The organism is Enterococcus faecalis, from assembly GCF_029024925.1.
GTDB lineage: Bacteria > Bacillota > Bacilli > Lactobacillales > Enterococcaceae > Enterococcus > Enterococcus faecalis.
In genome coordinates, this window is sequence record NZ_CP118962.1 from 280172 (window position 1) to 337842 (window position 57671).

Genomic DNA, 57671 nt, shown 5'->3' on the forward strand with positions numbered 1-57671 from the left:
TTTCGTGGCTCTTTAATAAATTCTAAATCTGTATAGCCGTAAAAATTGACTAAAAATTGTGGCGTCAAATTTAGTGTTTGTAATTGTTTGGTTAACTGTAACATTAAATAACCGCCAGCGGAACGCCCGCACAAACCAAATGGCTGGTTTTGAATAATCTCTTCGTTTAACAATTGGAAGGTTTCTGTTAGCGTCCCTAAGATGTGATCGATTTTTGTATTTGGAGCCAACAAATAGTCCAGCGCTAAAACGGTATAGCCATTGCTTGTAAACAGCTCCTTCAGTTCTTCTGGTAAATCACTTTTGGTTCCATAAATCATCCCGCCACCGTGTAAATAGACGACATAGTTCGTTGGTTCAGTCGTAGTGGGGTAGATAGTAACTGTTGCGCCATTAGCGAGTGTTTGATTGTTTTTCAAGTGCACGTCTCCTCATCTTTATAATGTATGTGGCAATTTCATAATTTAACAATTGCAAGGGATTGGCTAAGTCAATATCAAGAAGTTGTTCCACTTTGTTTAAACGATAACGAATCGTTTTTGAATGAAGGAACATCGCTTCAGAGGTCTGTTTATAGTTGCGATTATTTTGGAAAAAACTGTACAAGGTTTCAAATAAATCGTAGTTGTTTTCGGCTAATTGATAAAGTGCGCGAGGAATTAATTCGTCTAAATTTTCCAATTGGTCTTCGCGGATAAAATTTTTAAATACCCCGATATCGGCTAAGGTGACAATTGGTCCGTTATAAAAAGTTTCATTAAAGCGCAGAATGTCCAGACATTCAATCAGTAGCTCTTTAATCCCTTCTCGTGATTTTAAACTGCTGACGGCAACGGTAAGCGTGTCGTTTTCTTCTAAAAGTTCAGCTAATAAACGACTTAATTGCAGCTTTGTAATTTTTCCATCACTTTCATTGAAGTTAAAAAGGACCGCCGAATAATTTAGCTGATCGAAGAAGATGGATTTCACACGCAGGGTACGAAGTAAGGCAATAATTCGTTCTTTCATGAGTTGTGTATTTGTGTCTTTGGTAGAAAAAGCAATCGCTTGGTAAGAATCTAGCTCTTGCATTTGCACTTCACGAAGCAAACTGTTTAGCTCGTCAGGATTTTGCGGTGTATTTTGTAAAATAGCATCCGCTAAGTTGTTCAAACGAGTATACCGTTCTTTTTTTAACAAATTTTCGGTATTGAATTTTTCTTGTAAGACATCAATCGCATTTTCGATAATCACTAAATCCGTTTCTTTAACCTTTTCATCTTGTAAATAAACCAGAAGTAAACAATTAGTGGAATAACTATTGAAAATAGAAACTTCTAGTGCCAACTGTTTTTTGGGGTTGGCATGAGAGTAAAGTGTTAAAAGAGAGTAATCGTTTTTAGTGAATTCACTGTTTTTTAGTTTTTCTCTTGAGAGCACAATCGCATCATGGGGTAAGTCGCCATCGCTAATTTCCAGATGTTTATCCAACATTTTTAAAGCGAAGGGTAATTTAATGATGTCATAAAATTCTTGCATAATCGTCTCAACCGTTGGGTAGTGGCGCTCTAATTTGGTGAAACGTTGGCGCACATCGTAATACGTACGTAAGACATGCGACTGATAATTCAACAAAGGCTCGTAAATCGTAAATAGAATTTTTTCATAGCTAATGTCTTGTGTGATTTTAATTAAAGGAATTTCATAATTGAAACATAATTCGATAAACCACTCTGGAATCATTTTAATGAATCGATCTGTTTTCAAAATTAAGCCGCTGATGCCAATTCGGCGCATCTTTACGAAAAAATTTTCCAACTCTTTTTCGGGTAGATCATGCAATGCGTAGAAAGAAGTCAAAATTAACTGATTCTTTCTACTCCAGTTCTCAATGTCAATCGCTTCTAAGACCATTGCCGAGTCAACTTCATTGTCTAAACCAATCTCTTTCGTCAAAATTTTACCTTTTTTTAAGTCACCTATCGATAATAACTCTCTTAATTTCATCATTTTCTCCTTTTTTCCTCTTATGGATAAAAATTATACCATTTTTTTAGAATTATGTCCGATGAAAACACTTTCTCGTTTCGATACAATAGCATTGTAAGGAATAGATAGGAGGATGAACAATGTTACACACAGTAATTTTGAAAAACAATTACCAAGACTCCATCAACTTAATGTTATTGACCAATAAAATCAATGCATTAGATGGTGTAACCATGAGTCAAATCATGATGGGAACAGATGCCAACAAAGACATCCTTAACAACACGAACTTGTTAACGGATGAGGCCAATAGTGCATCTGCAAACGACATGATGATTGTGGTTGACAGTGAAAAAGAAAACATCATGGAAGAAGTTATGCCAGCGATTGATGAATTCTTAGATGATTTATCAGCAAAGGGAACTAGTGAAGAAGCACAAGCAGCAACTTCTTGGTCAGAAGCGTTTGATCTTTTACCAGAGGCGAATGTAGCGCTATTCAGTATTCCTGGTGAATATGGTGCGCCAGAAATGGAACGTGCCTTAAAAAATGATTTACACGTGTTCTCTTTCACGGATAATGTGTCAATTGAAGATGAAGTACGTTTGAAAAAATTAGCGCATGAAAAAGGCTTACTAATGATGGGCCCTGACTGTGGAACTGGTATTATCTCAAGTATTCCAATCGCCTTTACAAATGTTGTTTCTCCAGGAAACATTGGCGTTGTTGGTGCTTCAGGAACAGGGATTCAAGAAGTTACAACGATTATTGACCGCTTAGGTGGCGGAGTTGTTCACGCCATTGGTACTGGTGGTCGTGACCTAAGCGACAAAGTAGGCGCTATCACAGTGAAAGATGCTATTGTGGCTTTAGAAAATCACGAACCAACCGATGTGATTACAGTTATTTCTAAACCACCTGCAAAAGAAGTTCGTGATGAAGTGGTTGAATTATTACAAAGCATTTCAAAACCAGTCGTTGCGATTTTCTTAGGAGAAAAACCAACAAGTCACGAAGGCAAAGTTTATCTAGCTCATACATTAGAAGAAACAGCTAAAATTGCTGTTGATTTAGCAAATGATGTGGCCGTGAAGAAAAATTACTTTGAAGCATTAGCAAAACCAGCTGTACCAACATTACCAGAAGATAAAGTTGTAAAAGGCTTATATTCAGGTGGTACATTAGCTTCTGAAGCGGGTATGTTAATTTCTGAAGCTTTAGACCTTGGCGGTTTAGTGAAAGCAGAAGGTTATGTCTTGAAATCTCACGGTTATGAAGTCATTGACTTAGGCGATGATATGTATACACAAGGTCGTCCGCACCCAATGATTGACCCAGATGTTCGTATCGAAAAAATTCGTGAATACGCACAAGATGAAAAAACGGGGATTATCTTATTCGATGTGGTGTTAGGCTATGGTGCTCATGAAGACATGGTTGGTGCATTGTTACCAGCAATTGAAGAAGCGCGTGCCACAGCCAAAGAAGCAGGACGTGATCTTTACTTTGTTGCAACTGTTTGTGGGACGACGAAAGATCCGCAAAATTACCAATCGTCGGTTGATCGTTTGAAAGAAGGCGGCGTTTTAGTTGCAGAAAGCAATGCTAAAGCTGTTCAATTAGCTTTATTACTAAAAGGAATCGAAATTTCAGAAGACGATAAAGAAGTGGTTGCTTACAACGGACCAACTGTCGATGTACCAAAACCAGGCGAAAAAGTAATGGAACTATTAACAACCAAACCAAGAATTATTAACGTTGGGTTGCAAAGCTTTACAGAATCAATCGTTGATTACGGTGGCGAAACTGTTCAATTCAACTGGCGTCCGCGTGCCAACGGCAATAAAAAAATGATTAAAATTTTGGATGCTTTGGAAGATTACAGTGAACAAATCGAAGCTGAAAATCACAAAGTAACAGACAAAATTAAAAATGCACAACCATTCTTAGTAGATGTGGTACCTGCGAAATCAGTGATTCCAGAATTAAATGATGACGCACAAAAAACATTACTTCATGCTGGACCACCAATCCAATGGTCTGAAATGACTGGACCAATGAAAGGTGCTTGTATCGGAGCTGCATTATTCGAACGTTGGGCAGACAATGAAGAAGATGCTTTGAAGATTTTTGAAGCTGGCGAAGTACGTTTCATTCCTTGTCACCATGTAAAAGCAGTAGGACCAATGGGCGGTATTACTTCTGGTAATATGCCAGTCTTTGTTGTGGAAAATCGCTTAGAAGGTAACGAAGCATACTGTATCTTGAATGAAGGTATCGGTAAAGTATTGCGTTTTGGTGCTTATTCACAAGAAGTGGTTGATCGTTTAGATTGGATTAAAGATGTTTTAGGACCAACTATTGCGAAAGCCTTGAAACTTTCTGAAGAAGGCTTGAACTTAAACGTATTGATTGCGCGCTCTATTACAATGGGTGACGAGTTCCACCAAAGAAATATTGCCGCATCATTGAACTTCTTAAAAGAATTGTCTCCATTAATTATCAAAACAGATATTCCAGAAGATCAAAAATACGAAGTAATCAAATTCTTAGCTGACACAGATCAATTCTTCTTAAATGTCATGATGGCAACTGGAAAAGCAATTGTTGATGGTGCCCGTAAAGATACCAACGGAACGATTGTCACAACGATGACTCGTAACGGCGTGAACTTTGGGGTCCGGATTGCAGAAACAGGCGATCAATGGCATACCGCACCAGTAAATACACCAAAAGGTCTTTACTTCACTGGTTTCAGCGAAGAAGACGGAAATCCTGATGTCGGGGATAGTGCAATTACTGAAACAGTAGGCGTTGGAGCAATGGCTATGGTAGCTGCACCTGGCGTAACACGGTTTGTTGGTGCAGGTGGCTTTGAAGATGCGTTAGCAACCTCAAATGAAATGGCAAAAATCTGTGAAGGACACAACCCAACATTCTCAATTCCAACTTGGGATTTCCAAGGAACTTGTTTAGGAATTGATATCCGTAAAGTGGTGGAATTAGGAATTACACCAATCATCAATACAGGGATTGCACACAAAAATGCCGGTGTTGGTCAAATTGGTGCAGGGACAGTTAGAGCACCTCTAGGCTGTTTTGAAAAAGCCCTAGAAGCGTATGCTGAGAAACTAGGCATTACGGTTGAATAACCAACTAGTCATTAGTGACTACATTTTTCCTATCCACCAATATGGCAAGATGGGAACCATTCACAGTGTTTTTGAACGTTCATTTAATCTGAAAGTCCAGGATCAATTAATCAATGTTGCAAACTTCCATAATTATTTATCAAGCTTTGGTATGTTTTTGCCAGATCAATTGTTTCAAGAAATCTTTCCGTATGTACAACAAGGTAATAAAGTCAAAATCACAGAAAATCAGTTGACCTTTTACAGTACAGTCGGCGTGAAAACGATCCAACTCACACCTGCCGAGGTCGTTTCTTTAAACATTACTCATTTCAAGTTAGAAAAAGACCAATTACGCTTGTTGCGAGACCGCTTATTAGCGAGAAACTTAGAACGTAGAATTGGCCTGCCTTTAGACGAACGAGCAAAGCATATTTTCAAAAAAATGAGCCAAAAACAAAAAGTTTGGACACTATCGGAATGGCAAGAAGTAACGAATTATCTGATTGGTCGGGGCAAAGGGTTAACCCCGAGTGGTGATGACATTTTAGTGGCGTATCAAACAATTCTGTTCATACTTGCTGATGAAAGAGCTGCGGCGTTAGCCGCTACTCTTTCGGCAGCAAATTTATCCACAACAGATGTTAGTAAAGGCTATATTGCAAGCTCGGCTAAAGGATATGTAAATTCATTGTTGTATCAGTTACTCTTGGATTTGGAGAACCATCGGGATAATAGAGTTGACGAAAATATTGACAGAATTATACAAATCGGACATTCCTCTGGTAAAGATATGTCATTTGGAATGTTACTAGCTTTACAATCTGTAGAGTTAGATGAGAAGTGAGGAGAAGACATGGAGAATAGTAAAAAAAATCAAGCAGTGCAAGTGAGCAATAGTTACTGGATTAAAGTCGTAGCCATTTTCTTCGTAGGCTGGATTTTAATGTACGCAACACGAACTATTTTTAATCCAGTGATGGGGGTCATTGGAGAACAATTTGGTCTAAGTAACACACAACTTGGTTTAGCCAATAGTATCTTCTTTCTAACCTATGCTGTTGCACAGATTCCTTTTGGGATGATTGGCGATAAAATTGGGCGGAAATTAGTCATTGCTGTTGGGTTTATCGTTCTTGCTATTTCTACTTATTTTAGTGGATTAGCGACAACCTTTGTTATGTTTTTAGTCATTCGTGCAATTGCTGGTATTGGTCAAGGAGCTTACTATGGCCCGCAATATGCGCTATCGACAGAAGCGATTCCAGCAAGTAAACGGACCATCGGTAATGCCATCATCAATAGTGGGATGGCCTTCGGTACATCAGGTGGGTACCTACTTTCAAGTAAATTGGTTTTAGAAAATGGTGAACATTGGAGCAAACCATTCTTTATCATGGCGATTCCAACGTTTATCGTAGGAATTCTTTTCTATACAATTTTGAAAGAAAAAGTGATTCGTCCTGGTGAAGAAGCTGCACGAGCAGCTGCTGAAGAAGGACCACAAGAAAAGATCTCATTAAAAGAAATTTTCTCAAATCGTAATTTATTAGCCGCATTTATTTTATGTTTCACAAGTATTTATGCAAACTTTGTCATTATTACTTGGTTGCCACAATTTTTAATTGCTGAACGTGGCTTTACAGGAGCGAGCGTTGGTTTCATTTCATCACTTGTACCATGGGCCTCTATTCCAGGAGCCTTAATCTTCGCTCGTTTGAATGATAAAACAGGTGCGACGAAAAAATTAGTCTTTACATTAGTACCTTTAGCAATCCTATCTGTCTTTGCGATTGCTTTTGTAACAAATCGGACATTGTTAATTTCTGTTTTAATTCTTTATGGGTTAACAGGGAAATTAGCGTTAGATCCAATTATGGTGACTTTTGTTACCAAACATGCACCAAAAGCGGCCTTAGGAACAACGTTAAGTGCCTATAATTTTATCGGGATGTCAGGGTCAATCCTAGCACCGTATGTCACAGGATATTTAGCAGATACAGCAGGCTCAATGCAAGTTGGCTTCTATCTTTCTTGTGTACTATTAGTTATTGGTTTACTAGCTTTTGCTTTCTTAGCTAAAGATGAGAGTAAACCGAAATTAGGTTAATTATCCCTTCGATAATGACTGAAACAATCAAAATGAGCAAGACAAAATCTTTCATTTCGTAAACAAATTATTTCTTATCCGTCGATACTGAAAAGATTTTGTCTTTGCTTTACTAAAAAGGAGCGAATCAATCAATGAGTTTAAACGTAATTGCCCTAGGTGGGAATGCTATTTTAGATACGGATCCAACAGATGAAGGCCAAAAAGCCGTCGTTAATCACGCGGCCAAATATATTGCAGAATTTGTTGCTAAAGGGGAACAAGTCATTGTCTGTCACGGAAACGGACCACAAGTAGGGAATTTGCTTTTACAACAAAAAGCAGGCGAAAGTGAAAAAAATCCAGCGTTGAAATTGGATACTTGTGTTGCGATGACACAAGGAAGCATCGGTTACTGGTTACAAAATGCTTTAACTAATGAGTTTGAAAAACGTAACATTGCTAAACCAGTTATCTCTGTAGTTACACAAGTGCGTGTGGACAAAGAAGATCCTTCGTTTAAAAAACCATCAAAACCAATTGGTCCATTCTATACAAAAGAAGAAGCTGACGCGGAAGCAGCCAAAGATGGCTCTACGTATGTGGAAGATGCTGGCCGTGGCTACCGAAAAGTTGTTCCATCACCAATGCCTAAAGAAATTGTTGAAAAAGAGGCGGTTCGTGCTTTAGTAGAGGCGGACGTTTTAACTATCTGTTCTGGTGGCGGGGGCATTCCGGTCGTAGCAGAAGACGGACAATACGTAGGTGTGGAAGCGGTTAACGACAAAGATTTCTCTGCACGTGTTTTAGCTGAAAACGTTGATGCAGACCGTTTGATTATTTTGACAGGCGTTGATAACATCTACATTAATTACAATCAACCAGATCAAAAAGCATTAGAACAAATCAGTGTAGCCGAAGCAGAAGAATACATTAAAGAAGGTCACTTTGCTGCTGGTAGTATGCTACCAAAAATCGAAGCTGCCTTAGACTTCGTAAAAGGTGATGACAAACGGAAAGCAATCATTACTTCTATCGAAAACTTAGAAAACATCGATAAAGAAGCAGGAACTGTGATCAGTCAAAAGGGGTAGTTTACCATGAAAAAACCGTCCATGATCACCCAAATTGCAATTGCTGTTGTCGTAGGAATCCTCGTAGGACTCTTGATTCCTGCTAGCGGCAATTACTTGAAAATAGTTGGAGATGTCTTTTTGCGACTGATGCAAATGGCTATTCCTATCTTGATCTTAGGGCAAATTGTCCAAGCAGTTGGCAGTATTAATCCAAAAGAATTAACGAGCCTTGGGGGTAGAACAATCGCTGTTTTCGGGATTTCCTCCTTAGCTGCCGCTTTATGGGGCGTCCTAATGGCAGTCATTTTTAATCCAGGATACGGTGTTAAAATGACTGGCTTCCAAGATGCTTCTATTAAAGCGCAAGAAATCTCAATTACTGATACGATTTTAAATTTCGTTCCGAAAAATATTTTTGATTCACTGACTCAAGGATCGATTATTCAAATTATTGTCTTTGCATTATTTTTTGGTTTAGCACTGAATAAATACTTACAAAGCCATCCAGAGACACAACTCTTCCAAATAATTGTGGACTTTAATGAAGTTATCATTACAGTCATTCGATACGTCATGTATCTAGCACCTCTGGGGATTTTTGCTTTAATTGCTTCAACAATTAGTCACTTAGGCCTTCAAATTATTTTACCGTTAGTGAAGTATCTATTGGTCTATGGATTAGGAACTATTTTATTTTTGGGCATCTGGATTTTGGTTATCACATTGTACTGTAAAGTAAGTCCACTACGTTTAATTACAAACATGAAAAATATGTCTGTGATGGCCTTGGCGACAACTTCTTCAGCAATTACTTTACCAGTAGCTTTGGAAGAAACAGAAGCAAAATTAGGTTTAAGTAAGCGAATTACTAACTTAGTGTTGCCGTTAGGTATGTCATTAAACAGTAACGGTTCAGCGATGCATATGGCTTTTACTGTAATGACTATCGCTCAGATGTATCAGCTAGAGTTTGATATTACGAAAATGATTTACTTAGCAATTACAGCAACGTTTGTCTCACTAGCAAACGCAGTTGTTCCCGGTGCGGGCTTAGTCTCACTGGCAGTGATTGTTCCGCAAATGGGTTTACCCATTGAGAGTATTGCAATTTTTGCAGGCGTCGAATGGTTTGTTGGCATGTTACGAACAATTTTAAATGTCAATTCAGATGTTTACTCTGCTATTCTAGTTGCAAAATCAGTGGATGAAATTGACTATACTGTCTTTAACAGTAGCAATAAGTAGTGAAAAAAGGGGAGGAAATGCAAGGACGAAGAAGAAAATCACTTGTTTTCTTTCCTTTTTTTAAGATTAATGATAAAGGAGCAAGCGCAATGGAAGAAATGGTTGTCGTTACACCGGAAAAATTAGAAAAGCTGATGAAACAAAAATTAGAAGCTGCTGGTTTACATTCTGAACATGCCGAAGAAGTTGCTCGACATTTAACTTTTGCAGATGCTAGCGGTATTCATTCACACGGGGCGGTTCGTATGGATTATTATGCGGAACGGATTGCAAAAGGCGGGATCACGATTGACCCCGAATTATCATTTGAAAAAACTGGACCGTCCACTGCCATTTTTCATGGCGATAATGGCGTGGGTCAATTTGTTTGTAACGAAGCATTAGCTGCTGCAGTTGATCTAGCCAAAGAATCAGGGTTAGCGTATGTTGGCGTTTCTCAAACGAGTCATAGCGGGACGTTATCGTATTATGTTAAAAAAGCAGCGGAACAAGGCATGGTTGCTCTTTCGATGTGTCAATCTGATCCAATGGTGGTACCGTTTGGTGGTACAAGCAATTATTTTGGGACAAATCCAATCGCTTTTGCAGCACCTAGAGCAGGTCATGAACCAGTCGTGTTTGATATGGCTACGACAGTACAGGCGTGGGGGAAAATTTTAGATGCACGTTCAAGAGATGTTGAAATTCCCGACACATGGGCAGTAGACGAAAAAGGCCAGCCAACGACTGATCCTTATGAAGTACGAGGTTTATTGCCGATTTCAGGACCAAAAGGATATGGACTAATGATGATGGTCGATGTCTTAGCTGGTTCGTTGTTAGGTTTACCTTTTGGCAAACATGTCAGCTCCATGTATGCGGATTTAACGGAGAAACGGAATCTGGGTCAGATGTTTTTAGTCATTGATCCAAGCCGCTTTACAGATTCTGAACGATTTAAAGAAAATATTAATCAAATGGTGGAAGAACTTCATAGTGTGCCTACAGCAGAAGGGTTTCAACAAGTTTACTATCCAGGAGAAATTGGTCAGCTAAACTATCAAAAAGCCATGTCAGAAGGCATTGAAATTCCACAAAGTATTTATGATTATTTAGTTAGTGAGATTGTACATTACGATAAATATGGCGGGCAAGGTGCCTTTGCCAAATAATGAGGAGCGCAGAGAGTATTCGCTACTGCGTTGCTCTCGCCTTCTTTCTATTGGAGGAAAGTAAAATGAAAAAATCGTCAAAAGTAGCACTTATTTTTGCATTCTTAGTTAGTATTTTTGTGCCAGTTGCGGTCTTTGCTGATGAGATTGGGGATGTAGTTGCCCCGACAGGAATCATGGCATTAGTTGTGATTATTCCATTGATTGTTGTTTTGGTTCTATTGTTTATGAAAGTCGATATGATTATCGCTGGTTTAATTGGTGGCGTCTTAGCGATGCTGATTGGTGGCATTGGACTAGAAGAAGCGAATAAACAGATGTTGGAAGCTATCCCAATGATGTTAGGAATTACCGTTCCCATCATTAATTCAGCTGTTGCGATGGCGGTCTTTAAAGCAGGTAGTTATTCAGCTGCATTAACTTTAGCCAAACGAGGCACAAAAGGAAAAGTCGAGTATGTTTCAGCTTTTATTGTTATCTTATTAGCCGCAGCCACATATATGTCAGGAATTGGTGGCGGAAGTGCGATGGTTATTGCGCCATTGGCCTTTGCCGCAGTTGGCGTTGTTCCTGAATTAATTGCAGCAATGTCTTTAGCTGCTGCGGTATCATTTACAACATCACCCGCTTCATTAGAATCAAGTATTGTTTCAAAATTAGGCGATATCAGTGTCGGTTCATATGTTTCAACCATGCGACCTTACTGGTTATTCTTCGTAGCATTAGCGATTGTTCTAGCCTTTTGGGGAACGAAACATAGAAATGTTGGCTTTAAAGAGTCGGCAGATGATGAATTTGATAAAAAGAGCAATGGTGAATTATTTAAAATTACCTTGCCAGCCATTTTCTTATTGTTTGCTGTAATTTTTGGACCAATTGTGAATGATTTAATTGGTTTTGCCTTCTTTACGCCACTTGTATACATGATTTTAACATTAGTTTTAATTTTCTTATGTACAGATTTCTCAATGAACAAATCTGTCGAAGCGATGGTAGATGGGTCTACATATATTTTGACTCGTTTATTCCAAGTAGGGATTTTCTTAGCCTTTATTAATGTTATTGCACAAACAGGAACGTTTGCTGTAATCGCAGGTGTTGCTGAAAATGCACCAGCCTTTATTGTCGTGCCAGTTGCCATTTTAACAGGGATTTTAATTGGGATTCCAGCTGGGGCCTACGTAGGTTCTGTTTTAACTTTAGTGCTACCAGTTGCTGTATCGTTGAACTTCCCGCCGTTAGCATTAGGTTTTGTAGCAATGGGTGTTGGTTTAGGTAGTCAAATGAGTTTCGTTAATATTACTATGCAAGCTTTATCTTCAGGCTTCCAAATTCCAATTTTGGATGTTGTTAAAGGAAACGTGAAATGGTTAAGTATTGCCTCTGTACTATTATTAGTTATCGGTTTAATCTTTGGATAAAAAACAATTTAGGGAGTGGAAAACATGGATTTATTAATTAAACAAGTTCGTCTTCAAGACGGTGAAGCATTACAAGATGTAGCTATTAAAGAAGGAAAAATCATTGAAATCGCCCCAGTTATTACTGGCGATGCCAAAGAAGTCATCGAAGCAGATGGTCGTGTTTTAATCCCAGGTTTTGTAGAAAGCCATTTACATTTGGACAAGGCATTAATCGCTGATCGTAAACCAAATAAATCAGGTACGTTGAAAGAAGCAATTGAAGTAACCGCAGAATTAAAACCAACATTTACCGAAGAAGACATTTACGACCGTGCCAAACGTGCTTTAGAAATGTTAATCGTTCATGGGACCACGGCGTTAAGAACGCATGCAGAATTTGACCCAGCGCAAGGTTTTACTGGCTTCAAAACAATTATGCGTTTGAAAGAAGAATACAAAGAGTTAATTGATATGCAAGTAGTTGCGTTTCCGCAAGAAGGAATTTTTAAAGCCCCTGGAACAGAACAAATGATGTATGAAGCAATGGATATGGGCGCAGACGTTGTCGGCGGTATTCCTTATAATGATGCACCAGCGAAAGAACATATTGATTTAGTGTTTGAAATTGCTAAAAAATATGATAAAGATGTAGATTTACACCAAGATTTTGCCGATGAAGCTGATGATATGAGTATTGAATATTTATGTGAAAAAACCATCGCTGAAGGCTACCAAGGCCGTGTTTCAGTGGGCCACTTAACGGCATTGCATGCCTTACCTGAAGCAGAATTGGCGCCTATTATTGCAAAAATGGCGGAAGCAAATATTAGCGTGATGGCTTTACCAGCAACGGATTTACATTTAGGGGCTCGTGGTGATCAGTACAATGTTCGACGTGCAGTTACGCCAATTCGTAAATTACGCGATGGTGGCGTGAATGTCTGTATTGCTACGAATAATATTCGCAATGCTTTTACACCATATGGCACAGGGGATATTGTTCAAACAGCGATGTTAGCCATTCCTGTTGGGCACCTAGGTGGAGCGGATGACTTAAAAACAGTGCTACCAATGGTAACAACAAGTCCTGCTCGTGCGATGGGACTAGAAGGATACGGTGTCGCAGTTGGGAATAAAGCAGATTTAGTCTTATTAGACACAAAAGTGGTTGAACATGCGATTATTGATATTCCAGAACGGTTATATGTTATTAAAAACGGCCGTGTTACAGTCAAGACAGACAAAAAAGTCGAAATCATTCGTTAAGAAAAAAAACAAAAAGCTCAAAATGTTAGTTGTCAAAACTAACATTTTGAGCTTTTTTTGATAAAGGTAAAGCTAGGAAGGTGAAAATATGATTAATTTATCCTGTTTTAGCTATGATTCTCTATTGAAAAGTTTATTTTCAGTTTATTTTTGGTCGATTTTCCTTGATATATATAGAATCTTCAGGAAATGCTCCTATCTGTTTAAAATTCGGAATTTCAGAAATTATTCTTTTTTGCTAAACTAGTTATAACTGGTTAGTAAAAAGAAGTATTGGACGAATAGCGCTGAAACAAGTGAATGATCCAAAGTATAAAGAAAAATGAAACCGATACCACAAGACAAGACTGTTGCTGAAAATGGTAAGTGATCATTCTGCTAAGTTTAGTGTCTTAATGTTTAGTTAACTAAGAATTGTTGGATTGTTCTTTAGAAAGAAGGGACAATATGAAGCGAAGTAAATGGAAAGAATTGATAGTAACGGGCATCTGCCATATATTAGTATTCCCCATACTAATACAGACAACTGTTTTTGCAGAAACATTACCAAGTACAAAACAAGTAAGAGAAGGAACCAATCATTCATTAACAGCAGAAAAAGCCAAAAGTGAACAACCACAGACAAAGGATAAACTACATGATGAAGAACCACTAGCATTGCCAAAAAGTGAGTTAATCGATAATGAGGCTAATGTTACAAGTCAAACGATTAGAGAAAGAATTGAGACGCCTAACCTAACTTATCGTTATGGATTTATTAATGAAGAGGGGCAGCCAGTAAACGCCAATGAGATCCTTCTACAGTATCATAGTTGGCAAGGCAATTCCCCAAATGGCATAAATGTGTGGGAAGGTGAAAGTCAACCAGTGACAGCATCTACAGTGGCTAATTTAAAAGAAGTGGTAATTCCAAGTGAGAAAGTAGCCGTCTATTCCGACATGTCAACGGTGCTTGCAGCGAGTAATCAAACATTTTTTTTACCAAGATATTATACTTCTTTAAGCTTATACAATAAGAAAGGGGAAATTGATCCCAATTTTCCGCTGCCAACTATTTCCGACGCATCAGGAAACCAATATCCAACAACAATTTCGCAATTTGAATTGGAAAAAATGTCTGCACAACAATATAGTCAGAAAACAGGAGTAACGTTTAACATTAGCGAGAGTCAAAAACTAATCGTTCCTTTGTACAACCAAGTGAAGGTTGATTCATCGAATCAATCTGGGCTATTGAATTACTTTAAATTTTCAGGGCCGGTTTATTATCATGTTACCAATCGCATAGTGACAGAACATTTTGTGGATACTCAAGGGAAACCAATCCCTCCACCACCGGGGTTTAGACAAGGAAAGCAAACACTTATTGAGCGTGACCCTTACGCATTTAAACAGAAAGATCTTTTGCCAAGTAGCTATGAAATTGACTCAAAAACGTATCAATTTCAAGGATGGTATAAAGGGAAAACGAAACCTGAAAATTTAGAAAAAAGCGTAACGCCCAGTTATGATATTACCTATGATGACAATGATGATTTAACTGTTGTCTATAAGGAGATACCTCAAAAAAATTATACATTTGAGGATGTCAATGGTGTTGAAATTGCACCACCATCTGATTTTATTCAGGATCACCAACAACCAATAACTACGGATGGCTTTCGCTATTTAGCTGGAAAAAAACTGCCACAACAATACAGCGTTAACGGTAAAACTTATTTATATCAAGGTTGGTATCAAGATAAAACAAAACAAGAGAGCTTAGAAAAAACGAAGCGCCCCATAAACTCCCCTGTTTTTAATGAAATGAACGCTATTACAGCAGTGTATAAGGAAATAACTGCAAAAGCTGAAATGCAAATAGAAGGACTAGTCAAAGTCATGCCAAGTGGTTATATACAAATTTGGCAGATTATGCTTACAAATGTGGGAGAAGTACCGTTAAAAAAAATAAACTTAAAGCCAGCAAGTGGTTGGTCACCAGGTCTAGCTCGGCCAATCCAAGTCACGATTCGTGTTGGATCTGAACCAAACAAAATTGTTCCTATTACTGATGAAAATTGGCGAGTTGGCATTGCTTTAAATACGGAAGTGCCTATTGGTCAGACAGCAACTATTATGATGACAACAATTGCTACAGGTGAACCAGATCAAGTGTTACAAGCGGCTGTTGAAATGAATGGAAATTTTTCTGCTGTTCACGCAGCTGATACTGTCAGAATCCAACCTAAAAATCAAGAAATTGTGGCACCAGATGAGGAAGGTTTTATCAGCACACCAACTTTTGATTTTGGCAAAGTCGCCATTTCTAGCAACACGCAGCAACATGGTTTAAAGCAGGCAGCAGATTATTATGAAAATGGTCAGGAAAATCCATATTTACGTTTGAAAAAATCACAACCCAATTGGGCACTAACTGCAGAACTATCCCCCTTTGAAGGAAGAGTGGATCAACTATCATCAATGACAAAGTTATTGTTAGGAACAACCAATGTTTCAGGTTTTATTCAGTACAATCAACCAACGGAAACTAAAGTTGCTCTTGGCAAAACAACCGCTATTCAATTAGTTGCCAACGGTGTAGCTAGCCATATTGTTGACAATGGTCAGTTTGACGAAAGTGATGTTTATCAATTTGATTTTTCTTTTGATCAAATCAAATTAGAAATTCCAGCAAATCAAGGTAGAAAAGATCAAACTTATCAAGCAATGGTGACTTGGAATTTAGTGACAGGCCCATAAGTCCATAAAAAATAAGTTGAATAGTTTGATCAAAAACATTGCATAGAAATAATAAAAGGCGGCTCAACGAAGCGGCCTTTTTCTTGATTCATTACCAAAATATAACGAATTTTGTAACAAAAACGTTTAATAAAAAGAAGGAAAAATGATTAATTTTACGAAAAAAAGCATATATCGACAAAAAAGAAGCAAAATTTGAATAAAAAAAGAAAAAATATGAAAAAAAATCGAAGAATTGTTTAACAATTGAAAACACGTGAAAACTAGTCGTGACAAGGTGTAAAAGCCTTACAAAAGGTAAGTTTACCTATTATGGAGAAAGAAGGAGTGATCTGAAATGTTTTTGTAACATTTCTATTGCTTAATTGAAATATGGGTGTGGTAGAATGTTTTTGTCGTAAGAAAAGATTAAGATATTTTAAATAAACTTTAGAAATTAATTCGGAGGAATGACAAGTGAAGAAACGTCTATTTGCATCAGTATTACTATGTTCATTAACGCTATCAGCAATTGCTACCCCAAGCATCGCTTTGGCGGACAATGTTGATAAAAAAATTGAAGAAAAAAATCAAGAAATTTCATCATTAAAAGCAAAACAAGGGGATTTAGCTTCACAAGTATCTTCTTTAGAAGCAGAAGTATCTTCAGTATTTGATGAAAGCATGGCTTTACGTGAACAAAAGCAAACACTAAAAGCAAAATCAGAACAATTACAACAAGAAATTACAAACTTGAATCAACGTATTGAAAAACGTAACGAAGCAATCAAAAATCAAGCACGTGATGTTCAAGTTAATGGACAAAGCACAACAATGCTAGATGCAGTTTTAGATGCGGACTCAGTTGCAGATGCAATCAGCCGTGTTCAAGCTGTTTCAACAATCGTAAGTGCCAACAACGACTTAATGCAACAACAAAAAGAAGACAAACAAGCCGTTGTTGATAAAAAAGCTGAAAACGAGAAAAAAGTGAAACAACTTGAAGCAACAGAAGCTGAATTAGAAACAAAACGTCAAGATTTACTTTCTAAACAATCTGAATTAAACGTAATGAAAGCTTCATTAGCATTAGAACAATCATCAGCTGAAAGTTCTAAAGCTGGCTTAGAAAAACAAAAAGCAGCTGCTGAAGCAGAGCAAGCACGCTTAGCTGCTGAACAAAAAGCTGCAGCTGAAAAAGCCAAACAAGCTGCTGCAAAACCAGCTAAAGCTGAAGTGAAAGCAGAAGCACCAGTTGCCTCTTCATCAACAACAGAAGCACAAGCACCAGCAAGCTCAAGCTCAGCAACTGAATCAAGCACGCAACAAACAACTGAAACAACTACACCAAGTACAGATAATAGTGCAACAGAAAATACTGGCTCTTCTTCATCAGAACAACCAGTACAACCTACAACACCAAGCGATAATGGAAATAATGGTGGCCAAACTGGTGGTGGAACAGTTACACCAACACCAACACCAGAACCAACACCAGCGCCTTCTGCTGATCCAACAATCAATGCATTGAACGTTCTACGTCAATCATTAGGTTTACGTCCAGTAGTATGGGATGCAGGTTTGGCAGCTTCTGCAACTGCTCGTGCAGCACAAGTTGAAGCAGGTGGCATTCCAAATGATCACTGGTCTCGTGGAGATGAAGTTATCGCAATTATGTGGGCGCCAGGTAACTCAGTAATCATGGCGTGGTACAATGAAACAAACATGGTAACAGCTTCAGGTAGCGGTCACCGTGATTGGGAAATTAACCCAGGTATTACGCGTGTCGGTTTTGGTTACTCAGGTAGCACAATCGTAGGACATTCAGCCTAATCAGCAATGATAAAAATAGACGTAAGCAGCTTCTGAAAAGAAGCTGCTTTTTTCATTACTATTTCATCCATCTCCGTTGACAAATTTGCTAAACGTGGTATTCTAATTATAATCTAATAATTTCCGTTGAATAGGAAAGTAAATACAAGACAGCTGGTAGAGAGACTTTGGTTGGTGAAAAAAGTTAGATGTCTGTATCGAAAAATGGCCTAGGAGGAATTTTTGTCGAAACGTAGGCAAAAACGTAATGTCTTTCGTTAACAAGACCGCTGATTATGATTGTCAGTTGAAGGGAAAGAGTCATCTTTCCGAAAAAAGGTGGTACCGCGATAATAATCGCCCTTTTACTAGTTACGGCTAGTAAAAGGGCGTTTTTTTATAAATAAAAATAGGAAAGAGTGAGGCAAATGAGTAGTCAGATTCCTTTTACAGTTGATCATGTGGGAAGTTTTTTACGTCCGGAAACAATTAAGAAAGCACGGAAAAAGGTCCAAGCAGGTGCGTTATCTCAAGCAGAGCTACGTCTTATTGAAGATGAAGAAATCAAAGCATTAGTAGCAAAACAAAAAGCTGGCGGCTTACGGGGAATCACAGATGGTGAATTTCGTCGCGGTTTTTGGCATATTGATTTCTTAGAAGGATTAAATGGTGTGACAGGCTATATCCCAGAAACGGGGTATAACCAAACCTTTCATGGAAAAGCAGCTCCGGCCTATAATATCCGCGTAGTGGATAAAATATCTTTTCCTACGCAACATCCATTTTTAGAGGACTTTTCATTTTTAAAAGAGGTGGTGGAAGTTGGTGATGGCACGGTAGCCAAAGCAACGATCCCTAGTCCGACCATGATTTTACGTCAAGAAATTTTATCTAACGATGGCACCTCGCGCATTCAAACAATTTATCCAGAGATTGGTGCTTTTTATAAGGATTTAGCACAAACATATAAAGACGCAATTGCGGCCTTTTACGAGAGAGGTTGCCGTTATTTGCAATTTGATGATACAAATTGGGCGTTTCTAGCGGATCAGACAAAACAAGAAGAATTACGAGCAAAAGGAATACAGCCAGAAGAAATTGCACAAGTGTGTACCACGATTATTAATGAAGCCTTAGCTGGCAAGCCAGAAGATTTAACTGTAACCACGCACATTTGCCGTGGGAACCATGCTTCGTCTTGGTTATTTTCAGGTGGTTATGAACCGATAGCAAAAGAATTATTTGCTACGAATTATGATGGTTTCTTCTTGGAATATGACTCAGATCGTGCAGGGGACTTTTCACCATTAAGACATTGGCAAAATAATGGCAGCAAAGTCGTTTTAGGTTTAGTTACTTCTAAGTTTCCTGAATTAGAAGAGACTGAACAAGTGAAAGCACGAATTGAAGAAGCTCAACAGTTTATTCCTTTAGAAAACTTAAGTATTAGTCCGCAATGTGGTTTTGCTTCGACAGAAGAAGGAAATCGTTTGACGGAGAAAGAACAATGGCGCAAAGTTCAATTACTTCAAGAAATTGCTAGAGAAGTATGGTAAAAAACTGGGACATAAGTCTAAACGGCTTATGTCCCAGTTTTTTCATTGTATTATTTTAAATATTGATCTTTAGTAAAATTCGTGTGTTCATACTCGCCGTTGTCACCATAAAAGCGGTTATAGCGTTGTTTGAATTTGCGGAATAAATAAATGACTGTCACTTTAACTAGGCAATACATTGGAATCCCAAAAATAACGCCCATTAAACCAAACAGTTCACCCATAACTAACAAGACAAGTAAAATAGTAATCGGATGGACTTTTAATTTATCGCCCATCACACGAGGAATAACAAAATCACCATGAATCAATTGGATGGCAAACCAGACGATAACAAATTTAACTACCATAAATGTGGAATCCTGAAAGGCAATAATCAATCCAGGAATAAAGGCAATAAATGGCCCGATATAAGGAATAATACATAAAATACCCGCAGCTAAAGCTAAAATGCTACCAAATTGTAAACCAATTAATAGAAAAGCTGGCCAATACATAATCCCTAAAACCAACGAAGCAATGACTTGACCTTTTAGATAATCGCCAATTTGAATGTTGGCAATTTGGCTATATTCATCAAAATCAGGACGAAAAGCTGGGGGAATGATGCCTTTTACAAAGCGATAAAACTTTTCTTTGTCTTTTAAAAGGAAAAAGGCGATGATAGGTCCTGTAAACAAGGTTAGGAAAGTAGAAGAGACTGCAGAAAAGACGCTTCCCAGACCTTGTGCGCCTGTTTGTAGGTAATCCCCTGCAAAGTCTTTAAAGGAGTTTGCAAGTTTGCCCCAGAGCTGATTAATCGACTCATTAGCAGATTCTAAATCTTTTGCAAAAGGTGTTTTAGCCATAAATTCTTGTACTGTTTGGAGCGTGCTTTTCCAAAAACTTGGGAATTGTTTGATTAATTCTTCCGTTTGGTCTTGGATAATTGGGAAAAGTTGCAGTCCAGCTAACACTAGTAATGCAATAATTAAGACATAGAGAATCGCAATAGCCCAAACACGGGGAATTTTTTTCTCAAGGCGTTTCACCATTGGATTAAGCAAATAAAATAGAATAATACCAAAAAGTACCGGGCCTAAGACGGCACTAAAAATAACAAAAATTGGTTTAAAGATAAATGAAACAGTGTTGAATAAAAAGATAGTTACAGCAATTAGACAAAGGATAGTTAATGTGTAAAGTAAATTTTTCCCACCTAAAAAGCGGATCCACTTGGTACTTTCTTTATCCATAAGTTGCTCCTTTCGTTAAGCTTTATTTCTAAAATGACCAATAATTTCAATGACACCCATGAAAATCAGGATAAATCCAAAGACTTGCATCAAAACTAAGAGACTTTTGAAGGGGTTGAAAACTAAAACAGCTCCAGCGATTAAAACCAGAATACTGTAGATAAGCGCGCCTGTTTGACGAGTATTTAAAGCAAAAGTCAATTGAACGAGGCCGTTTATAACGATACTAATCCCTAATAAAAACGGCAGAATCGAAACAATCACCGGTGCAAAAAATAAAAAGGCTACTGCTAAGACGACAAAGATTAAACCTGTTACGAAACCAAGTCCCCAGCTACCCGTTTGTTTTTTTATTTTGTAGTCATCATAAATATTAATTAACCCTAAAAGCATCAAATAACCAGCAATTAAATAACCGACGAACTGGAAGAAAGCACCGGGATTAAAGACAATGGCACTTCCGATAACGATAAAGACGGCGTCGCGCAATAGGGTATGGCGCCGAAAATTTTCTCTAAAAGTTTGGAACATAAAAATCCTCCTCAATGTTATTGTTTCTTTTATTCTAGCGGAAAAAAGAAAAAAGTGCGAGTGGTAGCTCTAAAAAGTGTTGGAAACTGTGTCTTTAGAAAAAATAACATTAAAAATTAAAAAAGTCTTACAAATGAGCGAAAATTGGCATATAATGGAAAGTGAAATTTTATTTTAAGAAGGAGAGATTTGATGGATTTATTACCTTTATTAGGCGTATTGATCGTCATTGTCGGCTTCGCATTGAAATTTGATGCTATCTTGATTGTGATGGTTGCTTTAATAGTGACGGCTTTTACTGGCGGGCTTGGTTTGACATCAATGCTAGAAACACTAGGAACAACCTTTGTGAATAATCGAGGAATGGCTATCTTTATTATTATTATGTTAGCAACAGGAACTTTAGAAAGAAATGGCTTGAAAGAGTCAGCAGCTACGTTGATTAAACGATTCAAAAAGGTATCTGCTGGTGTGATTATTGACATTTATGGTGTCTTTCGGATTATCTTCGCCGCTTTTAACGTAAGTTTCGGTGGGGTAGCAGGTTTTGTGCGTCCGATTATTTTGCCAATGGCGTTAGGAACAATTGAATCAAAAAATTTACCAATGGTGCCAGAGTATGAAGAAGAACTAAAAGGGATGGCTTCAGCCATGGAAAATATCTGTTGGTTCTTTGGTCAAGTTTTGTTTGTTGGTGGGGCTGGGGCATTGCTTGTTCAATCAACATTGAAAGATTTAGGCTATGAAGTGACATTAGGTAAACTGGCTTTAGTGGAAGTACCAGTCGCCTTAGTTGCCTTAATTTCGGCAAGTATTTACTTTACTTTAAAAGAAAAAAGATTACGTAAAAAATATTATGGACAGGAGGGACTGAAATGAGTTTTTTCACAGATCCAAGTATTGATTTGAGTGCAAAGTTATTGGAAGTCCTTTACATTTTTATGGGGATTATCTTGTTATATACAAGTTTTCGTAGTTTTCGTGATAAAACCAATCAACATGCGTATGGGACTAGTTTATTCTGGGGAATTTTAGGAATCTTAATCGGTTTTGGTCGGTTTATTCCACCAGTTGCCTGTGGCGTACTTATTTTTGTGATGACAATTCCGGCAATTCTTCAAAAAGTGACAAAAGGAGAAAGTCGCTTACCTTCGAAAGAATACATGGAAAAAATGTCTCAAAAATTAGGAATGAAGATTTTTATTCCCGCACTAAGTATCGGGGTTTTTGCAATTCTTTTTGCCACATTGACTACTTTAGGAGCTTTAGTCGGTGTCGGTGTTGGTGTCTTTGTAGCGATTTTCATCATGATGTTCTTTTCTAAAAATAATACGCCGAAAGTATTTTTTGATGATGCGGCGGAAATGTTAGAAACAGTCGGTCCTCTTAGTACGTTGCCAATGCTATTAGCTTGTTTAGGTGCTGTTTTTACTAGCGCTGGTGTTGGTGAGATTATTTCAAAAGGGGTTAGTGCCGTAGTACCAGCAGGAAATGTCAATGTAGGGATTATTATTTATGCTGTGGGAATGGTTATTTTTACGGCTATCATGGGCAATGCCTTTGCAGCAATAACCGTGATGACAGTCGGAATTGGTGTGCCGTTTGTCTTTTCTTTAGGTGCAGATCCCGCATTAGTTGGGATGGTTGCCTTAACATGTGGTTTTTGTGGTACACTGTTAACACCGATGGCTGCGAACTTTAATATCGTACCTGTAGCCATGTTGGAAATGAAAGATAAGTACGGCGTCATTAAAAATCAATTGCCGATTGCACTTTTCATGTTAATTTTCCAAATTGTTTATATGATTCTATTCAAATAAGAAAGGATGATCGAAATGAAAGTTGTCGTTACTGGCTTTGATCCATTTGGAGGAGAAGCAATCAATCCTGCCTTTGAAGCAGTCAAAAAATTACCTGCTGAAATTGCAGGAGCTGAAATTATTAAAGTTGAGGTGCCAACTGTTTTTGGCACTAGTGGTGAAAAAGTGGCTGAAGCAATTGAAACCCATCAACCAGATATGGTGATTTGTGTTGGACAAGCAGGCGGCCGTCAAACAGTCACTGTTGAAAAAGTGGCGATTAATTTAGCGGAAGCGCGTATCCCGGATAATGCAGGACAACAACCAAGCGATGTGCCGTTGGTTGAAGATGGAGCAACAGCCTATTTTACAAATTTACCGATTAAAGCGATGGTAAAAAATTGTCATGACCATCAATTACCTGCAGCGATTTCTTATACAGCAGGAACCTTTGTATGTAATGATATTATGTATCACTTACTACACTTAATTAACACTAAATATCCAACTATTCGTGGCGGATTTATTCATGTTCCGTTCCTACCAGAACAAACAATTGATAAACCAACGTTTGCTTCTATGTCATTAGAAGCAATCACAGATTCTTTGTTCTATATGATTGAAGCAGCAGTAAAAACGCAAGAAGATATTCAACTACAAGGTGGCACAACCCATTAATTAACAGGCGCTTTCGTGAGAACGGAGGCGCTTTTCTATTTTTACAAAAAGAAAAAGTAATTTTTGTTGGCGTGTGAAAAAATTTTTTATACTATTTTCGTTGACAAGTCGGTTTCTTCTTGGTATATTGAGATTCATAAATTATTAGCCCAGTAGGAAATAGATGTTTTGTTCAGAAAGTCGATGGTTGCTGCGAATCGATCAAGTCTATTTGTGAATTACACTAATAAGTAGTAACAATTACATAATACATAAGCGAGAAGCAAGTAAGCTTCTAATTAAGGTGGTACCGCGGAGAGATTCGTCCTTATTCTTTAAGGATGAATCTCTCTTTTTATGTAGCTTTAGGAGGCGTTTTCAATGAGTTGTGGAGGGGTTATTCGTTATCATAAGATCCTTTAATGTCAGAGTATTCAGAAAAAAGATTAGAGGAGAGTAACGAAATGAAAGAAAAACAGAAAAAGAAGACCGTGAGTGTTCGAGAAGCAAGTATCGTGTTATTAATTATTGTGGCAGCTATTGCAACAGGAGTAATTGGCTTAAAGATATCGCCAAATATTACTATTTTGTTTGTGATTGCATTGATTTTAGGCTACGCAATGTTTCGTAAAGTACCATTTGATCAAATGCATAAAGGGATTGTTGATGGCTTGAAGCCAGGGATTATTCCAATTTTTATTTTTATTTTAGTGGGTGCATTGATTGCCGTTTGGATTCAAGCAGGAATTATTCCAACGATTATGGTTTTTGGTTTTAAAATGATTAGTGTTAAATGGTTTGTGCCGTCAGTTTTTATTGTCTGTGCGATTGTCGGCAGTGCAGTAGGTAGTGCTTTTACAGTGATGTCAACAATTGGAATTGCCTTTTTCGGTATTGGCAGTACCTTAGGGTTAAATCCTGCTTTAGTTGTGGGTGCGATTGTTTCTGGTTCAGTTTTTGGTGATAAAATGTCACCTTTATCAGAATCAACAAACTTAGCCGCAGCGATTGTTGAAGCGGATTTGTTTAAACATATAAAAAACTTGATGTGGTCGACTGTACCAGCATTTATCGTCTCTTTAATCTTGTTTATGATTTTAGGACAAACGTACGCGAATACAAGTCTGACAGAAGTAGTTCAAGTTATTCAAGTATTGGAAGACCACTTTACCATTTCAATTTGGTCATTGTTACCATTAGCCTTAATGTTAATCTGTGCCTGGCGCAAAATTCCAGCGATTATCACGATTTTGTTGAACATTATTGTGGCAGTAATTATGATTATTATTCAAAATCCGAAAGTATCGTTGCAGGCATTAGGAAACACGTTGGAAAATGGGTTTGTTTCTCAAACGGGGAACGCACAAATTGATCAATTATTAAGTCGTGGCGGGATTATGAGTATGATGCCGACTGTGGCACTTATTATTCTAACGTTGTCTCTAGGTGGCTTATTAATGGAATTAGGATTGATTTCTGCGGTCATGGAAGTTGTTTCGCAGAAAATGAGCAGTACACCGAAATTGATTTTATCAACGTTATTAACAGGAATTGGCGTAAATATTTTTATTGGTGAACAATTCCTATCGGTTATTTTACCAGGGAATGCCTTTAAAGAAGTTTACAAAAAAGAAGGTTTGGATCCGACTGTTTTAGGCAGAACCTTGGAGGATGGTGGGACGGTTATTAACTACCTCATTCCTTGGGGGATTGCAGGTAGCTTCGTAGCGGGGACCTTTGGCGTACCAACGTTGACTTACTTACCATTTGTTTTCTTTAGCTTATTATCGCCTGTCTTCTCAATGGTCAGTGCATTTACTGGTTTAGGAATTAAGCGGTTATCAGCAGAACCTGTTACCGAAAAATAGATTGATTAAAATAGAACAGTTGATGGGGAATACTGTAGTTTCTCCCTGTCAATTGTTCTATTTTTCTTGTAAAAAAGGTTGCATTTTTAGAAAGAAACAGTTATAGTTGACTAGTCAATTGTTGACGAGTCATCTTTTTAAGGAGGAAACTATGTCGTTATCATTACGGGAAGTCAGCCAATTATTATGTCAGTTAAAGGTATTAGATCAAAAAATTACCAAAGTTTTTGAAGAGCAAGTTGGCTTGAGTTTGACTCGTTATGAGTTGCTGATGATTTTAAAAGAACGTCAGCCGTGTCTTCAAACGGAGATTCAAGAACACTTAAAAATCGATAGTGGTGCGGTCACTCGCCATTTGAAAATTTTAGAAGAGAAACAGTATGTGACACGACAGCGAAATCCAGAAAATAATCGGGAAGTGCTAGTGCATTTAACAGAAAAAGCACAACAAGAACTACAGCAATGCACAGCCAAGCAACAAACGGTAACAGAAATTATTCCCAGTACATTTACAAAGGACGACTGTCGCCAATTAAAAGAACTTTTGACAAAACTAGATCAAAGCATTACAACGAAAGAGGTATGATAGAATGACAACATATACAACGAATGATTTTTCAGAGATTGTTTTTGGCCGCAAATCGGTTCGGGTGTACGATGAAACCCATAAAATTTCTCATGAAGAAATGTTAACAATGATTCAAGAAGCGACCACTGCCCCTTCTTCTGTTAACATGCAGCCATGGCGTTTTGTCGTAGTGGAAAGTGAAGCAGGCAAAGAAAAATTAAAACCCTTAATTCGCTTTAATACGCGTCAAAATGAAACATCTTCTGCAATGCTCTTAATTTTTGGTGATTTAAACTGCCATGAGCGAGGAGAGGAGATTTACAATCAAGCCTATGCTAGTGGTAAAATGCCTAAAGAAGTACGGGACCAACAATTAGCAGCCATTATTCCCCATTATGAAAGTTTAAGTAGAGAACAAATGAATGACATCGTAAAAATTGATGCGAGTTTAGCAGCTATGCAATTTATGTTAGTGGCCCGAGCTCACGGATATGAAACAAATCCAATCGGTGGTTTTGAAGCGGAAAAATTAGCCGAAACATTTGGTTTAGATCAAGAGCGCTATGTCCCAGTAATGATTTTATCTGTGGGTAAGGGCATGGAAACTGGCTATGAATCTGTTCGTTTAGCACCAGAAAAAATCACGACATTTGAATAGGCAATAAAAAATGACGGCGTACGCTTGCATTAACCAACGATCTTAAAGAAAGTTGGCTAATGCAACAGCGATGCCGTCATTGTCGTTGGATAAAGTGACTTCCGTTGCGATGCTTTTAAGCTCGTCAACGGCGTTTTCCATAGCAATCCCCGTGCCGGCCCATTCCAACATAGTATAGTCGTTGTGACCATCACCAAAAGCAATTACTTCTTCAGCAGTTATGCCTAACTGTAGGGTTAGTTTTTCTAAAGAACGCGCTTTATCAATATTTTTTGCGGTAAATTCAAAATAGAAAGGAGCGGAAAAAGCAGCGGTGACGGTTTCTTTGAAAGGCGCGTAGATGGCCTCATGATATTTTTGTAAATAGGCGGGTTCACCAGCAATTAAAATTTTGTTCAAGGGAAAGTTTAGTCTGGCGGCTAAATCATGCCACTCACATAATTGAAAGTTGCCGCCCCGTGATTCATATTCAATAATATTAAAATCACCAGTCTCTAAATGTAAGGTGTTATGAAAAACATCATTGACATACATAAATGTTTCATCATTAATCATTGGAATTACGTCAAATTGTTTCAAATGTTCTAAAATTTGTTGACTCAATGATTTTGAAATTGTCTGGTTAAATAGTTGTTGCTGACTGCCATGATGGGTGACACAAGCGCCGTTATAGGAAAGTAAGTGTCCATTATAATGAGCCATCTCCAATTCATCTGCTAAGGGCCGCATACCGTTAGTCGGGCGGCCAGAAGCCAAAATCAGTGAGAGGCCTTGTTTTTGTGCAGCTACTAATGCTTGTCGCGTTTTTGGTGAAATCTTTTTTTCTGAAGTTAATAAGGTGCCATCAATATCCATTACAATTGTTTTGATTGCCATAATTGGCCTCCAATCCGAAGAGTTTCTTTCTTTTAGTATAAAAGTTTTTTCTATTAATGTAAACGGATTCTCTTGTGAGGTGTATAAAAGAATTATTTTACAAAAATCTATACTATTTTTTTGTGAAATTTCATATAATAGAAGTATTCTAATTATCTACATAGAGAGCGAGGGACAAGGAATATGAAGGAAAAAGAAATGCATTCGCTCTTTTTTAAACATAAGTTTGTGAAAGTAACTCCCTATTTACGTCGTTTTGGTCATCGTTTGAGTGGGATGATTATGCCAAATTTGAGTATTTTTATTGCGTGGAGCTTATTGTCTTTGGTGGCTGGCTATACGACTGGGAATCTACGGCTAGCTCTTTCTGAAGTCGAAACGATAATGATTCGAGTTGTTTTACCGATTCTAATTGGTTTTACAGGCGGAAAAATGTTCGAGGAACAACGTGGCGGCGTTGTTGCTGCTATTGCGACAGTGGGCGTGATTGTTTCCACAGATGTTCCACAGTTGTTTGGTGCTATGTTTATTGGCCCTTTAGCAGGATATACTTTCGCCAAAATTGAACAAATTCTCTTACCGAAAGTTAAAGAAGGCTATGAGATGCTGACTAAAAACTTTTTAGCAGGAATTGTGGGAGGACTGCTTTGCTGTTTTGGTATTCTGGTTGTAGCTCCTGCTGTTGAAAGTGCTAGTTTTTGGCTGTATCAATTTTCTTCTTGGTTAATTGAAGCCAATCTTTTACCATTGGTTCACGTTTTCTTAGAGCCCTTAAAAGTGTTATTTTTTAATAATGCGATTAACCATGGCTTATTAACGCCTCTAGGTTTAGAAGGTGCTAGTCAAACAGGTCAGTCCATTTTATTTCTATTGGAAACAAATCCTGGACCAGGCGTGGGCGTTTTGGTTGCTTTTCTGCTGTTTGGGCCTGTAGGACAACGAAAAACAGCAGGAGGTGCCACCATGATTCAACTGATTGGGGGCATTCATGAAATTTATTTTCCGTTTGTTTTGATGGACCCGCGCTTATTTTTAGCAGTAATTGCTGGAGGAATGAGTGGTACGCTTGTTTTTCAAATATTTAATGTGGGTCTAAGTGCTCCAGCTTCGCCAGGTTCATTGGTTGCGATTTTAGCCAATGCCCCGACTGATGCGAGGCTGGCGGTTTTTAGCGGAATTTTTGTTAGCTTTCTGTGCTCTTTTGCAATAGCAAGCTTGTTATTAAAACGTCAACGAGGAATTGAACCAGTTTCAATGATAAAGATGAAGGAGAAGGAGGAAGACCAAGTGGAAACAGTCACACCTAACTATCAGCAAATTTTATTTGTTTGTGATGCAGGAATGGGCTCAAGTGCCATGGGGGCTAGCTTGCTGAGCCGACAATTAAAAGCTGTGGACTTGGAGATACCTGTGACTTACCAGTCCGTTCATCAGATGAAGTGGCAGCCTAAGACATTAGTGGTCATTCAAGCAGAATTGAAACAGTTAGCACAAAAGTACGTCCCAGAAAAGGATATGGTGAGTGTTCAAAATTTTTTAGAAATTAAATCCTATTACCCGCAAGTTTTAGCCAAACTGACTGCTTCTTCTCAAGAGCAATCTTCACTTGGTTCAGAGTCTACTGGAACGAACCCGACCAAACAAATACAGAAGCTTGTTTTTTTATATGCCAAGAATGTTCGAGGATCGCAAACAATGGGAATGGAATTATTGCGGCAACAAGCGGCGAAACAAGGAGTCGCGATTGAAGTATCTAAAGAACCACTGGAAACAGTCTTTTTTACCAAGGAGACAACCTACGTAGTGACTCGTGAACTGGCGCAAGCCTATCATTTAGATCTAACGCAACAAAATTTATACGTAGTTACTAGTTTTTTGAATAAGAAAGAGTATCAAGAATGGCTGGAAGGAGGAGCTGATAGATGTTTTTAACGACAAGAGAAACTGTTCTATTAACGGAATTAGTGAATAGTCCTACCCCCGTTTCAGTAAACCGCATGATGAATTTGTTAAAGGTTAGCCGCCGGACGGTATATCGTGAATTAGAAAATTTAGAAACCTCGCTAGCATCGATGGGCGCGACGTTGGAAAAAGTAGCTCGTGGGCGCTTTTCGATTCAAGCAGATGAAGCAGCGATGACGGAAATTCAGGCTGCTATTTTAGGAGAAGAGACACAGGAACTTTCTACTTTGGCGCGGCAACATGCGATTTTATTGACATTACTGCAAACAAAAGAGCCAGTCTCTATGCATTATTTTCTGGAAACGTATTGTATTAGTAATACGACTTTTTATGCCGATATTAAACAATTAGAAACACGGATTGCTCGGATTCCGTTGACGATTTCTCGGAATCAAGGCTATGAAGTGACTGGTTCTGAAAAATATCGCCGTCTTCTAATGGCGAATATTCTAAGTATGGAAATTAATGAGTACCAATTTTTTCATTTTACCGAATTAACGACAAACGACCATTTTTTCTTTCAGTTTATTCATGCAGAACATTTAGCATTTGCACAAAAAATTGTTCAGCCAGAAGTAGAAACTTTATTTCCAGCATTAAGTGATCGTAAATTACAACATTTGATTTTAATGTTAACAATTGCGATGGATCGGGTCACTGCAGGTTTTTATTTAGCTGATGAGACCTATACTGGGCAGATGAATAAGGCCTTTCTAAATTGTTCTAAACGACTTTTTTCAAAAGTCGCTGCTGAAACGAAACAACTATACGCTGTCAGTGAGATTGTTTTTTTTGCTAGCTTATTAAGTGATTTTTCTAATTCTTTTGATGAAGATTTTTTTGATGAACATTTTGACACTCAGCTGGCTTATGCAGTGAAACAACTGATTGAAGCAGTAAGTCAAGAAACAGAAGTTAATTTTTTCGAAGATACCAATCTGTATAAAATGTTGTTGACGCATTTATCAGGTGTTTTTTCTCGGGCGGTTTTACAAGAAGAAGATTTAACGAATCCCATTTTAGAACGGATCATGAATCAATATCAAGAAATAGCTGCGGCTTTACGCCAAGCGTTGCCGCAAATTTTTCCGCAAAAGAATTTATCGGAAGAGGAAATTGCCTACATGGTACTTCATTTTGCCAATTCTTTAGAACGGAGTCCCAAAATTATGGAAGTTGATATTGCTGGTTTTTCTCCTAGCGGTTTGGCTTCGACAAGTATGCTGGAAATGCGATTACGGCGCTACTTTCCTTTTATCAACCAGATTCATTTTTTTCGGATTGCGGATTTAGGTAAGGTGAATGTTGAGGAAAACTATGACTTAGTGATTTCCACTTCGTTATTACCAGGATACAACGGTAAATATAAATTGATCTCACCGTTACTTTTAGACGATGAAATCCGCCAATTGAAAGAAGAGTTTAAGCGGATTAGTCACGAAAAACGCTCGCTTAGGAAAGCGCCTGTGAAAAAAATAGGTGGCGAAGAAAGCTACGAAACAGTGGTCGCTTTCATGGAAGAAATTAGTAAACTATTAGAAACATTTTTCATAGCAGATTTAAATAATCAAGCGGATTTAGCAGAAACCGTTCAACAAGCTCTCGCGCAACTTTCCGCAGATTTAATCACCGATAGTGCAATCGTCTGTCAGCAATTGATGAAACGTTACGAGCAAGCGCCTATTGGGATTCCTCAGACGGAAATGGCCTTATTCCATACCTCAAGTACAGCAGTGACACAGCCTGTTTTTTGTATTTTTAATCTGGCCCAGCCACTTATGATTGAAGGTATGGATAAAAAGCCGATGCAGTTACAACGTATGTTACTCATGCTAGCGCCAATGCCGATTGATGAAACAATCGGGAAAATTTTAGGAAAAATCAGTGGTGCGATTATTATGAATGATTTAAATACAGAAATTTTTCATTCAGGAAATGAAGCCATTGTTTATCAGTTGCTTTCGTCATTATTAATTGAAGAAATGAAAGGCTAGGTGTTGAGAGATGTTTGAAATTACAGCGGAGCAAATAATGTTGAATCAATCGTATGCTAGTTGGGAGGAAGCACTTGCAGCTTCTGGTGAATTACTGCTAAAAAATCAGTTGGTCACGCCTGACTATGTCAAAGCAATGTATCAACGTCAACAAAAAGTCAGTGTGTATATCGGTAACTTCGTGGCATTACCTCATGCGGAAGGACAAGATGAACAAGTTTTAAAAGAAGGGATTTGCTTTATTCAAGTGCCTGATGGGGTCAACTTTGGTACGGAAGCAGATCGAAAAATAGCTACTTTGTTATTTGTCGTTGCTCTAAAAAGTCAACGGCAATTAAGCATGCTTCAAGAATTAGCTTTTTTCTGTTCAGATCTCGAAAACATTCAGCGGCTCAGTGATTGTCAAACAATAGATGAAGCACAAAAAATTCTGGCTCAAGCCTAAAGTTACGTCTGAAAAAAATCAATTCATTCTGAAATGTTCAATAATTATTGAAATAATTTTATATTAAAAAATTAAAATATTTTTATTTAAGAGATTAAATAAAAAAAGATAAGAAGATTCCTTGACAAAAAATAGGCCCTATGATAAATTTAAGGTAACTTGTGACAAAGTCGTGCATGGATGCACTAAAAAGACACCCTATTGCGGTAGGGTGTCTTTTTTTGCTGTTTAGACAGCAGCGGTTGAAAGCAACTTGTTTATTCCTCGTTCTGTTTTTCCAACCAAATGGTTACAAGTTTCAGGACAATCCCGACAAAAATCGGCACAAGAACTTTTGTGACAATCTCGTACATGTGATGCACCTCCTTTCGAGGCAAGTCGCCAATTTGAGTATAGCATAAAAAGTTGTTCATTTATTATTGGAATTATTAGAAATGGAATAAGCACGTGTTTTCTGGTTTTCGTAACTAGAGAACACGTGCTTTTTTCTTTCAACTTTTGGCACAATGGTTTGTGCCAAAGTACGACTTTTTCCAGATTCGGAAAGCGGATACAATTTAGTCAACAAGAAAAGTTACTTGAGAGAAGGGGAATAAAAATGGAACAAGTACCAGAAAAAAATAAAGTATCAATTAAAGCAAAAGTCCAAAGACTTGGCAGTACCTTATCTAGCATGGTGATGCCCAATATCGGGGCGTTGATTGCGTGGGGCGTTTTGACAGCGCTATTTATCCCAGATGGATATCTGCCAAATAAAGCCTTTGCCACGATGGTTGGCCCAATGTTGACCTATTTAATTCCATTATTAATTGGCTACACTGGTGGGAAAGTAATTGCAGGTGATCGCGGTGCCGTAGTTGGCGCAATTGCGACAATGGGCGTGATTGTGGGAACCGATATTCCGATGATGCTAGGTGCCATGATTATGGGTCCACTTGGTGGCTTTACAATTAAGAAATTTGATCAGTATTTCCAACATCGGATTAAAGCTGGTTTTGAAATGTTAGTAAACAATTTTTCAGCTGGATTGATTGGTTTTGCATTAGCTTTACTTGGTTTTTCAGCGATTGGCCCAATTGTCGATGCGCTGACTGCTGCAATGGCACGTGGTGTGGAAATCATTTTAAATGCTCATTTGATTCCATTAACGAGTATTTTTATTGAACCGGCAAAAGTGCTCTTTTTAAACAATGCGATTAATCATGGCATTTTAACACCCTTAGGGACAGAACAAGTCTTATCGGCTGGCAAATCAATTCTTTTCCTATTAGAAGCAAACCCTGGTCCTGGGTTAGGTGTCTTATTAGCATTTATGTTTTTTGGAAAAGGTGCGGCAAAATCTTCTGCGCCGGGAGCAATAATTATTCATTTCCTTGGTGGTATCCACGAAATTTACTTCCCATATGTAATGATGAAACCGTTATTATTCTTATCGGTTATTGCAGGTGGCGCGACAGGTAGTTTGGTTTTCCAAACGTTAGATGCTGGTTTACGTGCGCCCGCTTCCCCAGGCTCCATTATAGCTATTTTAGCAATGACACCAATGGGTTCTTACTTACCAGTTATTTTAGGTGTTTTGGCAGCAACTGCTGTTTCCTTTGCAGTATCCGCAGTCATTTTAAAAGCAGATGCGAAAGAAGAAAGTGATGAATTTGCCCAAAAAGTGAAAGAAACCCAAGCTGCTAAAGCAGCATCAAAAGGATTAACTGTCACAAATGGTAGTGCTTCATTGTCAGGAATTCAACAAATTATTTTTGCTTGTGATGCTGGGATGGGCTCTAGTGCAATGGGTGCGTCTATCTTACGGAAAAAGGTCCAAGAGGCTGGTTTAGTACAAACTGTGACGAATCGGGCCATTAATAATTTGACCGATGAGGGAAATACATTGATTGTCACACAAGCGGAATTGCAAGAACGGGCCAAACAGAAAGCACCTAATGCAACCTTTGTAGCAGTTGAAAACTTCTTGAACTCACCACGTTATGATGAAATTGTGGCTGAACTATCAGGTACCAAAGAAAAAAACGACGCACAACCAACAGTCTCCAAAGCAACACCTGCTTCTGAAATTGAGGGAGATTTAGCAAATGTCAATGAAATTCTTTTGGTTCACGATGATCGTGTCGGGTCAGCGACGATGGGAATGAAAGTCTTAGAAGAAATTTTAGATAAAGAGAAAATTTCAATGCCGATTCGAAAAATTAATATTAATGAATTAACTCAACAAACACAGGCTTTAATTGTCACAAAAGCTGAACTAACGGAACAAGCCCGTAAAAAAGCACCGAAAGCGACACACTTATCAGTAAAAAGTATGGTTAATCCCCAAAAATATGAAACAGTGGTTTCGCTCTTAAAAGAAAGTGCCTAGAGAGGAAGAAAACAATGGAAAATCTTACGAATATTTCAATTGAATTAAATCAACAGTTTAATACAAAAGAAGAAGCTATTCGCTTTTGCGGCGAAAAACTAGTCGAGGCAGGCTGTGTTGAGCCCGCTTATATTGAAGCAATGATTGAAAGAGACCAATTGCTATCTGTTTATATGGGGAATTTTATTGCCATTCCTCATGGAACAGAAGAAGCCAAAAAATTAGTGAAAAAATCAGGAATCTGTGTAGTGCAAGTCCCAGAGGGCGTTAATTTTGGCACCGAAGAAGATGAAAAAATTGCTACCGTATTATTTGGGATTGCCGGAGTCGGTGAAGAACATTTGCAATTAGTCCAACAAATTGCACTTTATTGTAGTGATATGGATAACGTGGTGCAACTTGCCGACGCATTAAGTAAAGAAGAAATAACAGAAAATTTAGCCATTGCTTAAAGGAGAGAATAAGAATGAACGCAGTACATTTTGGAGCAGGAAATATTGGACGCGGCTTTATCGGCGAAATTTTAGCTAAAAACGGGTTTCATATTACGTTTGTGGATGTTAATGAAACCATCATTCAAGCGTTAAAAGAACGTAAAAGTTATACAATTGAATTGGCCGATGCCTCACATCAACAAATTAACGTTGAAAATGTGACCGGGTTAAATAACATGACAGAACCAGAAAAAGTAGTAGAAGCAATTGCGGAAGCCGATTTAGTCACGACGGCAATTGGTCCTAATATTTTACCAAGAATTGCTGAATTAATTGCTCAAGGAATTGATGCACGTGCCGAAGCAAATTGTCAAAAGCCGCTGGATATTATCGCTTGTGAAAATATGATTGGTGGTTCAACCTTTTTAGCAGAAGAAGTGGCCAAATATTTGAAAAACCCAGCTTATGCTGAACAATGGATTGGTTTTCCTGATGCGGCGGTTGATCGGATTGTTCCATTACAAAAACATGAAGATCCACTTTTTGTTCAAGTTGAGCCTTTTTGTGAATGGGTCATTGATGATACCAACCGAAAAGCCAAAGAGATTCAGTTAGAAGGCGTTCATTACGTTGCTGATTTAGAGCCGTATATTGAACGAAAATTATTTAGTGTAAACACTGGCCATGCTACAGTTGCCTATACAGGGGCGTTGTTAGGCTATCAAACCATTGACGAAGCGATGCAGGACGCCTTAGTAGTAGCACAACTCAAATCAGTTTTGCAGGAAACCGGTAAACTTTTAGTGGCCAAATGGAATTTTGATGAACAAGAACATGCAGCCTATATTGAAAAAATTATTCAACGTTTCCAAAATAAATATATTTCAGATGCTATTACACGTGTAGCACGGACACCAATCAGAAAATTAGGTGCGCAAGAACGGTTTATTCGACCAATCCGTGAATTACAGGAACGCAATCTAGTGTCGCCGCATTTATTAGCAATGATTGGTATTGTTTTTAATTATCATGATCCAGAAGATGAACAAAGCCGTCAATTACAGGAAATGCTTGACCAAGAAAGCGTTGATACAGTGATCGCTGAAGTAACGGGCATTGAAGATCCAGAAACGGTTAAAAATATTAAACAAAACGTAGAACGCTATGCGCGACCACAAGTAGCATAATAACAAAATCCTTCTACCAAGATACTTCACATTTCTTAATTAAAGAAAAAAACAACCGCTCACTGATTAAAGTGTAGCGACCCCAAAAAGTTAGACTTTTTATAGAGTGGATTTTTCCACTCTATTTTTTATGCAGTTTTTTGATTGAATTGTCGAAATTCTACTGGGCTTTTCCAGTTAAGTTTTTCTTTGATTCGGTGATGATTGTAATAATAAATGTAGTTCTCAATTGCTTCTATCAATTCATTTTGACTTTGATAGATTTTTCCATAGTACACTTCTTGTTTTAGGATACTGAAGAAATTCTCCATAGGAGAATTATCTAAACAGGTTCCTTTTCGAGACATACTTTGAAAGATATTGTTGTCCTTTAATGTTTGTATATAGACATTCATTTGATAAGCCCAGCCTTGATCAGAGTGAAAGGTGCGCCGATAGGGACAATCATTTGTTTGAGAAATTGCTTCTTTCAGACCTTTCATAACTGTTTTACCATTTGGTTGAGTAGAAAGGCTATAGCTTAGAATTTCACTATTATACATATCCATAAATGGATCTAAGTATAGTTTTTTCTGACGAAAGATGCCTGCGTTATCTGCTTCAAAGTACTTAAATTCAGTTGTATCAGTTGTAATTTTTTGATGAGGAACAGAGGTTTTAAATCGGCGACGAATCAAATTTTTAGCGATTTTACCAACGATTCCTTTATAGGAATTATATTTTCTGGATTTCTTAGTAAAAGCTTTGACTTGTAACTTTAACTTTTGTATTAATCGCTGGACTTTCTTTTTATTCACTTGAAATCCACGTCGTTTCAATTCTTGGGTTATCCTTCTATAGCCATAATGTTGATGTTTTTTACGAATCGCTTGAATTTCTTCTTCAATGATTTGTGTTGAAGCTGTTCTGTCGAGGCGTTTTTGCCAGTACATGTAAGTAGATTTTGGAAACCTTAGGGTTTCCAAAATATCTTTTAATCGAAAGCGTCTTCGGAGACTGTGAATGATTCGTGCGATTCGTTCATTTTTTGTTCGTCCTCTAAACGCAGTCTCCTCAATTCTTTTAAATAGGCATTCTCAATTTTTAACATTCTATTTTCTTTTTCTAGTTTCTCTACTTGAGATCGTTCACTTGGTAGTGGTTGGGGTTCATTTCGTTTCTTTTTAGACATGGTAGGTGGACGTCCTTTCTGTTTAGAGAGTCCCTCTATACCAAACTTCTGATACGTTCTAAGCCAATTCGCAATCAATGATGGATTGTTCATTTTTAGAAGATTAGCTACTTCTTGATAGGACAACTCTGTTGTTAAATATAACTCTATCGCATCTAGCTTAAATTGAACAGAGTAATTCTTATTTTTTCGACTGCGAAGTAGGCCTTCTTCACCAAGTTCTTTATAGGCATTTATCCATTTGCTTATTTGAGAACTATCTTTAAACCCATACTTCTTTGCGAGAAACCTTAGACCTCCTTGACCAGATAAGTAGTCATGAACAAGTTTAAGTTTAAATTCAAAACTGTATTTTGCCATACAAAAAAACCTCCAAAAGTTAGATTTCTAGGTCTAACTTTTGGGGGTCGGCTCAAAGTGAGGGGTTGTTTTTTACATATTGACTAAGTGGTTTTTGATAAAGCTCTCCTTTGAAGGCACCTGTATTGAAGTATTCAGCTAATTGGTAACTAATGAATGGGCCAGTAGTGAGTCCTGATGAACCAAGTCCGCTAGCAACCACAAGGTGGGGCATTTCTGGCAAAGGACCAAAAAACGGAGCGAAATCAGATGTATAAGCACGTGTACCGACACGGTAATGCATGGGTTGCTTAAAAAGCTGATCTGCTTCTTTTAGAAATGGCGCAGTCCCAGAAGTTAGTTGTTGAAAAGCGCTAACAGTCTCTTCTAAATCCCAGGCTTGTTCATTTTCGTGGGTGGCACCTAATAAAATTTTTCCTTGATTAAAAGGAATTAAATCGGCTTCGCCATCTAACATAGCAACAGGCCATTGCTGACTGTTTGTAAAAGGGGTCTCGAAAACTAATAATTGTCCTTTTTGGGGACGAATGTCCACAGATAAATTTAAAGTAGTGAGTAATTCCTTTAAATGAGGACCAGGTGTTAAAGCGAGAAAATCAACGCTCTTTTTTTCTGAATTTGTGACAATTTCCCACCCTTGATTCAGTTGTCGAAAGTGCGCCCGTTGTGAGCAAAAAGTGACCCCTTTAGCTTCGGCGCGTTTCTGAAGATGGTTTAGATAAGCTGGTCCATCTAGGCGACCGCCGCCAGAAATAAAAAGTGAGGGAGTTTCCTTAAGTAGCGGTAAGAACTTCGCTGTTTGAACCGCTGACAACATCGTGATTTCTCCAATTTCAGGTGCAGTTTGCTTACGCTCTTCTGCCAAATGGGCTAAGTCTGCCAAAGCAGCTGCCGGACGCAAAATGACTGTCCCTGATTGACGATAAATATCCTCCGTCAGCTGAAAATCTTTGACTAGCTTTGGAAATAGGGCAGCGCCCTCTCGCGCTAATTGGTACCATTTCTTATTCCGACGTTTGGATAGCCAAGGGGAAATAATCCCGGCGCTCGCTTTAGTCGCTTGGCCGAGCCCTTCATCATAAACGGTAATATCAAATTTTTGTGGATCTAAATAATTAGCTAACGTCATTCCGATAATGCCGCCGCCAATAATGGCAATTTTTTTCATGCTTCTTCTCTCCTTCGAACAGTTGTATTGTAACACAAAAAAACCGCCTCTAGACAGAGACGATTGGGAGATAACTTGTTAACGGGTCCTTCTGTGTGTGTAAATAGAATTGCCGCCTTCTAAAACGTGAACAATTTCTTGTGCCATTTCTGCCACAGGCACAGGATCATAGCCAATAAATAAGTTCTTTAAAAAGGGGATTTTCTTAAAAAAATAAATACATTTACTAAAAAGTATGGTGCCGGTACGTTCTTGACCTACAAGTAAACTAGGATAAAAAATCACTGCTTCGGCGACTTCTTGGTGGATTAGTTCCTCCGCTGCCAATTTGGCATCCATATATTTTCTCAAAGGGAAAGGAACAGTATTGGCTGAAATAAATAAAAACTTAGCTGGCTTTTTTTGTTGTGCTAAAAAAGAGCTGATTTTTTTCACTGGCGTCAGAATTAGCCGTTGATAGGTTTTCTTTTTTCGTGGATTTTCAAATAAAATACCTACTGTATCAATGACCCAGTCAGCACGCTGGACTTGTTCTTGCCAATTCGTGTCACGAGTAACATCGGAGCATACCCACTGCACTTGGTGGCTCCAAGATGCGGAGAGCGTGGCAGGCTTTCCATGACGTGAAACACTGATGACTTGATGTTGGCGTTGGACTAAAATTTTCGCGATTTGTTGACCTAAAAAACCGCTACCGCCAAAAATAATGACTTTCATGGCAAGCCCTCACTTTCAATTGTTTCTTCTAGTGTACCTTAAATAAAAAAAGAAGCAAAAAATCTCGATTGCGCATAGTTTAGTTATAAATAACATAAAAATAACCTTTTTAGATTGTTGAAACACAAAGACCCAACAATGGTTATTTATTGTCGTGAAATAAATAAAAAAATGAACAAAAATGAAATAAATCAGACTAAAGGCCTAGAGAAATGCCCTTGTTTCTTGAATTCAAGCATGGTTAAATAGTTATAAGTGAACGACCGAGCAATTTAGTTTGTTGGGGAAAATAGACAGAATGAGGAGATGAAACGAAGAAAATGAAGAAGAAAACGATAATTATATTGGGGGCAGTTGCGGTAATTGCGGTTGGGGGCATCGTAACTGTGAATGCGTTAAATAAAAATGCACAACAAGTAGCTGTCAAGCAAGCGCCTAAAGATGACTGGGGAATTGACTATTTTGACGTTCCCGACTTGCAACAAATTTATATTAACGGTGTCATCCAACCAGAACAAATGGAAGCCTTTGCGCGTGATCAAAAAATAACAAAGGATCCAGAGATTAAGGTGAAAAACGGCGATGTCGTAGATGCAGGCACAGAATTATTTACTTATGAAGATGAGGCGGTCACAAAAGAAATTGAGGCACAACAAAATAGCTTAGCCAAATTAGAAACGAAGCGGGCGAATATCTATAATAAGTGGAATCGGGCCATTGATAAATTTAATAAAACTAAAGAAGAAGACCGCACGATGTCTGGTGATGATTTAAATGAACAATATCAAACAGAAGTCGATGCGGTAGATGAAGAGATTACCTTCACCAATGAAACCTTAGCGGATTTAGGAGCGAAGCAATATATTTCCACAAAGGCTAATTTCAAAGGTCGCGTATCAATTCCAGAAGTAAAAGATGCCAATTCACCGATTTTACGGTTAACTTCAGAAGATCTTTACTTAGCTGGGAAAGTGAATGAAAAGGACTTGACTAAAATTAGTGTTGGGCAAAAAGCTAAACTAACTTCTGTTTCCAATAATGTGGTTGTGGATGGCTCAATTTCTTACATCGATGATAATCCTCCTGAAGGCAACAGCGATGCTGCGAGTGGCAATCCAGAGGGCGGCACAACGATGTCTAGTTATAGCGTCAAAATTGCGTTGGCCAATTTAGACAAAGTCAAAAATGGCTACCATATGCAAGCAACCATTGATTTAGGCGATTTAGGGGCGATTGAGTTACCGAAAAAAGCGATTCAAAAAGAGGGTGAACAGGCCTACGTTTTAGTGAATGATTTTGGAACCATCATTCGTCGTGATGTTCAAGTCGGGCAAGAAAATGGCGACAAAATGGCGATTGAATCTGGCTTAGAATCAGCCGACCGAGTGGTTATTTCTTCAAAAAAACCAGTAAAAGTCGGTGATATTGTTGAATCAGATGCAGCGATTGCTTCTGATGAATCAGCAACCAACGAATCAATGACAGATGCGTCGAAATAGGAGGGCTTGATGGTGGAAGCAAACAATACAAATCAACCCCTCATTGAATTGCGGGACATTAACAAGTTCTATCCAGTAGGTAAGGAAAAACTACATGTTTTAAAAGAATTGAACTTGACCATCCATCAAGGAGAGTTCATTTTAATCATGGGGAAGTCCGGTAGCGGTAAGACAACGCTGATGAACATTATTGGTTTCTTGGATCGCTTAACAGACGGAAGTTATCATTTCTCAGGAACAGATGTTTCAAAATTGTCTGAAAATAAAAAATCAGCCTTTCGCAATGAATATCTAGGATTTATTTTTCAACAATTTTTCTTGATTAATTCTTTAAATGTTAGACAAAATGTTCAATTGCCCTGTGTTTATGAAGGAAAAAAAAGCCGCGCTGAGAAAAAAGCGATTGCTGAGAAGTACCTAAAAATTGTCGGTTTGGAAACAAAAGCCAAATCAAAAGTTACTGAACTTTCTGGAGGACAGCAACAAAGAGTAGCCATTGCTCGTTCCTTGGTGAATGATCCATTATTGATTATGGCTGATGAACCGACTGGGGCATTGGATAGTGAAACGGGTACAGAAATTATGGAATTATTGAAAGAATTGAATGAACAGGGCAAAACAATTGTCATGGTGACACATGATGAAGATATGAAAAAATATGCCTCACGAGTGATTCATATGAAAGATGGTCGCTTTTTGGAAGAAGAGGTGATTAGATGATTGCTAATTTATTTGTTAGTACTTTTTTAAGCTTAAAGGCGCATAAGTTGCGGGTATTTTTAACGATGGTCGGGATTATTATTGGGATTACATCAGTCGTAACGATTTCTGCTCTAGGTGAAGGGATGAAACGTCAAGTTGTGAAGGCATCCAGCGCAGTGAACGCGGATGTTTTGAAGATTCATTATACAATGTCGGATGGTAGCAGTGACAATTTTATGTCCTATGAAGAGCCAGATTATACGTTTAGCCGAGTGGACTTGAAAAAATTACAAGACATTCAAGGAATTGAAAGTATTTATCCTCAATATGGTGAATCAATGATGGGGGGCGGAGACAATTTGTTTGTACCAATGGATTATTTTGGGGCGCAGGCGAATTTATCCATTACGTCGACTAAAGGGCAGAATGATATTTTATATGGTCGTGATTTTCAACCGAACGATGCAAATACAGATGCGATTGTCTTAAATCATGATATCTTTGAAGCGCAAATTCGGCTTGATGATCCTAGCCAACTCATTGGAAAAGCTGTTTCAATTGGTGGTTATATGTACAAGGTGATTGGTATTTTAGCACCAAAAGATTTAGATAGTTTGGGTATGAACGATGATTGGGCAACTGCTATGAGTAGTTTTGTTTCTCGAGAATCATACAATAAATTAGCGAAAACAAAAGCAATTAGTGGCATCAATATTAAGGTTCGTGAGGGAGCGGACCGTGAAGCAATTTTAGGACAGGCAATCACCATTTTAAGTGAAAATCATCCTGAAGTGAAAGGAACGTTTAAAGAAAACGACCAAGACCAACAACTCCAACAACAAATGGAAGAAATGGTCACGGGTATGACAATGTTTCTGATGGCAATTACTGCAATCTCCCTATTAGTCGGGGGAATTGGCGTCATGAACATCATGTATGTGTCTGTCACGGAACGGAAACGAGAAATCGGGATTCGTCGGGCCATTGGTGCTAAACCACGAGTCATTTTATTCCAATTTTTAATGGAAGCAGCGTTTATCACATTGATTGGTGGTTTGATTGGTGTCGGCTGCGGCTACTTATTGGCAACTGTGGTCGGTGGATATATTTCGATTACGCCAATTATTACGCCGTCCATCTTTGCCATTTCAACATTGGTTTCTGTCTTCACAGGTATCTTTTTCGGGATTATTCCAGCAATTGGTGCTTCGAGGATGGATCCGATTAAAGCGATTTATAATTAAAAAGATATATTTTTGGTTTTTTCTAAACAGTTCAAATAATCTGAAATTAGATTGTTTGTTAAAAGATTGAATGATATGCTTTTGTTGTGCATGGTCACAATGGAAGCATATTGTTTTAATAGGAGGAGAGAAAATGAAAAAAACGGTTATTGGTTGGTTATGTAGAATGGACTGTAGAAGAAAGGTATCAAAGCTGTCTAGGGAATAATATAGTGAGTATAAGACAATTGTTTAAAAAAGTTCAGGCGCCAATTACATATAGAAATACAACGAAAATATGAAAAAAATAGTAGCAGGATTTCTTAGTTTGATTAGTATTGGAATAATGTTATTTGTTGTAAAAGACAAATTGATAGAAGAAAAAAAGCAATCTTTTGTTGTGCAAGAAGAAACAGATTTTTATGTATTATCAACCCAAGCGATTTATTCATTCATGTTTTCTGAAAATGACATCAAAAAACATAAGCGAAGTCGTGTGGATCTACCAGAGATTGTCCCAACAGGGTTTTCAAAAGGAAGATTACAATCCCATTATTTACTATTTTCAACAGGTGATCTTTTGAGCAGCACTAAGGATGAATTTATAGTGAGTGTTGATTTTTTTAAAGGAGAACTTTTGAAAAGAAAGACAGAAAAATATCCTTATACTGGTACGGGTTATAGCTCCAACTATTTTTATACTGTTCAAGCAGAGCGTTTATATTCTTTTGATACTGAAGGGAATCCAGTTAGTTCATACAGGTTTAATGAATCTACAACACCAGTTACGCAATTTTCAGGAACACAAAATAAGCTATATGTCGTCGCTAGTCAGGAAGCCAAAGAAAAACAACTTTATGAGAATATGTTGTTCATTTTTAAAGAAGGAGAAAATTTGACATTAACAGACGAAATATTTTTAGATACAAACCCAGAGTATGTTTATGGTTTTACTTCTTCTGTGATTGTAAATAATCAAATTTACTTGCCGATAACGGCTCATAGAAACCGAGTAAGTTATGAAAATGTGCCAGATAATCGAATTATGCAAATGGGTTTAGATGCTAAAAATCAACGTTTTATTCAATTGACAGAGAATTTTCCTAACCTAATTTACAAAAGTAGAACGTCCGAATATTTGATTATTGATCACGAGCCAAATGCATTAGGGAAAGTGGGGCTGTCAATTGTTAATCTTGCTACGGAAGAAAGTTATTTTTTAAATATTAATGGACAGTTAAAGACGGAAGAATTAGAAGAATCTATGATTTATAGTGTAAATACAACGAAAGATAATCAGTTGTTGGTTTTAGCTGGTCAGACGCTTCTCAGATATGATTTGGTGACAGGAAATTTGCTTTCGGAAACAAAAGTTCTTGAAAAAGAAGAACAAGGTATTTATATTTGGGTTAATCATTAAAAAAGAAGGACCGCCTGATAAGTTTCTCAGGCAGTCCTTTTTTTATTTCATATCACTAAGAATTTTCTGAATCAATTCTTGTTGAAACTCTTTGGTATATTGTTCGGTGAGTTTCGCTTGTTCTTCTTGGGACATTGATGGATTCGCCATCATAGCAGCCATCATTTTTTTGCCAACTGTTTCAGTCCCTTCTTTTTTGATATCAGCGGCATGTTGTTCCATATATTCACCTAATTTTTTGGCTTGATCAGCACTTAAAACTAGCCAGTCACTAGCAATGTTGAAGGTGTTTTCTTGTTTTGCAAATTGGTTATCGTTGTCAGCAAGGCCAAATAGTGTTTTGGCCCAGGACTCTTGATAGGACCATTTCGTCGTTTTTTGGACTAATGTGGCTTTTTGAGCATCTTTTTGAACTGTGTTTGTGACGTTTTCCGTTCCTGTTTTTTGTAGTTTCTTTTTATCTGGTGTGTTATATAAATAAACTTTTTCGGAACCATCGCCCAACGGCTGGTACAATAACATGTTGGGGCCATCTTTGCTTGAACTACTGCTTTTTAGTTCAAACGTTTTGTCCTGAGTAACTTCGGTCATACCAAAATGATCTTTATCGTTTAAAACGATAAGACTTAACGAAGCTAAGAACCCTAAACCAAAAATAACCATACAGAATTTATGCCAGACTTTTCGGCCAAATACATTCGTATAGGCAAAGCCTAACACGCAAAGGATTAAAAGGAAAATAATCATTATTTCATTGCACCTACTTCCTTAACAGGCATCGCTTCTTTTTTATTTAAGAAGAAAGTAATCGCCAAGCCGAGAACGCCAAAGATTGTTGCCACGAAGAAGGCTGCGTGATAACCGTTTAGTGTTGCGTTTGTTGCTTGGTCGCGATAAGTGAGTGGGGCTGTTTTTAATAAGTCCGATGCAGGTAAGCCGTCTTTGGTAACATTTGTTAAAACACTAATCAAAACAGCTGTTCCAATTGAGCTGGCTACTTGTCGGAAGGTGTTGTTTACAGCAGTTCCGTGACTTAATAAATTCATTGGTAAAGCATTCATGCCAGAAGTTGTCACAGGCATCATGACCATCGAAATACCAAACATCCGAATCGCATATAGGACAATGATATAAATAATAGGTGTTGCTTTTGTTAAGAAAGCAAACGGTAACGTTGCAGCTGTTAAAATAAACATCCCAGTAATCGCAAGACGACGGGCACCAATTTTATCAAAAATGCGACCAGTTACTGGCATCATAAGTCCCATGACTAACGCTCCTGGTAAAAGCATTAACCCTGAATGGAAGGCAGATTCGCCACGAATATTTTGGATATACAAAGGTAAAACCATTTCGGCGCCAATCATTGCCATGTTGGTTACGCCAGATAAAATGGCCGCAACAGTAAAGACTTTTGATTTAAAAACGCGTAGTTCTAAGAAAGGTTGTTCTAAATGCAATTGTCGATATGTAAAAAGACATAAAACAATCGCACCAACAATTAAGAATCCATAGACTTGCGGGCTACCCCAACCTTTATCACCAACGCTTGAGAAACCGTAAAGTAAGCTACCAAAGCCGAGAGTAGAAAGAATGACCGATAAGACATCGATACTTGGATTAGATAATTGAATGACATTTTTCATTAAAAATGAAGCTAAAATTAGGACTAAAACGACAATTGGAATGACCATCCCAAAAAGGTCACGCCATGTATAAGAATCAATAATCCAACCAGATAATGTTGGACCTAAAGCGGGTGCTAATCCGATAACAATTCCCGTTGTGCCCATGGCAGCGCCACGTTTTTCAGGCGGGAAAATTGAAAGCATAATTGTTTGTAAAAGAGGCATAGATACACCGACCCCTGCGGCTTGAACAAGACGTCCAGTCAATAACATGCCGAAGTCTTGCGCTACAAAACAGATGATGGTTCCGATTAAGAACGTTGACATCGCTGTTATGTATAATTTTTTTGAACTGAATTTGTTAATCAACCAAGCACTGATGGGAATCATAATGCCGTTCACAAGTAGGAATCCAGTGGTTAGCCACTGTACACTTGAAGCTGAGATATCAAATTCTTTCATTAATGTAGGTAAGGCCGTCGTTAAAAGCGTTTGGTTTAAAATCGTACAAAATGTTCCGATTAGTAAAACACCGACTAGTAACGACCGGTTATAAGGTTTTCCGTGAATATCCACAGGTTGTTGTGAAGTCACATATATCGCTCCTTTTTCTGTAAGTTTCAAATTAAATTGCATTAACTACTTTACAACTAATTAGAATCTTTGTCAACTTACTTGACAAAGGTGTAAAAAAAACTACAATTAAGGAAAGGATAAGGGAAAGGAAGTTAAACTAATGTGGTCAAAAATGATTCAGCGTTTGTTAAATGAAGAAAATTTGTTGATAGGAATTAGTGAACTAAGTGAAATTGCTGAAGTTTCGCCACGTCAACTTCGTTATTGGGAAGAAAAAGGGTATATTTCTTCCATTGCGAAAGACGCAAACGGTCCACGGAAATATCGGTTACATACAGTCGTCAAAGTGCATTGGATCAAGCGTTTTTTAGATGAAGGATATACGTTACAAAGTGCGGTGGAAAAAGCAGAAGAGCAGCATCGTAATGTGGGGATGACGAAAAAAATCTTTAGTCAAATGTTTCATGGTATCTCAGAAGTTTGTCCCAATTACGTAGCGATTGATTTGGGCGATTTCGATGAAGAACAAAAATTATATGTTGTATTTAATGAAACCACAGAAGTCAGTGAGTATCTTTTAATTCCTAAGGATGCAGATGTTTCTGATGAGTTAAAGAAAAGAAAATAAGAATGAAATAGGACTGGGAGAAAGACCTGAAGTGAAAGTAAAACGTTACTGAATGAATCTTCGAGTTCTTTTTTTCTTGCAATTTCTTTATTTTTCTATATAATTTCTTATATGGAAAAGGAGGGTTTCGATGAAAGAAACAAAACCTTACGGAACAGTCTTGTTAAAAGCGGCTAAAATCATGGACTGTCTAAGTTTACAACCCGATCAAACCTTACAGGAAATTGCAAAGAATACCGAAATGACGGCATCAACGGCAATCAAAATTTTAGAAACCTTAACATTAATTGGCTATGTTCAAAAAGACACGAACAAGACGTACCGCTTAGGAACAAAATTGATTCGCTATGCGAATCAAAGTGTGGAGCAAATCGATTTAGCTGAAATTGCGGTACCTTATTTAGAAAATCTTCAAAATACGGTCGATGAAACCATTCATTTAGGGATTTTAAATAATAATGAAATTCTGTATATCAATAAATTAGAACCGAAAAATCAAACGATTCGCATGTCCTCGAAAGTGGGAATTACTCGACCTTTGTATAATTCGGCCATGGGTAAAGCCGTTTTAGCAGAATTTTCGGAAGAACAAGTGCAACAATATTTAGACACGCAGACATTAATTCCCTATACCGAAAATACGATTACCAATCCCTTGCGTTTGAAAAAAGAATTAAAACAAGTGCAACAAACGGGGGTTGCTTACGATGATGAAGAAATTGAACAAGATATTTTCTGTAGCGGAGTATCTTTAATGAAAGATGGCGAAATTGCGGGTGCTTTTAGTGTAAGCATGCCGAAATATCGTTTGACAGAGGAAAATAAAACGACGATTAATCAAGCCCTTTTGGCAACAAAAGCAGCGATTGAAGCGAAATTATAGTAGAAAAAGAAAGACAAACAAAAGTCGATTGGGATTTTTGTTTGTCTTTCTTTTTTTATTTTTGTAAAAACGTTTGCATTTTCTTTTTTTATCTGTATAATGAAGTTGTGAATTTCTTTATAATAAATATATATTTCTAAATAAGAAATGAGGGAGTCTGTTGAAGCGAGTATCAATTTTACAAAAATTAGAAAATGCTGGCGTGATTGCTGTGGTTCGCGGAAAGACAAAAGAGGAAGCGCTAAAAGCTAGTCAAGCCATTGTAGCAGGCGGTATGCGGGGGATTGAGTTAACCTTTACTGTTCCTCAAGCAACAGAAGTGATTCAGGAATTAGTTGCGTTATACCAAGAGAATCCTGACGTAGTCATTGGTGCGGGGACAGTTTTGGATGCTACGACTGCTCGTTTAGCTATTGTAGCAGGGGCTGAATATATTGTGAGTCCAAGCTTCGATGAAGAAACCGCTAAAATTTGCAATTTATATCAAGTTCCTTACTTGCCAGGCTGTATGACCATCACAGAAATGAAAGAAGCACTGAAAAGCGGAGCAGATATTATTAAACTATTTCCGGGAAGTGTTTATGGACCGAGTGTTATTTCGGCATTTAAAGCGCCATTGCCTCAGTTAAATATTATGCCAACGGGTGGTGTCAGTTTGGAAAATATGGCCGAGTGGTTTGACGCAGGTGTGACGGCCGTCGGTGTTGGTGGCAATCTGTTAGCGCCAGCAGCAACTGGGGATTTTGAAAAAGTTCGTGAGGTTGCCCAAGACTATATGGAAAAATTCCAAGCAATCAAAGGGGTGTAGGCACATGGGGAAAGTCGTAACATTGGGAGAAATCATGTTGCGTTTGTCCACGCCTGTCGGAATACGCGTAGCACAAACAGAAAATTTCGCTGTACATTACGGCGGTGGTGAAGCGAATGTAGCGATTTCGTTAGCGAACTATGGCCACCAAGTGACTTTTGCTAGTAAAGTGCCCGATAATTCATTAGGAGAAGCCGCCAAAAAGCATTTAAGTCGTTATGGGGTTTCAACGGAATTTGTACGAACTGGCGGAACACGTCTAGGAACGTATTATTTGGAAACTGGTACAGGAGAACGAGCAGCCAGTGTTGTCTATGATCGCGCCTATTCAAGCTTTGCTCAAATCGAAGAAATGGAATGGGACTTACATGAGCTGTTTTCAGGAGTAGAGATCTTTCATATTTCAGGAATTACAGCGGCGTTATCAAAAACGTGGCAAAGTATGACGGTTGCGCTAGTTAAAGCAGCGAAGCAAGCAGGGTGCCAAGTAAGTTTTGACATTAATTATCGAGGGAAACTTTGGTCCCAGAAAGAAGCGAGCGTGGCATTGAAGTCCATTCTTCCATTTGTTGATATTTGTTCAGCTGGGGTATTAGATGCTCGTTATTTATTGGAGATTCCAGAACCAGAGGAAGAACTTGAAGACGCATTAACGTGGTACTACCGAAAAATGCAAGAACGTTATCCCAACATTCAAGTATTTTATTCAACCAAACGTCAAGTTCATTCAGCGACAGATAATGAATTAATCGGAACGCTATGGTACAAAGGTGCGTATTATACGTCCAAATGTCATCGATTACAACCGATTGTTGACCGTGTCGGTGCCGGTGATGCGTTTGCTGGTGGGGTTTTACATGGCATATTAGCTGCCTATGATCCACAAACCTGCATTGATTTTGCGACAGCGGCTAGTGCGTTAAAACATACTGTCCATGGTGATTGTAATCAATTTAGTCAAAAAGAAGTCCTTGCTTTTTTGGCAACGGGCTCAGGAAAAATAAATAGATAGGAGATTTTAGTTATGCAAAATATGGAAACACTTTATACACATAGTCCGGCGGATATCCGTCACTATTCAACAGAACAATTGAGAGATGAATTTTTAGTAGAGAAAGTTTTTATTCCAGGTGCAATCAGCTTAACCTACACACATAATGATCGGATGATTTTTGGTGGTGTGACACCGACCACAGAAGAATTAGAAATTATTTTGGACAAAGAATTAGGGGTTGACTATTTCTTAGAACGCCGTGAACTAGGGGTTATTAATATTGGGGGACCAGGCTTTATTGAAATTGATGGCGCCAAAGAAACAATGAAAAAACAAGATGGCTATTATATTGGGAAAGAAACAAAACATGTTCGTTTTTCTTCAGAAAACCCTGATAATCCAGCGAAATTTTACATTAGTTGTGTGCCAGCACATCATAAATATCCCAACGTAAAAATTAGTATTGATGAAATTACCCCAATGGAAACGGGTGATCCATTAACATTGAACCAACGTAAAATTTACCAATACATTCATCCGAACGTTTGTGAAAGTTGCCAGTTACAAATGGGCTACACCATTTTAGAACCAGGTAGCGCTTGGAATACAATGCCTTGTCATACACATGAACGTCGTATGGAAGCGTATGTTTATTTTGATATGGAAGAAGATACGCGGATTTTCCACATGATGGGTAAACCAGACGAAACGAAACATTTAGTAATGAGTAATGAACAAGCAGCTATTTCACCAAGCTGGTCAATTCATTCTGGGGTTGGTACAAGTAATTATTCCTTTATTTGGGCCATGTGCGGAGAAAATATTACGTACACAGACATGGATATGGTTGCAATGGATCAATTAAAATAAACCAAAGAAAGAGGAGAAAACATGGAATTTAAAATGAATGATTTTCAATTAGATGGAAAAGTAGCGTTAATTACAGGTGCTGTTTATGGGATTGGCTTTGAGATTGCGAAATCCCTAGCTGAAGCAGGAGCAACAATTGTTTTTAATAACTTATCTCCTGAATCAGTTGAACAAGGCTTGGAAAATTATCGGGCCGCAGGGATTGAAGCACGTGGTTATGTGTGTGATGTCACTGATGAAGAGCAAGTTCAAGCGATGGTCGCTCAGATTAAAGAAGAAGTCGGCTCTATTGATATTTTAGTCAATAATGCGGGAATTATTAAACGAATTCCAATGGTGGATATGTCAGCAGAAGAGTTCCGTCAAGTGATTGATGTTGACTTGAATGCGCCATTTATTATGGCAAAAGCGGTTATTCCAGATATGATTGAAAAGGGTCATGGCAAAATTATCAATATCTGTTCAATGATGAGTGAACTAGGTCGTGAAACAGTTAGTGCGTACGCGGCAGCAAAAGGCGGACTAAAAATGTTAACGAAAAATATTGCTTCTGAATATGGACAATATAATATTCAATGTAATGGGATTGGACCTGGCTACATTGAAACGCCACAGACGGCGCCATTAAGAGAACCAGGGCATCCATTTAACGAATTCATCTTGGGACGAACACCTGCTAATCGTTGGGGCACACCAGCAGACTTAGCTGGCCCAGCAGTTTTCTTAGCATCTAACGCTTCTGACTTTGTTAACGGACATATCTTATATGTCGATGGTGGAATTTTAGCTTATATTGGAAAACAACCATAAATAAGTAACAAAAAGCGGACATACCTAAAAAGGATGTCCGTTTTTTGTTATTTACTCATTGATTGAATTGGTAAAAACCGTATCTAATTTTTAAAAAAAGTCAATTTTTGACAGTAATTCGTCAAGATTAACTATATAATTTGCTAACATTCCTTGCTAAACTAAAATTACAAAAAAATGAAAGCGTTTCATTTGCGCTAGTGGGATGGAAAAGGAGTTTTGATTGCCGATGATTATTAAACAGGAACAATTCATACCAAAAGATACAGTAGAAACAACGATTGACTTATTAATTAGAAATTTAACAACGATTAAAGATAACACAGGTGAATTTCTGTTAGATTTTGATGGTTTAAAAGTTGATGACAAAAGTTGGACGATTTGGAACTGGCCGCAAGGCGTTGGGTTGTATGGTATATATAAGAATTATCGAAATACTAAAAGTGAAAAAGCTTTACAAGTAGTTAACGACTGGTTTGAAGGTCGGATGCAAGAAGGCGCGCCGCCTAAGAATGTGAATACGATGGCTCCGCTTTTAACAATGGCTTATCTATATGAAGACACTAAAGACTCTAAATATATACCTTACTTAGAGCAATGGGCGGAATGGGTGATGGAAGAAATGCCCCGAACGAATGAAGGGGGCTTGCAACATGCGACATATGGACCAGAAAATAAAAATCAATTATGGGATGATACATTAATGATGACTGTCTTACCTTTGGCAAAAATTGGTAAGTTGTTGAATCGACTCGATTATTTGGAAGAAGCAAAGCATCAATTTTTAATCCATATTAAATATTTACAAGATAAAAAAAGTGGTCTATGGTATCACGGTTGGACTTTTGAGGGAAATCATAACTATGCGGAAGCACTGTGGGCAAGAGGGAACTGCTGGATTACGATTGCTATTCCAGAAATTATTGAAATCTTAGAGTTGCCAAAAGGAGATAGTTTACGGGAATTTTTATTAAGTACCCTCAATGCGCAAGTGGCAGCTTTAGCGAAATACCAAGATGAATCTGGTTTATGGCATACATTAATTAATGATTCAAATTCGTATTTAGAATCTTCTGCTACAGCGGGATTCGCTTATGGGATTTTAAAAGCGGTTCATAAAAAATATATTTCTTCTGAATATGAAGAAGTGGCAAACAAAGCAATTGCTGGCTTACTAAATAAGATTGATGAAACGGGAGAAGTACAACATGTGTCAGTTGGTACAGGAATGGGTGATAATTTAGATTTTTATCGCACAATTGGAATGACAGCGATGCCTTATGGTCAATCATTAACAATCCTATGTTTGACTGAATTGCTTGTTTCTTATTGCTAGAAAAGTAAGGAGAAAAGTTCATGAAAAAAAGAAAGGTTTTATTTACAGCAGTTATGGTATTGGCAGGATTACAGTTGCTAAGTGGTTGCGGCAAAACAGAAGCTTCGGCAAATGATACGGTAGTCTTGCGCTATGCGTATGCTAGTAATAGCCAACCAGTTATCGATTCTATGAAGAAATTCGGTGAATTGGTAGAGGAAAAAACAGATGGTAAAGTTCAAATTGAATACTTTCCAGATGGTCAATTAGGGGGAGAAACAGAACTAATTGAATTAACACAAACAGGTGCAATTGATTTTGCAAAGGTCAGTGGATCAGCATTAGAAAGTTTTTCTAAAGATTATTCTGTATTTGCCATTCCGTATATTTTTGATAATGAAAAACATTTTTTTAAAGTAATGGATAATCAAGCGCTAATGCAACCAGTGTATGATTCTACAAAAAAATTAGGATTTGTTGGTTTAACTTATTATGACTCTGGTCAACGAAGTTTTTATATGAGCAAAGGGCCTGTTACATCTCCAGATGATTTGAAAGGTAAAAAAATTCGGGTCATGCAAAGTGAAACCGCCATCAAAATGGTAGAACTTTTAGGGGGTTCGCCAGTACCTATGGGTAGTTCGGAAGTATATACTTCTCTACAATCTAATCTAATCAACGGTGCAGAGAATAATGAGTTCGTTTTATATACAGCTGGCCATGGCGGTGTGGCTAAGTATTATTCTTATGATGAGCATACTCGAGTGCCAGATATTGTGATTATGAACGAGGGGACAAAAGAACGTTTGACAGCGAAACAAGAACAAGCGATTGAAGAAGCAGCAAAAGAATCGACCGCTTTTGAAAAAACGGTCTTTAAAGAAGCGGTTGAAGAAGAAAAGAAAAAAGCACAAGCAGAATATGGTGTTGTGTTCAATCAAGTAGACAGTGAACCATTCCAAAAACTTGTTCAACCGTTGCATGAATCATTCAAAAATAGCTCAGAACATGGCGAACTGTATCAGGCTATTCGACAGTTGGCGGACTAATTAAGGAGGTAATTATGAAAGGTTTTAGAAAATTTTTAAATCGACTTTTAGAAATACTTGGATCAATCATTCTTGCTGCAATGGTTTTGGTCGTTTTGTACCAAGTGTTTGCCCGGACAGTGTTAAAAAATCCTAGTACCTTAACAGAAGAATTTGTTCGCTTTGCATTGGTCTGGCTGGCGATGTTAGCTTCTGCTTATGTGGTTGGAAAAAAGGGACATTTAGCAGTAACTTTGTTAAGTGAAAAATTACAAGGGAAACAAAAACGCTTTTTAGAATTTATTGTTCAATTGTTGTTCCTACTTTTTGCAGGAGTGATTATGATATTTGGTGGTTGGAATGGTGTAGTAATTACGTTAGGACAAATTTCACCATCTTTGGCAATTCCTATGGGTTATGTCTATTTAGCCGTTCCAGTAGCAGGTGTTTTGATGTTTATTTATAGTTTGATGAATTTGCTAGAGTTATTCACGCAATCAAAAGATTCTTAATGCGTTTATAGAAGAAAAAGAATAGGAGTAAAAATATGGCTTTAGAAGCAGGCATTATCTTATTTGTAGTTTTTGCAGTCTTATTGGTAGTTGGTATGCCAATTGGTATGAGCATTGCGGCATCTTCAATTGCAACATTGTTATTAGTAATTCCTTTTGAAGCAGCTGCATTTACCTCAGCTCAAAAAATGGTCTCTAGTTTAAATAGTTTCTCTCTCGTAGCAATTCCGTTTTTTATTTTTTCTGGTGTGATTATGAATAATGGGGGAATTGCCCAAAAGTTGGTAAATTTTTCTATGTTATTTGTTGGTCGTGTTCCCGGCGCGCTAGCACATACTAATGTGTTAGGGAACGCATTATTTGGTTCGATTTCTAGCTCTGCAATTGCAGCATCGACTGCTATTGGTGGCGTACTAATTCCGCAACAAGTAAATGAGGGCTATGATCGGAAATTTGCAACGGCTGTAAATATTGCCTCTGCTCCTACAGGAATGGTTATTCCACCAAGTACAGCGTTTATTATGTATTCATTGGTGGCTGGTGGGGCCTCTATTTCTTCTTTATTTTTAGGAGGTTATTTGGTAGGTTCTTTGTGGGCGTTAGGAATTATGGTGGTAGCTTATGTTATTGCAAAACGTCATAATTATCCTACTGTGGCAAAAGCAAAAAAAGGAGAAGTCAGCAAGGTTCTGCGAGAAGCGGTTCCCAGTGTATTGTTAATTGTCATTATTATTGGCGGTATTTTGACGGGGTTATTTACAGCGATTGAAGCATCAGCAATTGCTGTCGCATACTCATTATTGATTTCAATGTTTTACTACAAAACAGTGAAAATAAACGATTTACCTAAAATGTTAAAAGAGGCTGTCTTGATGAGTGGAACCATTATGTTCTTGTTGGCAACTTCTTCAATGATGTCTTTTGCGATGGCTTTTACAGGGATACCAGAAGCAATCAGTACAGCTATTTTAGGAATCATAGACAATAAATACTTAATTCTACTATTAGTAAACGTTGTCCTATTGTTTGTGGGAATGTTTATGGATGTTGGTCCAGCTATTTTGATTTTTACGCCAATCTTTTTACCAATTGTTATGAATGTTGGGGTGGATCCAGTTCATTTTGGTTTATTTGCGATTATGAACTTGTGTGTTGGTTCAATTACACCACCTGTTGGAACAGGATTATATGTTGGTGCTAGTGTTGGGGGTGTTAAAGCTGAGCAAATGCTGAAACCACTAGTTCCATTTTATCTGGTAATCTTAGCAATTTTACTTTTAATCACATATGTACCTGAACTTGTCATGTGGTTACCAAATCTAATTTCTTAATTCAATACAAATTGTCTAACAACCCCAATTGAGCGAAATATAAGTTGTTCAATCAACTAGATTTGGTAATTTACTATAAAATATTGAGTTTAGGAGGCATAGAAATAAAAAATCTCTCTATGACATTATGTGTCATAGAGAGATTTTTTAGAAGCCACTTTTACGGTATTGACTAGGAGTTAATCCAGTTCGCTTTTTAAATAATCGACTAAAGTAGGCATAGTTTTCTAAACCAACATCTACAGCAATTTCTTTCATTGTTTGATTAGAATAGCGTAGTAAATCTTTTGAATAAGAAATTTTTTTACTAATTTGATATTTAATTGGCGGTAATCCAATGTATTTGGAGAACTCTTTGTTCAATTGATATTTATTTAAATGAAAGAGTTGAGCCAAGTCTTCTAAAGAAATTGTTTCTTTGAAATGTTGATCAATGTAAGCTTTCATTTCCAAAACCAATGATGGAATCGTTTCGTAGGTAAAGTCTTGACGATACTTTTGCAACAATAATTCGTTCAGTAATTGATGAATTAAGACGGAAGATTGGTAATCAGTTTGCGCATGTTGTAAATCTTGTAATTGTAATAATTGCTGAATGATTAAATGAATAGGATTATCTTCTGGAAGCTGATTAGTGGAGAAAACTGGTGAACCATTTTTCATAAATTCTTGGAAAAAAGCACCAGAATTTCCTCCTTCAAAATGAATCCAGTCCATTTCCCAAGGCTCTTCGCTGGTTGCTTGATAGTATTGATAATCCCGACAGTCAATAAAGAATAAATCACCTCTCTGTAAGCTGTATGTATGATAACGATAGCGTAATTCCCCAGTACCATTTAGCGTGAATTTAATTAAGTATGATGGTAAATGTGCCCGCTCCGTATAATAAGGGCGCGAGGCTTTAAACTGTCCAATTTCCTGTATGTAATAAAAAAGTGTGCGACTTTTGCTGCTAGGTGTCAAAATATGTCGCTTAGAATCGTCTGACCAAGAGTAGTCGGCTTTTTCCCAATAATCCATAAGAACCTCCTAATTACCAAGATAGTACAATTATATCTCAAAATTGTGAGAGGTGAAAGCGCTATTTTTTGTTTATGATGAATACATAAAGTTAGTCTAACGTACAAAAAAATAAAAATAGTGAAAGGATTGACAACTATCAACAAAGTGAAAAAAGAACAAGTTGAAAAACGAACCTATTTAGCGGTTGATATTGGCGCTTCTAGCGGTCGCATAATGAAAAGTCAACGCTTAGCGAATGGTCAGATAACAATAGAAGAAATTCATCGTTTTAAAAATGGTTTTCATCAAAAAGATGGGTATCAACGTTGGGATATGGCTAGTTTAGTTCATGAGTTACTGCTTGGTCTGCAAAAAGTTAAACAATTAGGTATCAAGGAATGCTTTATTGGAATTGATACTTGGGGTGTTGACTATTGTCTGCTGGATCAATCTGGACAACTTTTGGACGAACCGATTGCTTATCGAGATGGACGGACAGAAGCAGCTGTAACAAATTTTTCAAAAGGCTATTCATTAGAAAAATTGTACCAACAAACGGGGATTCAAGTTCAACCTTTTAATACCATTTTTCAGTTATTTGTAGAGGAAAAGGAACGTTTGGCTGCAGCCAGCCAATTGTTGTTAATCCCTGATTACTTAGGTTATGTCTTTACTGGAAAAGCAGTCATCGAAGCCACCAACGCCTCCACCACGCAACTGTTGAATGCTGGAATGAAACAATGGGAAAGTGAATTACTGGATTTCCTAGGAATTGATGAAACACTATTTCCAACATTAGTAGAGCCAGGCACGATTTTAGGCGACCTGCAAACAGCGGCTTTTCCAGACTATGATTTACCAAATGCAACGTTGATTACGATAGCTAGTCATGATACAGCTTCAGCAATTTTAGGTACGCCAGGCATTGGCGATGACTGGGCGTACATTAGCAGTGGTACTTGGTCTTTATTAGGCATTGAAACGACTGTTACAACAATTTCTGCTGAAGCTTTCCAAGAAAAT

49 protein-coding genes, 1 pseudogene and 2 other annotated features (2 of these 52 running past the window's edge) are annotated in these 57671 nt (G+C 37.8%); of the genes and pseudogenes, 38 read left to right on the plus strand and 12 right to left on the minus strand.

What is annotated here, in order from left to right:
* A protein-coding gene (locus PYW42_RS01435) for an alpha/beta hydrolase (protein ID WP_002391513.1) crosses the window boundary here: on the minus strand, positions 1–419 show its 5' portion. It extends 394 nt beyond the left edge of the window; only the first 419 of its 813 coding nucleotides appear in the window; it begins with the start codon at positions 417–419; the stop codon falls past the left edge of the window.
* Complete coding sequence (locus PYW42_RS01440) at positions 394–1986, minus strand: PucR family transcriptional regulator (protein WP_002355248.1); 1593 nt, start codon at positions 1984–1986, stop codon at positions 394–396. The genes PYW42_RS01435 and PYW42_RS01440 overlap by 26 nt, the downstream gene beginning before the upstream one ends.
* Positions 1987–2108: 122 nt before the next feature.
* Here PYW42_RS01440 and PYW42_RS01445 point away from each other — a divergent pair, with 122 nt between their 5' ends.
* The 11 genes from PYW42_RS01445 (at position 2109) to PYW42_RS01495 (ending at position 19418) form a co-directional block, all read left to right on the plus strand.
* Complete coding sequence (locus PYW42_RS01445; protein ID WP_002355249.1) at positions 2109–5120, plus strand: bifunctional FdrA/YlbE family protein; 3012 nt, start codon at positions 2109–2111, stop codon at positions 5118–5120.
* Complete coding sequence (locus PYW42_RS01450) at positions 5113–5946, plus strand: oxamate carbamoyltransferase subunit AllH family protein (protein WP_002355250.1); 834 nt, start codon at positions 5113–5115, stop codon at positions 5944–5946. Before PYW42_RS01445 ends, PYW42_RS01450 begins: the two co-directional genes overlap by 8 nt.
* 9 nt (positions 5947–5955) lie before the next feature.
* Positions 5956–7209, plus strand: a complete 1254-nt coding sequence (locus PYW42_RS01455) for an MFS transporter (protein ID WP_002355251.1) — start codon at positions 5956–5958, stop codon at positions 7207–7209.
* Between the two features lie 134 nt (positions 7210–7343).
* On the plus strand, positions 7344–8282 hold the full coding sequence (gene arcC / locus PYW42_RS01460) for a carbamate kinase (protein ID WP_002355252.1): 939 nt from the start codon (positions 7344–7346) through the stop codon (positions 8280–8282).
* A 6-nt stretch (positions 8283–8288) separates the two neighbouring features.
* Complete coding sequence (locus tag PYW42_RS01465) at positions 8289–9509, plus strand: dicarboxylate/amino acid:cation symporter (RefSeq protein WP_002358375.1); 1221 nt, start codon at positions 8289–8291, stop codon at positions 9507–9509.
* Between the two features lie 89 nt (positions 9510–9598).
* Positions 9599–10660: an ureidoglycolate dehydrogenase gene (gene allD, locus PYW42_RS01470; RefSeq protein WP_002413499.1), complete on the plus strand. Its 1062-nt coding sequence runs from the start codon at positions 9599–9601 to the stop codon at positions 10658–10660.
* Positions 10660–12081, plus strand: a complete 1422-nt coding sequence (locus tag PYW42_RS01475; RefSeq protein WP_002403691.1) for a hypothetical protein — start codon at positions 10660–10662, stop codon at positions 12079–12081. The genes allD and PYW42_RS01475 overlap by 1 nt, the downstream gene beginning before the upstream one ends.
* A gap of 24 nt (positions 12082–12105) precedes the next feature.
* Positions 12106–13329 carry an amidohydrolase family protein gene (locus PYW42_RS01480; RefSeq protein WP_002389547.1) on the plus strand — a complete coding sequence of 408 codons (1224 nt, stop codon included), beginning with the start codon at positions 12106–12108 and terminating at the stop codon, positions 13327–13329.
* 447 nt (positions 13330–13776) lie between these two features.
* Positions 13777–16071: a WxL domain-containing protein gene (locus tag PYW42_RS01485; protein ID WP_002411294.1), complete on the plus strand. Its 2295-nt coding sequence runs from the start codon at positions 13777–13779 to the stop codon at positions 16069–16071.
* 456 nt (positions 16072–16527) lie between these two features.
* A complete protein-coding gene (locus PYW42_RS01490; RefSeq protein ID WP_010816088.1) occupies positions 16528–17883 on the plus strand; it encodes a PcsB-like coiled-coil domain-containing protein in 1356 nt (451 codons plus the stop codon).
* 117 nt (positions 17884–18000) lie between these two features.
* Positions 18001–18230, plus strand: a binding site (T-box leader).
* Positions 18231–18290: 60 nt separating this feature from the next.
* Positions 18291–19418 carry a 5-methyltetrahydropteroyltriglutamate--homocysteine S-methyltransferase gene (locus PYW42_RS01495; protein ID WP_002362969.1) on the plus strand — a complete coding sequence of 376 codons (1128 nt, stop codon included), beginning with the start codon at positions 18291–18293 and terminating at the stop codon, positions 19416–19418.
* A 50-nt stretch (positions 19419–19468) separates the two neighbouring features.
* Here PYW42_RS01495 and PYW42_RS01500 read toward each other — a convergent pair whose 3' ends face one another.
* Together PYW42_RS01500 and PYW42_RS01505 are read right to left on the minus strand one after the other, a co-directional pair.
* On the minus strand, positions 19469–20653 hold the full coding sequence (locus tag PYW42_RS01500) for an AI-2E family transporter (protein ID WP_002355262.1): 1185 nt from the start codon (positions 20651–20653) through the stop codon (positions 19469–19471).
* 15 nt (positions 20654–20668) lie between these two features.
* Positions 20669–21184 (minus strand): HdeD family acid-resistance protein, encoded by a 516-nt coding sequence (locus PYW42_RS01505; protein WP_002381189.1) that lies wholly within the window; start codon positions 21182–21184, stop codon positions 20669–20671.
* A 192-nt stretch (positions 21185–21376) separates the two neighbouring features.
* On the opposite strand from PYW42_RS01505, the gene PYW42_RS01510 reads away from it, so the two are divergent.
* The 6 genes from PYW42_RS01510 to PYW42_RS01535 all read left to right on the plus strand — a co-directional run bounded on the left by PYW42_RS01510 (position 21377) and on the right by PYW42_RS01535 (position 26734).
* Positions 21377–22063: a DUF969 domain-containing protein gene (locus PYW42_RS01510; RefSeq protein ID WP_002355265.1), complete on the plus strand. Its 687-nt coding sequence runs from the start codon at positions 21377–21379 to the stop codon at positions 22061–22063.
* The gene (locus tag PYW42_RS01515) at positions 22060–23004 is read left to right on the plus strand and encodes a DUF979 domain-containing protein (protein WP_002355267.1); all 945 of its coding nucleotides are present in this window, start codon (positions 22060–22062) and stop codon (positions 23002–23004) included. Before PYW42_RS01510 ends, PYW42_RS01515 begins: the two co-directional genes overlap by 4 nt.
* A gap of 15 nt (positions 23005–23019) precedes the next feature.
* Positions 23020–23661, plus strand: a complete 642-nt coding sequence (pcp, locus tag PYW42_RS01520) for a pyroglutamyl-peptidase I (protein ID WP_002355269.1) — start codon at positions 23020–23022, stop codon at positions 23659–23661.
* Between the two features lie 136 nt (positions 23662–23797).
* Positions 23798–23973, plus strand: a binding site (T-box leader).
* A gap of 89 nt (positions 23974–24062) precedes the next feature.
* Positions 24063–25508, plus strand: coding sequence for a Na+/H+ antiporter NhaC (gene nhaC / locus PYW42_RS01525; protein WP_002383673.1), 1446 nt, complete (start codon positions 24063–24065; stop codon positions 25506–25508).
* A gap of 151 nt (positions 25509–25659) precedes the next feature.
* Positions 25660–26094, plus strand: a complete 435-nt coding sequence (locus PYW42_RS01530; RefSeq protein WP_002362972.1) for a MarR family winged helix-turn-helix transcriptional regulator — start codon at positions 25660–25662, stop codon at positions 26092–26094.
* A 4-nt stretch (positions 26095–26098) separates the two neighbouring features.
* Positions 26099–26734: a nitroreductase family protein gene (locus tag PYW42_RS01535; RefSeq protein ID WP_002358386.1), complete on the plus strand. Its 636-nt coding sequence runs from the start codon at positions 26099–26101 to the stop codon at positions 26732–26734.
* 42 nt (positions 26735–26776) lie between these two features.
* On the opposite strand, the gene PYW42_RS01540 is transcribed toward PYW42_RS01535, so the two are convergent.
* Positions 26777–27610 carry a Cof-type HAD-IIB family hydrolase gene (locus PYW42_RS01540; protein ID WP_002403689.1) on the minus strand — a complete coding sequence of 278 codons (834 nt, stop codon included), beginning with the start codon at positions 27608–27610 and terminating at the stop codon, positions 26777–26779.
* Between the two features lie 183 nt (positions 27611–27793).
* Here PYW42_RS01540 and PYW42_RS01545 point away from each other — a divergent pair, with 183 nt between their 5' ends.
* Genes PYW42_RS01545 through PYW42_RS01555 form a run of 3 tightly spaced genes read left to right on the plus strand, consistent with a single transcriptional unit; the run spans position 27794 to position 32011 of the window.
* The gene (locus PYW42_RS01545; RefSeq protein WP_002403688.1) at positions 27794–29542 is read left to right on the plus strand and encodes a PTS transporter subunit EIIC; all 1749 of its coding nucleotides are present in this window, start codon (positions 27794–27796) and stop codon (positions 29540–29542) included.
* On the plus strand, positions 29533–31566 hold the full coding sequence (locus PYW42_RS01550; protein ID WP_002355275.1) for a BglG family transcription antiterminator: 2034 nt from the start codon (positions 29533–29535) through the stop codon (positions 31564–31566). Before PYW42_RS01545 ends, PYW42_RS01550 begins: the two co-directional genes overlap by 10 nt.
* A 10-nt stretch (positions 31567–31576) precedes the next feature.
* Positions 31577–32011, plus strand: a complete 435-nt coding sequence (locus tag PYW42_RS01555; RefSeq protein ID WP_002355276.1) for a PTS sugar transporter subunit IIA — start codon at positions 31577–31579, stop codon at positions 32009–32011.
* Between the two features lie 257 nt (positions 32012–32268).
* Here the strand turns inward: PYW42_RS01555 and PYW42_RS01560 are convergent, their stop codons facing one another.
* Positions 32269–32364, minus strand: coding sequence for a type I toxin-antitoxin system Fst family toxin (locus PYW42_RS01560; RefSeq protein ID WP_142954371.1), 96 nt, complete (start codon positions 32362–32364; stop codon positions 32269–32271).
* A gap of 245 nt (positions 32365–32609) precedes the next feature.
* Here PYW42_RS01560 and PYW42_RS01565 point away from each other — a divergent pair, with 245 nt between their 5' ends.
* From PYW42_RS01565 to PYW42_RS01575, 3 genes are read left to right on the plus strand one after another with little or no spacing between them, the layout of a single operon-like run.
* On the plus strand, positions 32610–34382 hold the full coding sequence (locus tag PYW42_RS01565; protein ID WP_002387897.1) for a PTS mannitol-specific transporter subunit IIBC: 1773 nt from the start codon (positions 32610–32612) through the stop codon (positions 34380–34382).
* Between the two features lie 14 nt (positions 34383–34396).
* Entirely contained in the window at positions 34397–34834 is a 438-nt protein-coding gene (locus tag PYW42_RS01570) for a PTS sugar transporter subunit IIA (RefSeq protein ID WP_002355279.1), read from the plus strand.
* A gap of 14 nt (positions 34835–34848) precedes the next feature.
* Positions 34849–36003, plus strand: coding sequence for a mannitol-1-phosphate 5-dehydrogenase (locus PYW42_RS01575; RefSeq protein WP_002355280.1), 1155 nt, complete (start codon positions 34849–34851; stop codon positions 36001–36003).
* A 128-nt stretch (positions 36004–36131) separates the two neighbouring features.
* On the opposite strand, the pseudogene PYW42_RS01580 reads toward PYW42_RS01575, so the two are convergent.
* The 3 genes and pseudogenes from PYW42_RS01580 to PYW42_RS01590 form a co-directional block, all read right to left on the minus strand.
* Positions 36132–37534: pseudogene (locus PYW42_RS01580) on the minus strand (IS3 family transposase).
* 52 nt (positions 37535–37586) lie between these two features.
* Entirely contained in the window at positions 37587–38702 is a 1116-nt protein-coding gene (locus PYW42_RS01585; protein WP_002362981.1) for an NAD(P)/FAD-dependent oxidoreductase, read from the minus strand.
* Between the two features lie 78 nt (positions 38703–38780).
* Positions 38781–39419 carry an NAD(P)H-binding protein gene (locus PYW42_RS01590; RefSeq protein ID WP_002358396.1) on the minus strand — a complete coding sequence of 213 codons (639 nt, stop codon included), beginning with the start codon at positions 39417–39419 and terminating at the stop codon, positions 38781–38783.
* Positions 39420–39739: 320 nt separating this feature from the next.
* On the opposite strand from PYW42_RS01590, the gene PYW42_RS01595 reads away from it, so the two are divergent.
* The 4 genes from PYW42_RS01595 (at position 39740) to PYW42_RS01610 (ending at position 44263) form a co-directional block, all read left to right on the plus strand.
* Positions 39740–40918, plus strand: coding sequence for an efflux RND transporter periplasmic adaptor subunit (locus tag PYW42_RS01595; protein WP_002355284.1), 1179 nt, complete (start codon positions 39740–39742; stop codon positions 40916–40918).
* A 9-nt stretch (positions 40919–40927) separates the two neighbouring features.
* A complete protein-coding gene (locus PYW42_RS01600; RefSeq protein ID WP_002403815.1) occupies positions 40928–41638 on the plus strand; it encodes an ABC transporter ATP-binding protein in 711 nt (236 codons plus the stop codon).
* Entirely contained in the window at positions 41635–42864 is a 1230-nt protein-coding gene (locus tag PYW42_RS01605; RefSeq protein ID WP_002362983.1) for an ABC transporter permease, read from the plus strand. The genes PYW42_RS01600 and PYW42_RS01605 overlap by 4 nt, the downstream gene beginning before the upstream one ends.
* A gap of 277 nt (positions 42865–43141) precedes the next feature.
* Positions 43142–44263 carry a hypothetical protein gene (locus PYW42_RS01610; protein ID WP_002362985.1) on the plus strand — a complete coding sequence of 374 codons (1122 nt, stop codon included), beginning with the start codon at positions 43142–43144 and terminating at the stop codon, positions 44261–44263.
* 42 nt (positions 44264–44305) lie between these two features.
* Here the strand turns inward: PYW42_RS01610 and PYW42_RS01615 are convergent, their stop codons facing one another.
* Positions 44306–45010 carry a DUF4811 domain-containing protein gene (locus tag PYW42_RS01615; RefSeq protein WP_002362987.1) on the minus strand — a complete coding sequence of 235 codons (705 nt, stop codon included), beginning with the start codon at positions 45008–45010 and terminating at the stop codon, positions 44306–44308.
* Entirely contained in the window at positions 45010–46527 is a 1518-nt protein-coding gene (locus PYW42_RS01620) for an MDR family MFS transporter (RefSeq protein WP_002385351.1), read from the minus strand. Before PYW42_RS01620 ends, PYW42_RS01615 begins: the two co-directional genes overlap by 1 nt.
* Before the next feature lie 100 nt (positions 46528–46627).
* Between PYW42_RS01620 and PYW42_RS01625 the strand changes: the two genes are divergently transcribed.
* From PYW42_RS01625 to PYW42_RS01670, 10 genes are all read left to right on the plus strand, one after another.
* Positions 46628–47095, plus strand: a complete 468-nt coding sequence (locus tag PYW42_RS01625) for a MerR family transcriptional regulator (protein ID WP_002383688.1) — start codon at positions 46628–46630, stop codon at positions 47093–47095.
* Between the two features lie 130 nt (positions 47096–47225).
* Positions 47226–47978, plus strand: a complete 753-nt coding sequence (locus PYW42_RS01630; protein ID WP_002355294.1) for an IclR family transcriptional regulator — start codon at positions 47226–47228, stop codon at positions 47976–47978.
* A gap of 160 nt (positions 47979–48138) precedes the next feature.
* Positions 48139–48786 carry a bifunctional 4-hydroxy-2-oxoglutarate aldolase/2-dehydro-3-deoxy-phosphogluconate aldolase gene (locus PYW42_RS01635; RefSeq protein ID WP_002362990.1) on the plus strand — a complete coding sequence of 216 codons (648 nt, stop codon included), beginning with the start codon at positions 48139–48141 and terminating at the stop codon, positions 48784–48786.
* Positions 48787–48790: 4 nt separating this feature from the next.
* The gene (locus PYW42_RS01640; RefSeq protein WP_002403812.1) at positions 48791–49798 is read left to right on the plus strand and encodes a sugar kinase; all 1008 of its coding nucleotides are present in this window, start codon (positions 48791–48793) and stop codon (positions 49796–49798) included.
* A gap of 12 nt (positions 49799–49810) precedes the next feature.
* Complete coding sequence (gene kduI / locus PYW42_RS01645) at positions 49811–50650, plus strand: 5-dehydro-4-deoxy-D-glucuronate isomerase (RefSeq protein ID WP_002362992.1); 840 nt, start codon at positions 49811–49813, stop codon at positions 50648–50650.
* A gap of 21 nt (positions 50651–50671) precedes the next feature.
* On the plus strand, positions 50672–51460 hold the full coding sequence (locus PYW42_RS01650) for a gluconate 5-dehydrogenase (protein WP_002362994.1): 789 nt from the start codon (positions 50672–50674) through the stop codon (positions 51458–51460).
* 229 nt (positions 51461–51689) lie between these two features.
* Positions 51690–52796 (plus strand): beta-galactosidase BglB, encoded by a 1107-nt coding sequence (gene bglB, locus PYW42_RS01655; RefSeq protein WP_002403811.1) that lies wholly within the window; start codon positions 51690–51692, stop codon positions 52794–52796.
* 20 nt (positions 52797–52816) lie between these two features.
* Complete coding sequence (locus PYW42_RS01660; RefSeq protein ID WP_002358408.1) at positions 52817–53824, plus strand: TRAP transporter substrate-binding protein; 1008 nt, start codon at positions 52817–52819, stop codon at positions 53822–53824.
* A gap of 14 nt (positions 53825–53838) precedes the next feature.
* Entirely contained in the window at positions 53839–54315 is a 477-nt protein-coding gene (locus PYW42_RS01665; RefSeq protein ID WP_002355305.1) for a TRAP transporter small permease, read from the plus strand.
* Positions 54316–54350: 35 nt separating this feature from the next.
* Entirely contained in the window at positions 54351–55646 is a 1296-nt protein-coding gene (locus tag PYW42_RS01670) for a TRAP transporter large permease (protein WP_002411307.1), read from the plus strand.
* Positions 55647–55793: 147 nt separating this feature from the next.
* On the opposite strand, the gene PYW42_RS01675 is transcribed toward PYW42_RS01670, so the two are convergent.
* Positions 55794–56666, minus strand: coding sequence for a helix-turn-helix domain-containing protein (locus PYW42_RS01675; RefSeq protein ID WP_002363000.1), 873 nt, complete (start codon positions 56664–56666; stop codon positions 55794–55796).
* A 120-nt stretch (positions 56667–56786) separates the two neighbouring features.
* Here PYW42_RS01675 and rhaB point away from each other — a divergent pair, with 120 nt between their 5' ends.
* On the plus strand, positions 56787–57671 hold the 5' portion of the coding sequence (gene rhaB / locus PYW42_RS01680; RefSeq protein ID WP_002363001.1) for a rhamnulokinase. It continues 627 nt past the right edge of the window; the window shows 885 of its 1512 coding nt (coding positions 1–885); the start codon lies at positions 56787–56789; its stop codon lies off the right edge, out of view.

Excerpts from the sequence above, each read along its gene's own strand:
- PYW42_RS01505 (WP_002381189.1), bottom strand. The coding sequence starts at position 21,184 with ATGTTCCAAACTTTTAGAGAAAATTTTCGGCGCCATACCCTATTGCGC.
- bglB (WP_002403811.1), top strand. The coding sequence starts at position 51,690 with ATGATTATTAAACAGGAACAATTCATACCAAAAGATACAGTAGAAACA.
- PYW42_RS01480 (WP_002389547.1), top strand. The coding sequence starts at position 12,106 with ATGGATTTATTAATTAAACAAGTTCGTCTTCAAGACGGTGAAGCATTA.
- PYW42_RS01455 (WP_002355251.1), top strand. The coding sequence starts at position 5,956 with ATGGAGAATAGTAAAAAAAATCAAGCAGTGCAAGTGAGCAATAGTTAC.
- PYW42_RS01570 (WP_002355279.1), top strand. The coding sequence starts at position 34,397 with ATGGAAAATCTTACGAATATTTCAATTGAATTAAATCAACAGTTTAAT.
- PYW42_RS01535 (WP_002358386.1), top strand. The coding sequence starts at position 26,099 with ATGACAACATATACAACGAATGATTTTTCAGAGATTGTTTTTGGCCGC.
- arcC (WP_002355252.1), top strand. The coding sequence starts at position 7,344 with ATGAGTTTAAACGTAATTGCCCTAGGTGGGAATGCTATTTTAGATACG.
- PYW42_RS01500 (WP_002355262.1), bottom strand. The coding sequence starts at position 20,653 with ATGGATAAAGAAAGTACCAAGTGGATCCGCTTTTTAGGTGGGAAAAAT.
- PYW42_RS01575 (WP_002355280.1), top strand. The coding sequence starts at position 34,849 with ATGAACGCAGTACATTTTGGAGCAGGAAATATTGGACGCGGCTTTATC.
- PYW42_RS01630 (WP_002355294.1), top strand. The coding sequence starts at position 47,226 with ATGAAAGAAACAAAACCTTACGGAACAGTCTTGTTAAAAGCGGCTAAA.
- pcp (WP_002355269.1), top strand. The coding sequence starts at position 23,020 with ATGAAAGTTGTCGTTACTGGCTTTGATCCATTTGGAGGAGAAGCAATC.
- allD (WP_002413499.1), top strand. The coding sequence starts at position 9,599 with ATGGAAGAAATGGTTGTCGTTACACCGGAAAAATTAGAAAAGCTGATG.
- PYW42_RS01550 (WP_002355275.1), top strand. The coding sequence starts at position 29,533 with ATGTTTTTAACGACAAGAGAAACTGTTCTATTAACGGAATTAGTGAAT.
- PYW42_RS01515 (WP_002355267.1), top strand. The coding sequence starts at position 22,060 with ATGAGTTTTTTCACAGATCCAAGTATTGATTTGAGTGCAAAGTTATTG.
- PYW42_RS01485 (WP_002411294.1), top strand. The coding sequence starts at position 13,777 with ATGAAGCGAAGTAAATGGAAAGAATTGATAGTAACGGGCATCTGCCAT.
- PYW42_RS01530 (WP_002362972.1), top strand. The coding sequence starts at position 25,660 with ATGTCGTTATCATTACGGGAAGTCAGCCAATTATTATGTCAGTTAAAG.
- PYW42_RS01675 (WP_002363000.1), bottom strand. The coding sequence starts at position 56,666 with ATGGATTATTGGGAAAAAGCCGACTACTCTTGGTCAGACGATTCTAAG.
- PYW42_RS01545 (WP_002403688.1), top strand. The coding sequence starts at position 27,794 with ATGAAGGAAAAAGAAATGCATTCGCTCTTTTTTAAACATAAGTTTGTG.
- PYW42_RS01665 (WP_002355305.1), top strand. The coding sequence starts at position 53,839 with ATGAAAGGTTTTAGAAAATTTTTAAATCGACTTTTAGAAATACTTGGA.
- PYW42_RS01465 (WP_002358375.1), top strand. The coding sequence starts at position 8,289 with ATGAAAAAACCGTCCATGATCACCCAAATTGCAATTGCTGTTGTCGTA.
- PYW42_RS01600 (WP_002403815.1), top strand. The coding sequence starts at position 40,928 with ATGGTGGAAGCAAACAATACAAATCAACCCCTCATTGAATTGCGGGAC.
- PYW42_RS01640 (WP_002403812.1), top strand. The coding sequence starts at position 48,791 with ATGGGGAAAGTCGTAACATTGGGAGAAATCATGTTGCGTTTGTCCACG.
- PYW42_RS01605 (WP_002362983.1), top strand. The coding sequence starts at position 41,635 with ATGATTGCTAATTTATTTGTTAGTACTTTTTTAAGCTTAAAGGCGCAT.
- PYW42_RS01620 (WP_002385351.1), bottom strand. The coding sequence starts at position 46,527 with ATGCAATTTAATTTGAAACTTACAGAAAAAGGAGCGATATATGTGACT.
- PYW42_RS01475 (WP_002403691.1), top strand. The coding sequence starts at position 10,660 with ATGAGGAGCGCAGAGAGTATTCGCTACTGCGTTGCTCTCGCCTTCTTT.
- PYW42_RS01585 (WP_002362981.1), bottom strand. The coding sequence starts at position 38,702 with ATGAAAAAAATTGCCATTATTGGCGGCGGCATTATCGGAATGACGTTA.
- nhaC (WP_002383673.1), top strand. The coding sequence starts at position 24,063 with ATGTCAGAGTATTCAGAAAAAAGATTAGAGGAGAGTAACGAAATGAAA.
- PYW42_RS01510 (WP_002355265.1), top strand. The coding sequence starts at position 21,377 with ATGGATTTATTACCTTTATTAGGCGTATTGATCGTCATTGTCGGCTTC.
- PYW42_RS01560 (WP_142954371.1), bottom strand. The coding sequence starts at position 32,364 with ATGTACGAGATTGTCACAAAAGTTCTTGTGCCGATTTTTGTCGGGATT.
- PYW42_RS01590 (WP_002358396.1), bottom strand. The coding sequence starts at position 39,419 with ATGAAAGTCATTATTTTTGGCGGTAGCGGTTTTTTAGGTCAACAAATC.
- PYW42_RS01610 (WP_002362985.1), top strand. The coding sequence starts at position 43,142 with ATGAAAAAAATAGTAGCAGGATTTCTTAGTTTGATTAGTATTGGAATA.
- PYW42_RS01555 (WP_002355276.1), top strand. The coding sequence starts at position 31,577 with ATGTTTGAAATTACAGCGGAGCAAATAATGTTGAATCAATCGTATGCT.
- PYW42_RS01650 (WP_002362994.1), top strand. The coding sequence starts at position 50,672 with ATGGAATTTAAAATGAATGATTTTCAATTAGATGGAAAAGTAGCGTTA.
- PYW42_RS01495 (WP_002362969.1), top strand. The coding sequence starts at position 18,291 with ATGAGTAGTCAGATTCCTTTTACAGTTGATCATGTGGGAAGTTTTTTA.
- PYW42_RS01660 (WP_002358408.1), top strand. The coding sequence starts at position 52,817 with ATGAAAAAAAGAAAGGTTTTATTTACAGCAGTTATGGTATTGGCAGGA.
- PYW42_RS01440 (WP_002355248.1), bottom strand. The coding sequence starts at position 1,986 with ATGAAATTAAGAGAGTTATTATCGATAGGTGACTTAAAAAAAGGTAAA.
- PYW42_RS01595 (WP_002355284.1), top strand. The coding sequence starts at position 39,740 with ATGAAGAAGAAAACGATAATTATATTGGGGGCAGTTGCGGTAATTGCG.
- PYW42_RS01540 (WP_002403689.1), bottom strand. The coding sequence starts at position 27,610 with ATGGCAATCAAAACAATTGTAATGGATATTGATGGCACCTTATTAACT.
- kduI (WP_002362992.1), top strand. The coding sequence starts at position 49,811 with ATGCAAAATATGGAAACACTTTATACACATAGTCCGGCGGATATCCGT.
- PYW42_RS01565 (WP_002387897.1), top strand. The coding sequence starts at position 32,610 with ATGGAACAAGTACCAGAAAAAAATAAAGTATCAATTAAAGCAAAAGTC.
- PYW42_RS01615 (WP_002362987.1), bottom strand. The coding sequence starts at position 45,010 with ATGATTATTTTCCTTTTAATCCTTTGCGTGTTAGGCTTTGCCTATACG.
- PYW42_RS01670 (WP_002411307.1), top strand. The coding sequence starts at position 54,351 with ATGGCTTTAGAAGCAGGCATTATCTTATTTGTAGTTTTTGCAGTCTTA.
- PYW42_RS01445 (WP_002355249.1), top strand. The coding sequence starts at position 2,109 with ATGTTACACACAGTAATTTTGAAAAACAATTACCAAGACTCCATCAAC.
- PYW42_RS01625 (WP_002383688.1), top strand. The coding sequence starts at position 46,628 with ATGTGGTCAAAAATGATTCAGCGTTTGTTAAATGAAGAAAATTTGTTG.